The organism is Rathayibacter sp. AY1E8, assembly GCF_002931415.1.
In the GTDB taxonomy this organism is placed as follows: Bacteria; Actinomycetota; Actinomycetes; order Actinomycetales; family Microbacteriaceae; genus Rathayibacter.
Genome location: NZ_PSVI01000009.1, coordinates 1 through 55,674, shown reverse-complemented (window position 1 = coordinate 55,674; position 55,674 = coordinate 1). Strand labels below are relative to the sequence as shown.

The following is a 55,674-nucleotide window of genomic DNA, read 5'->3' as shown; positions in this document are numbered from 1 at the left end:
CTGTGCCGGTTCGGAGAGCGCTTCCAACTGTGTTACCCATGAGGAACAGCAATGCGGGCGTCCAGTGTCGTGACGCCACAGCCCACAGGAGATCTGTGTGCCGAGAGTCCGCGCGCCCGGAGCGCGCCCGCATCCCATCCTTGACAGGAAGAGGCAGACGGAGATGAATTCCGCATCCACCCGCGGCACCCGTGCACTGGCCGCCGCCGCAGGCTTCGCCGCGGTCGCGCTCGTGCTGACGGGCTGCGCCGCCGGCGGGAACGACTCGTCCGGCGGCAGCGCCGGAGGGGCCCTGACCATCGGCACCACCGACAAGATCACGACGCTCGACCCCGCGGGCTCCTACGACAACGGCTCGTTCGCCGTGATGAACCAGGTGTTCCCGTTCCTGATGAACACCCCCTACGGCAGCCCGGACGTCGAGCCCGACATCGCCGAGTCGGCGGAGTTCACCGCTCCCACGGAGTACACCGTGAAGCTGAAGGAGGGACTGAAGTGGGCCAACGGCCACGACCTCACCTCCTCCGACGTGAAGTTCTCCTTCGACCGCCAGGTCGGCATCGCGGCCGAGAACGGCCCGTCCTCGCTCCTGGCGAACCTCGACAGCGTCGCGGCTCCGGACGACACGACCGTGGTCTTCACGCTGAAGTCCGAGAACGACCAGACCTTCCCGCAGATCCTCTCGAGCCCCGCCGGTCCGATCGTGGACGAGGAGGTCTTCTCGGCCGACGAGCTGACCGCGGACGCCGACATCGTCTCGGGCGACGCCTTCGCCGGCCAGTACACGATCGCGAACTACGACGTGAACAACCTCATCCAGTACAAGGCCTACCCGGACTACCAGGGCGTTCTCGGCGAGGCGAAGACGGACACCGTCAACGTCAAGTACTACGCGGACTCGTCCAACCTCAAGCTGGACATCCAGGAGGGGAACATCGACGTCGCGTTCCGCAGCCTCTCGGCGACGGACATCGACGACCTCCGCGGCAACGACACGGTCAAGGTCGTGGACGGCCCCGGCGGCGAGATCCGCTACATCGTCTTCAACTTCGACACCCAGCCCTTCGGCGCGACGACCGGTGAGGCCGACAGCGCCAAGGCCCTCGCCGTGCGCCAGGCCGTCGCCGACCTGATCGACCGCGACGAGATCGCCGACCAGGTCTACAAGGGCACCTACACCCCCCTCTACTCCTACGTCCCCGCCGGCCTGACCGGCGCGGTCGAGCCGCTCAAGTCGCTCTACGGCGACGGCAACGGCGCGCCCGACGCCGACAAGGCGAAGGCGACCCTCGAGGCCGCCGGCGTCACCGCTCCGGTCACCCTGAACCTGCAGTACTCGAACGACCACTACGGTCCGTCCTCGGGCGACGAGTACGCGCTGATCAAGGACCAGCTGGAGTCGACCGGCCTCTTCACCGTGAACCTGCAGACCACGGAGTGGGTGCAGTACTCGAAGGACCGCTCGAGCGACGTCTACCCGGCGTACCAGCTCGGCTGGTTCCCCGACTACTCCGACGCCGACAACTACCTCTCGCCGTTCTTCATCAAGGAGAACTTCCTCGCGAACCACTTCGACGACGCCGAGGTGCAGAGCCTGATCGCGCAGCAGGTCTCGACCACCGACGCCGACGCGCGCACCGCGCTGATCGAGCAGATCCAGGAGAAGGTCGCGGCGCAGCTCTCGACCGTCCCCTACCTGCAGGGCTCGCAGGTCGCGGTCGTCGGCAGCACCGTGAGCGGAGCCGAGGACACCCTCGACGCCTCGTTCAAGTTCCGCTACGCGGCACTCAGCAAGGGCTGATCCACCCCCTCGCGGCCGGCGCCTCCCCGACAGGAGGCGCCGGCCGTTCTCCACGAAAGGCATCACGTGACGACAGCCACGACGGCTGCGGCGACGGCGCCCACCCGGCGACCGCGCGGCTCCGGGGGCGGACTCGGGCGCTACCTGCTCGTCCGCTTCCTGCTCATCATCCCCACCGTCTTCATCCTCGTGACGCTGGTGTTCCTCCTCATGCGCTCCACGGGCGACCCGATCACGGCGGCCCTCGGCGGCCGCCTGACCGCGGACCAGCTCGCCGAGCGTGTGGCCGCCGCCGGCTACGACCGGCCGCTGATCGTGCAGTACCTCGAGTACCTCGGCAAGCTGCTGACCGGCGACTTCGGCACCACCCTGAGCGACAACCGCCCCGTCACCGAGGTGCTCCTCACCTACGGCGCTGCGACGGTCGAGCTCGCCTTCTACGCCCTGATCGTGGCGTTCCTGGTCGGCATCCCGCTCGGGATGCTCGCCGCCTACCACCGCGACCGCACCCCCGACGCGGTGCTGCGCATCTTCGCGATCCTCTGCTACGCGACTCCGGTGTTCTTCGCGGGCCTGCTGCTGAAGCTGGTGTTCTCCGTCTGGCTGAAGTGGTTCCCCGTCGCCGGGCGCGCCTCGACGAGCACCGAGCTCTCGCTCCAGTTCCTCGAGAACAAGACCGGCATCTACCTGATCGACGCGATCCAGACCGGCGACCCGGCCGCGATCTCGGACGTGCTCTCGCACGCGGTGCTCCCCGCCGTCGCACTGGGACTGCTCACCGCGGGCATCTTCCTGCGCCTGGTGCGCACCAACGTGATCGGCACGCTCGGCACCGATTACGTGGATGCGGCGCGCTCGCGCGGCGTCAGCGAGTTCCGGCTCGTCCGCACCCACGCCTACCGGCCCGCGCTCATCCCGATCATCACCGTGATCGGCCTGCAGATCGCCCTGCTGCTCGGCGGCGCCGTCCTCACCGAGACCACCTTCGAGTGGAAGGGCCTCGGCTTCCAGCTCGCCGAGTACCTCCAGGCCCGCGACTTCGTGGCCGTGCAGGGCATCGTCGCCCTGCTCGCCGTCATCGTGGCGCTGACCAACTTCATCGTCGACGTCATCGCGGCGCTCATCGACCCGCGAGTGAGGTACTGAGCATGAGCACCACCTCCCCGGCGCGTCCGCGCCGTCGTCTCGTCGACCGTCTGCCGGTCGTCCACCAGCTCCGGCAGAGCGTCGGCCTCCAGCGGGGGATGCTCGTCACCGGCCTGATCATCACCGGCGCGTTCCTGCTGGTGGCCCTGTTCGCGCCCCTCATCGCGCCCTACGGATACTCGCAGCTGCGCTCGGGCGGCGAGTCGTTCGGCGCGCAGGAGCCGCCGAGCGCGGAGCATCTGCTCGGCACCACCGTGGGCGGCTACGACGTCCTCTCGCGAGTGATCTGGGGAGCGCAGACCGCGTTCCTCGTGATCGTCGTCGCCGTGGTCCTGTCGATCTTCCTCGGCGTCTTCCTCGGCCTCGTCTCCGGCTACCTCGGCGGCTGGCTCGACCGCGTGCTCGTCGTGATCTGCGACGCGATCTACGCGTTCCCGACCCTGCTGCTGGCGATCGTGATGTCGATCGTCATCTCCGGCGGGCAGTCGAACCTCTGGGCCGGCATCTTCGCCGCGGCGGTCTCGATCACCGTGGTCTACATTCCGCAGTACTTCCGCGTGATCCGGGCCGAGACCGTGCGGATCAAGGGCGACGCCTTCGTCGAGTCGGCGAAGGTCATCGGAGCGTCGACGCCGCGGATCATGTTCCGCCACGTCCTGCGGAACGCGACGCGCACGCTGCCGCTGATCTTCACGCTGAACTCCTCCGAGGCGATCCTGACCCTCGCGGGCCTGGGCTTCCTCGGCTTCGGCATCGAGCCGACGTCGGCCGCGGAGTGGGGCTACGACCTCAACAAGGCGCTGTCGGACGTCACGAGCGGCATCTGGTGGACCTCGGTCTTCCCGGGCCTGGCGATCGTGCTCGTGGTGCTGGGCATCACCCTCGTGGGCGAGAGCCTGAACGACCTCGCCGACCCGCGCCTGCGCGGTCGGCGCGCGGTGGCCGCCGGTGCCGGCGACGTCGCCGCGACGTCCGTCGTGCCGGGCGGCGTCCTCGCCGCCGACGGCCTGGAGACGCCGGGGCACGACCCCGTCGCCGGAGTGGAGGAGACGCGATGAGCGACCAGCGCATCGTCCGGGACGCCTCAGCGCGTCCGATCGTGGACATCACCGACCTCGAGGTCGCGTTCGCGAGCGACCGCGGCGCCGTCCGCGCCGTCGCCGGGGTGAGCCTGCGCGTCGAGCGCGGCGAGGTCCTGGCGATCGTCGGCGAGTCCGGCAGCGGCAAGACCGTGACCGCGAAGACCATCCTCGGCCTCCTGCCCGAGACGGCCACCGCCTCCGGAGTGGTCCTGCTCTCGAAGAAGGACGGCAGCGCGGCGACCGACGTCGTCTCCGTGCCCAAGGCCCGCCTCCGGGAGCTGCGCGGCACCGACGTCGCCATGGTCTTCCAGGAGCCGGGCACCGCCCTCAACCCGGTCTTCACGGTGGGCTGGCAGATCGCGGAGGGACTGCGCGCTCACGGCTCTGTCTCGAAGAAGGAGGCGCGCAAGCGCGCGGTCGACGTCCTGCGCACCGTCGGCATACCGGAGCCGGAGAAGCGGGTCGACTACTACCCGCACCAGTTCTCGGGCGGCCAGAAGCAGCGCGTCGTCATCGCGATGGCCCTGGTCCTGGATCCCGGCCTGATCGTCGCGGACGAGCCGACCACCGCGCTCGACGTGACCGTGCAGGCCGAGATCCTCGACCTGCTCCGCCGGTGCCGCGACGAGTTCGGCACCTCGATCGTGCTGATCACCCACAACATGGGCGTCGTCGCCGATCTGGCCGACCGCGTCGCCGTGATGTACCAGGGCGAGCTGGTCGAGGAGGCGACGGTCTCCGAGCTGTTCTCGGCGCCGAAGGCCGAGTACACGAGGAAGCTCCTCGCCGCCGTCCCGCACGTGGGCCAGGGCGTCGAGCGCGCCCGCGTCCGCGCCGTCGAGCGCGCCGAGGCCCCCGAGGCCGAGACGCTCGTCGCCGCCGAGGGCCTGCGGATCCAGTACCCCGGCCGGCTCGGCCGTCCCGGCTTCGTCGCGGTCGACGGCGTCTCGCTGCGCATCCGAGCCGGCGAGGTGCTGGGCCTAGTCGGCGAGAGCGGCTCGGGCAAGACCACCATCGGGCGCGCCATCGCGGGCCTGACGCCGGTGACCGGCGGGTCGCTGAAGGTCCTCGGCAAGGAGATGCGCGGCATCCGCGAGCGCGCCTTCCGGCCGGTCCGCGGCGACATCGGCTTCGTGTTCCAGGACCCGGCGTCGAGCTTCAACCCGCTGCTCACCATCGCGGAGTGCGTGGCCGAGCCGCTGATCGTGCACGGGCGGGCCGGCGACGCCGCCGGGGCGCGCTCGCGCGTCGACGAGCTCCTGGAGGCGGTGCAGCTGCCGCGCTCCTACGGCGACCGCTACCCGCACGAGCTCTCCGGCGGCCAGCGCCAGCGCGCCAGCCTCGCCCGGGCCCTCGCCCTCGAGCCGAAGCTGCTGATCGCCGACGAGCCGACCTCGGCGCTCGACGTGTCGGTGCAGGCCCGCGTGCTCGAGCTGTTCGCCGAGCTGCAGCGCGAGTTCGGCTTCGCCTCGCTGTTCATCAGCCACGACCTCGCCGTGGTCGACCTGCTCGCCGACCGCATCGCGGTGCTCTACCGCGGCGAGCTGGTCGAGGAGGGGACGGGGGCCGAGGTGCTCGCCGCGCCGAAGCACCCCTACACGCAGCGCCTGCTCGCCTCCCTGCCCGTGCCCGACCCGGTCGAGCAGGCCTCGAGGCGCGAGCTCCTGCGCAGCATCGTCGAGGCGGAGCGCCGGGCGTGAGCCGGACCGCCGAGGATCAGGCCCCCATCGTCGTCGACGACCTCAGCGTCGAGTACCCGCCGCGCGGCATCAGCCGCCGGTGGACGGCGCTGCGGGGAGTGAGCCTCCGCGTGGAGCCGGGGGAGGTGCTCGGGATCCTCGGAGGCAGCGGCTCGGGCAAGTCCACGCTCGCGCGCGTGCTCGGCGGCGACGGCCTGGGGCACGACGGAGGCCGCACGCGCCCGGTGATCATCGGAGGGGACGCGACGGTCGCGGGGCACCGCCTCCGCTCGCTCCCCGCCCGCGAGCTCAAGCGCTTCACCGTCGACGTCGCGCATCTCGCGCAGGACGCCGGAGCGGCCCTCCGCCCCGAGCTGACCGTCTCGGAGCTGATCGCCGAGCCGATCTTCCTCCGCGACCGCCACTACGACCCGAAGGCCGCGGCGGTGCGGGTGGCGACGCTGCTCGACTCCGTGCACCTGCCGCTGTTCCTGCTCGACCGCTACCCCTACGAGCTCTCCAGCGGCCAGCGCCAGCGCGTGGCCGTGGCCCGCTCGCTCGTGCTCGGGCCGAAGGTGCTGATCGCCGACGAGCCGACCTCGGGCATCGACGCGACGGTGCGCGAGTCGATCGTCGACCTCCTCGCCGACCTGCGGCGCCGGGAGGGATTCGCGGCCGTCGTGGTCAGCCACGACATCGACGTGCTGAGCCGGGCGACCGACCGGATCGCCGTGCTCGTCGGCGGCGAGATCGTCGCGTACGGGCCGCTGCTGGACGTGCTGATCGAGGCCCGGCACCCCTACGTGCGCGAGCTCGGAGCGGCCTTCGCCGAGTACGAGCGCTTCGACGCCTCCCGAGCGCAGCGCGTCGAGGCGGCCGACCAGTGACCGTCCCGCGCGTCGCGGTGCTCCCGCGGCCGAAGCCGGTGTTCGCCGAGGCGGTCGAGTCGGGCGGGGGAGTGGTCGTCGGACTCGACGGGAGTCCGGACGCGCTGCTCTGGCTGTCCTACGGCCGCACGGACGAGCTGGCCGCTGTGCTGGAGGAGCACCCGTCGATCCGCTGGGTGCAGCTGCCCTGGGCCGGCGTCGACGTCTTCGCGCCCGTGCTCGCCGCGTCTCGCGCGGACGTGGTCTGGACCAGCGCCAAGGGCGCCTACGCGGAGCCGGTGGCGGAGCACGCGCTCGCGCTGGTGCTCGCCCTCCTGCGCTCGCTGCCGGAGCGGGCGCGCGCCGCGTCGTGGGGGCCGAAGAAGGCGGTCACGCTGCACCGCGCCTCCGTGGTGATCGTCGGAGCAGGAGGGATCGCTCGCGAGCTCCTGCGGCTGCTCGCCGTCTTCGACTGCCGGGTGACGATCGTCCGCCGCGGAGACGAGCCGGTGGAGGGCGCGGCCCGCACCCTGCCGGCGTCGCGGCTCGCCGAGGCCGCGGCGGACGCCGACGTGCTGGTCCTTGCCGCCGCCGCCACCGCGGGCACGGAGCGGATGGTCGACGCGGGTCTGCTCGCGCGGCTCCCCGCCCACGCCGTGCTCGTCAACGTCGCCCGGGGGAGCCTCGTCGACACGGACGCGCTCGTCGCGGCCCTCGCCGAAGGCCGTCTCGCGGGCGCCGCGCTCGACGTGACGGACCCCGAGCCGCTGCCGGACGGGCATCCGCTCTGGAGCGAGCCCCGGTGCCTGATCACGCCCCACAGCGCGGACACCCCCGAGATCACCGCGCCGCTCCTGGCCGAGCGCGTGCGCGCCAACGTGGCCGCCTGTGCCGCCGGCGGGCCGTTCGTCGGCCGCGTCGACCCGGGCTCCGGCTACTGAGTGCGCGCCCGATTTTGCGTTCGCGGAGAGTTTGCTAAAGTAGTACCGCGCTGATCGCCTCCGGGCGGTCGGATGATCCTCGATAGCTCAATTGGCAGAGCAATCGGCTGTTAACCGGTAGGTTCTTGGTTCGAGTCCAAGTCGGGGAGCGAAGGGTCCGGGACTCCACTCTCGGGCCCTTTTTTCGTGCCCGCGAGCGGTCGCCCTCGAGGGCCCACCCGCTCGGACCGACGATCGGAGGGGCGATGCGCGAGGACGTGCTCGCTCTCCTGCGCCGCCGCCCCGACGTCGAGGCGCCGGATCTCGTCGCCGTCGACGCCAGTGACCGTCTGCTGCTCGACCTCGCCGCCGATCGCGGCCGCCTCGCCGTGATCGGGGACGCCTACGGGGCACTGAGCCTCGGCCTCGCCGCCGACGGCCGTGCCGTGCGCGTCGTGCAGGACTCGATCACCGCCGAGCGCGCTCTCGCGCAGAACCTCGAGACGGTGCGGGGGTCGGGCGTCGATCTCGCGCCGATCGAGATCGTCGACTCCGTCGCGGAGGCCGTCCGCGACGCCGACGCGGTGCTCCTGCGCCTGCCGCGCTCGCTCGACGCGCTGGCCGCCGTCGCGGCCGGGACCGCACTCGCGAACCCGGCGGCGACCCTGATCGGCGCCGGCCGCATCAAGCACATGACCCGCACGATGAACGACGTGCTCGCCGTGCGCTACGAGCGGATCGACGTCTCCCTCGCCCGGCAGAAGTCGCGCGCCCTGCTCGCGAGCGGCGCGCTCCCCGACCAGCCGCCCGCGCCAGGGCCCGAGCGGCGCCGTCTGGACGAGCTCGACCTCGAGGTCGTCGCACTGCCGGGAGCCTTCGCAGGTGCACGACTGGACCTCGGCACCCGCGCCCTCCTCGCCGCCCTCGATCTCGACTCCCTCCCCGCGGGCACCGCACTCGACCTCGGCTGCGGAACCGGCGTGCTCGCCGCCGTGGTGGCCCGGGCCCGCCCCGACCTCGCCGTGACCGCGACGGACACCTCGCGTGCCGCGGTCGAGTCCGCCCGGGCGACTGCGGCGGCCAATGGGCTGGCCGTCCGCGTCCTCCGCGACGACAACGCCTCGACTCTGGAGGCGTCCTCCGTCGACGTCGTGCTCTGCAATCCGCCGTTCCACTCCGACGGAGCCGTCACCGACCTCGTCGCCCGGCGCATGCTGCGCGCGGCCGGCCGCGTGCTGCGCCCCGGAGGCGTGCTGTGGACGGTCTTCAACTCCCACCTCGCGCATCCGGCCGAGCTGCGCCGCGCGGTCGGGCCGACCACGGTGGTGGCGCGCGACCGCCGCTTCACCGTCACCCGCTCCGTGCGCTCCGACGGCTGAGTACGGCTCCGCAACCCCCTCCGCGGCCTCAGGTCCGCTGTCCGCGGCGCGGGTACGATCTCTCTCCGGCGCTCCTGTGCCGAACCCGTCCCGTCCCCCCGGAGGCCGTCGTGCTCGAAGTCGTCCTCGTCCTCGCCCTGATCGCCCTGGTCGCGGTCGTCGTGCTGTGGCGCCGCGCCGTCGGCGCCGAGCGCCGTGCCGCCGAGAGCCGTGCGGAAGAGGCGGCGCGCGTCGTCCGCCTCGAGCTGGCGGTCGGCGAGCAGGAGGCGAGGCTCCGCATCGTCGGCGAGCTCGAGCAGCTCGCGGTCCGCAGCGCCGCGCACGTCGTCGAGGAGGCCGAGAGCGTCCGGCTCACGATCGACCGCGACCCCGCCGCAGCCGCGCGGTCGGCGCAGCGTGCCGTGCGGGCGGCCGAGGCCTCGATGGCGCAGCTGCGCCGCATCGCGACCGTCGCCTCCGTCGATCCGGGGGAGCTGCCGCGCACCGGCGGCTCCGTCCCCCTGATCGAGGGCGCCCGCGAGCGAGGCCTGAGCGTCCGCGAGGAGTCGTTCGGCGAGCCGTTCCCGCTGCAGGACGGCGCCGAGGTGGCCGTGCTCCGGGTGCTCGAGTACGCCTTCGACTCGGCGCTGGAGACCGGCGGCGCGGGGACCGAGGTCCGCATCAGCTCCCGATGGACGACCACCGGCCTCCGGGTGGAGGTCGACGACGACCGCGAGCAGCACGGCGCTGCGGAGCAGGACGCCAGCGCTCTCGAGGCGGATCTGCGCTCGCTCACCGAGCGCATCGACAGCCCCGCGCTCGCCGAGCTGCGCGAGCGGGCCGCCCTCTTCGGCGGTGACGTGACCGAGAAGCGGACGCCCGGCGTCGGCCGGAGCGTCACCGCCTCGTTCCCCGCGATCCGCCACCACAACGGCGTGCACGGGGTCGACCTGGCCTGAGTCAGTCCTCGAGGTGCTCCACGCCGGGCAGCCACGAGACGCCGGGGCCGCCCCAGCCGCGCTTCCGGGTGATCTTCGCGACCGCCTTGTGGTAGTCGTGCTCGAGGCGGTCGATGTAGAGCACGCCGTCGAGGTGGTCGAACTCGTGCTGGAACACGCGGGCGAACCAGCCGTCCGCGACGATCTCGAACGGCTCCTGCTCGAGGTCGACCGCGCGGAGGATCGCCCGCTCGGAGCGGCGGAGCGGGAAGCGCTCGCCGGGGAAGGAGAGGCACCCCTCCGACTCCGTGTCCTCGTCCGCCTCGCCGAGCGGGGTCGGCGTGACGAACAGCTCGGGGTTGATCGCGACGCCGCGGCGGGGGGTGCCGTCGTCGTCGGCGTAGTCGTAGACGAACAGGCGCAGCGGGACGCCGACCTGCGGGCCGGCGAGGCCGACTCCGGGGGCGGTGTCCATCGTCTCGAACATGTCGGCGACGAGGGTGCGCAGCGCATCGTCGAACTCGGTGACGGGGGCGGCGGGGGAGTGCAGGACGGGGTCGCCGGCGATGCGGATGGGGAGGACGGCCATGGGGGACAGGGTACCGCGGGGCCGCCGACCGGGTCCGCGAGGATCATCCGCTGGGCTCAGCCCCTCACCCGTGCGTCGGAGGACTCCCGGAGGCGTTCTGGGTAGGGTCGACCCCATGCCCGCCGATCTCGCCGAACTCCTCAACGACCCGGCGAAGTTCATCGGCATCCCGATCGCTCTCGTGGGCGCGGTGTTCCTCTCCCTCGGCGCGCAGTTCCAGCACCGGGGAGTGGCGAAGGTGGAGCGGTTCTCGAAGCGCTCCGGCTCCTCCGGGCTCAGCGGCGGCCAGCTGGTCGCGCTGCTCTCGCGCCCCTCGTGGGTGATCGGCACCCTGCTCCTGGGTCTCGCGATCGTCTTCCAGCTGACGAGCCTCGGCTTCTCCCCGCTCATCGTGGTGCAGCCGCTCGGAGCGGTGGCGCTCGTGATCACCGCGGTCGTCAACGCGCGGGTCAGCCGGGTGCGCCTGAACGCGGCGTCGATCCGGGCGATCGTGCTGTGCGTCGGAGGCGTCGGCACGTTCGTCCTCGTGGCGGCGTTCAACGCGGTCGACAAGTCCATCCAGACGCCCGAGCTCATCACGATCCTCGTGATCCTCGCCGTGGTGCTCACGGTCTTCGTCATCGCCTTCCGCGTCTTCCGTCGCGGAGCGAAGGCGATCTTCTACATCGTGGGCGCCGGAGTGGTCTACGGCTTCGTCGCGACTCTCGCGAAGGTCGTGCTCAACCGCATCAAGTACGGCGAGTTCGACCCGCTGACGGTGGTCTGCATCGTGGCGCTCCTGGCCGCGACCGCGCTCGGCGGGTACTTCGTTCAGAACGCCTACTCCTCCGGCCCGCCGGACCTCGTCGTCGCGGGCCTCACCGTCATCGACCCGCTGGTCGCCGTCGCGATCGGCATCGTCGTGCTCGGGGAGGCGCAGTACGCGGCCCCGTGGGCGATCCCGCTCTTCATCGCGGCCGGTGCCGTCGCCATCTACGGCGTCTTCCTCCTCGCCAAGCACCACCCGCAGGCGCGCTGACGGCGCGGGATCCCGAGTGGTGAGGAGTCCTCTGCCTACAATGGGTCCGCGCCGAGAGCCACGAAACCGACCGACCTCCGCCGATCGCTCCCTTCTCTCCCCGAGCGGCACGACACCGATAGGAACTCCCGTGTCAGATCCCCGCGACGCGTCCCGACCGGGATCGCCCGACTCCCGACCGCTGACGGTCGTGATCGGCTGCGACACCTTCGCTCCCGACGTGAACGGAGCCGCGAAGTTCGCCGAGCGCCTCGCCGCCGGTCTCGCGCAGCGCGGCCACGAGGTCCACGTCGTCGCCCCCTCGGCCGACGGCTGGAGCGGCACCCGGGTCGAGACGCACGAGGGCCAGCGGATCATCGTGCACCGGCTCTACAGCTGGCGCTGGTACCCGCACGACTGGCTGCGCTTCGCGATGCCGTGGCGCATCCGGCAGAACAGCGCGCGCATCCTCGACGAGGTGAAGCCCGACGTCGTGCACTTCCAGTCGCACATCATCGTCGGCCGCGGCCTCGGGATCGAGGCGGCCAAGCGCGGCATCCGCATCGTCGGCACGAACCACTTCATGCCCGAGAACATGCTCGAGTTCACCCTCCTGCCGAAGGCCGTGCAGGCCAAGGCCGTGGCGATGGCGTGGCGGGCCGCGCGCCGCACCTTCGGCCGGGCGGAGGCGGTCACCACGCCGACCCGCAAGGCCGCGCAGTTCCTCGAGAAGTACACGGGCCTCCGGGGCGTCCACGCCATCTCCTGCGGCATCGACGCCGACAACTACACGCCCGACTTCTCGGCCCGCGCCGGCGACTCGATCCTCTTCGTCGGCCGCGTGACCGGCGAGAAGCACATCGACGTCCTGCTCCGCGCGGTCGCCCTGCTCGATCCGGCGCTCGACGCGAAGCTCGAGATCGTCGGCGGCGGCGACCAGATGCGCAACCTCCAGCAGCTCGCCGCGACCCTCGGCATCGCCGACCGCGTCCGCTTCACCGGCTACGTCTCGGACGCCGAGCTCAAGGAGGCGTACACCCGCGCCACCGTGTTCGCCATGCCGTCCATCGCCGAGCTGCAGAGCATCGCGACGATGGAGGCGATGGCCTCGGCCCTCCCCGTCGTCGCCGCCGACGCGATGGCCCTCCCGCACCTCGTGCACGACGGCGAGAACGGCTACCTCTTCGCTCCGGGCAGCGCCGAGGCCCTCGCCGAGCGCCTCACCGCCGTGCTCACGGCCGATCAGGAGGACCTCGAGGCGATGAAGCGCGCCTCCCTCCGCATCGTCGCCTCGCACGACATCAACCGCACGATCAGCACCTTCGAGAGCCTGTATCGTGGGGAGCCGGTGGCCGATCCGGCCTCCGACGCAGCGTCCGCACCCGCCGCCACCTGACGGCCGCTCGGACGGCCGCCGCGGGGCGTTAGCTCAGCCGGTCAGAGCAGCGGACTCATAATCCGTCGGTCACGGGTTCAAGTCCCGTACGCCCTACTCCGCTCCACCCGCGGTCGTTCCTCCTCTCCAGCGCCGGGTCGGGCCTCCACCTGATGTCGTTCTCGTCGGAGCGGATGGTCCGGCCCCGTCAGGCCGACGGGCCGTGCCTCAGGACGGCGCCGACGCGGTCCTCGCCGGCACGCCGACCGCGGACGAGTCGGAGGCGACGTCGCGGACGACGACGGCGCCGGCTCCGATCCGCACACGGTCGCCGACGGTCACGTCCCCGACGATCGTCGCGCGGGCTCCGATGTAGACGTCGTCGCCGATGACGGGGGTACGGCCCTTCGACTCGCCGATGGTGACGCCGTGGTAGATGAACGCGTTCCTCCCGATGACCGTGCGCGGGTGCAGGATCACGCCGCGGCCCCAGTGGGGGAGTCGCAGGCCGGGCCCGACCTGAGCGGTCGGCGGCAGCTCCGCTCCGACGATCATGCGGGTCCAGACGAGGTCGGCGAGGCGGTAGACGAGGTGGAGGGGGAGTCTGGTCCTCCGAGAGCTCGAGTACTGCCCGAGTCGGAGGACGAGGACGGTGAGCCGGTCGGAGGCGTGGCCCTTGGCGGCCAGGTCCGCGCGGACGACGGCTCGGAGTTCGGCGAGATCCATGCTCCCAGTCTGGGTGGGAGCCTCGCGGGCGGGGCCGGGCCGTCGGAGATCGTCCGAGGCGTGGCGAGCATTCGCGAGCGGACGACGCGGTGGCGCGATGCGCTAGCACGTCCCGACGCGCCGCGCCCGTACTGGCCGCTCCCCGCTCGACGTGATTGCCTGATCCTGTGCCTGACCTTCCGATGTTCCCGCTCGGCTCCGTGCTCCTGCCGCACATGCCGCTCCCGCTCCGGCTGTTCGAGCCGCGGTACCTGCGGATGCTCGGCGACGTCCTCGAGGACGAGACCCTCGCGTTCGGCGTCGTGCTCATCGAGCGCGGCCAGGAGGTGGGCGGCGGCGACCAGCGGTTCGCGGTCGGTGCCCGCGCGCGCATCCTGAACATCGACGGGGCGGAGTCGTTCGTCACGCTCGACTCGGTCGGCGAGGAGCGCTTCGAGGTCGTCCGCTGGTACGAGGACGACCCGTACCCACGCGCCGAGGTCCGGCTCCTGCCCGATCTGGAGTGGGACGAGAAGCACGCCCCCGCGCTGGCCGCGGCGGAATCGGCGGTCCGCACGGCACTGGCGGTCGCGAGCGAGTTCGTCGAGCAGCGCTACGGCGCGGTCGTCGAGCTCGCCGAGGATCCGGCCGCGCACGCCTGGCAGCTCGCCGGCGTCGCACCGGTCACCGAGCTCGACCGCCTCGCGTTCCTCCGCAGCTCCACCATGGAGGAGCTGCTGGAGTCGGTCCGGGAGCGCTCCGCCGAGGCGACCGAGTCGTTCCGCGCCGGCTGGGCCTGAGCCCCGTCCCGGCGTCCCACGACGAGCCCGTCAGTCCTCGAGGCGGACGCCGCGCTCCTCCGCCAGCTTGACCAGGTCGTCGACGACCACGAGCGCCATCCGCACCGAGCGGTCGCGGCGGTACTCCTCGTCGTCCGGGTCGATCCGCGAGGTGCGGTCGAGGGTCTCCTCGATCGACTGGGCGAGCTCGCGCCACGCGTCCTGACGGGCGTCGTCGACGAGCGTCGCGAGGTACTCCTCGTCCTGCGCACGCCTGTGGAGGGAGTCGGCGACCAGGAGCGAGAGCCGCTCGCGGTGGTCGAGGTTGTCGACGTCGGCCGAGCGGTAGTCGTGCACGTGGTCGGAGCGGCCGCCCACCGAGGTCACGTCGGCGGCGATGCCGCGCAGGCGCTCGGCGGCTGCCTCGGACTCGCGCGCCAGCTTCTCGAGCTCCTCCGCGGCGACGACGGAGTAGCGGCCCGAGTCGAAGGGGACGTCAGCACCGAGGCCGTCCATCAGCACACGGTTCTTCACGGCCATCCGGCTCGCGTACTGCGCGAGCATCAGGCCCTCCTCGGCGGCCTCCTCGACGGAGGCGGGCTCGCGCGACGGGTTCTCATCGGGGTCGTACGGCTCCATCTTGAACCTGCGTCGACGCCGGAACCACACGTGCGTCACCTACATCCCGGAGCAGGCGCCCCGCCCGCCGGAGCACCTCTTCGAGAGTACCCGGCGGGCGGGCGCCGTGGTCGGCGGCTCAGGCCTCGCGCCAGTCGTCCTGCCGGAGGTGGGAGCCGGCCTGCGGCCCCATCTGCAGCATCCCGCCGTCCACGACGTACGAGGATCCGGTGATGTAGGAGGCGGCGGGAGAGGCCAGGAAGGCGACTACCGCCGCGATCTCGCGGGCGTCGCCGGGGCGGCCGAGGGGGATGCCGGGGCGGTCGATCGTGACGGGGTCCACATCCTCGGCGTCGTTCATCGGCGTCGCGATCTCCCCGGGGGCGACGGCGTTGACGGCGATGCCGAGGGAGCCGAGCTCGAGTGCGGCGACCTTCAGCAGGCCGCCCAGCCCGTGCTTGGCGGCGGTGTAGGCGACGGAGCCGACCCGCGGCTGGTGCTCGTGGACGCTGGTGACCGCGATGATCCTGCCGCCCTTTCCCTGGGCCGCCATGCGCCGCGCGGCGCGCTGGAGGCAGACGAACGCTCCGTCGAGGTTCAGGGCGACGGTCGAGCGCCAGCTGTCGAGGCTCTGAGGAAGGGCTCGCCTCCGCCTCCGCCCGCATTGCTGACGGCGACGTCGAGCCCGCCCAGTCGATCCGCGAGGTCGTCGATCACGTCGCCCGCGCCCTCCAGATCCGTCGTGTCGAGGCGCGCGATCTCGGCGCGCCGGCCGAGGGAGCGAATCTCCTCCGCCGTGCCCTGCGCGCCCTCCTCGTCGCTGTGCCAGGTGATGCCGACGTCCATGCCCGCCTCGGCCAGTGCCACCGCGGTCGCCCGGCCGATGCCGGAGTCAGAGGCGGTCACCAGTGCACGGGTGGGCCGGAAGTCTCGAGGTCCCTGGGTCATGTCGTCTCCTGTCTCGATCGGGCCGCCGATCCGGCGGACACGGGTCGATCCCATCAGGGGATCCGACGCGCTCTGGAGCCGGTTGACAGGTCCGGGCTCGCGCGAGACGCGTGGCGGTGTCCCCGCTGAGCGCCCCGATCGCGTTGACTGGGCGGATGGATCACCGGCGCATCTCGGTCGTCGTCCCCGTGAAGGACGACGCCCGCCACCTCGAGCAGCTGCTCGAGCTCCTCCGCGAGCAGACGCTCGCTCCGTTCGAGATCGTCGTCGTCGACGACGGGAGCACCGACGACAGCGCCGCCGTCGCGCGAGCGGCGGGCGCGCGGGTGGTGCGGCACGACGGAGCCGGGATCCCGGCGAGCACGGCGCACGGCTTCGACGAGGCGCACGGCGACGTCCTCGCACGGCTCGACGCCGACTCCCGCCCGGGACCCGACTGGCTGGCGCGCCTGGCCGGCCACTTCGCCGATCCCGAGGTCGGAGCGGTGACCGGTCCCGGACGCTTCGACGAGCTCGGCCCGATCGCCCGGGTGATCGCGCGGGTCGCCTACATGGACGCCTACTTCGTGCTGATGGGGTCGGCGCTGGCCAACTGGCCGCTCTTCGGCTCCAACTGCGCCGTCCGCCGGTCGGCGTGGGAGGAGATCGCGGAGGAGATGCACCGGCACGACGCCTACGTGCACGACGACGTCGAGATCAGCGTGCACCTGGGACTCAGACACCGGATCGTGCTCGACCGCCACCTCGAGGTCGGCATCTCGGCCCGCCCCTTCGGCGCCTTCGCGGACATGCTCCGCCGGTTCGACCGCGCTCTCCACACGCTGGCGCGGCACCCCGGGATGGGGTCGTCCCTGCAGCGCTGGACGCACCGGGTGCGCCGCACCCACCGCGACCGCCTGCGAGCGACGGCCGCGGCGCGCCGCTCCGGCTGACGACGAGAACCGACGGCGCCGCCTGAAGGCTAGGGCTGGGCCGCGTCCGGCCGGGCCGCGTCGGGCTCGGCCTCCGCCGCCCGATCCTCTCCGGGCGCGGTGCGCCCCTCCTTCGGCATCGCCCAGACCGCAGCGAGCATGCCCACGGCGAGGACCGTGAGCGCGATGCAGACGAAGCGGGTGCCCTCGGCGAGGTCCGCCGGTGCGGGGACGCCGCCGCCCGCCTTCGCGTTCACGATCGCGCCGAACACGGCCACGGCGACGGCGCTGCCGATGTTCCGGGCGAAGAAGTTGGTCGAGGAGACCACTCCGCGCTCGTTCCAGTCGACGCTCGACTGCGCCCGGATCAGCGTCGGAGTCGCCACGAGCCCCATGCCGGCGCCGATCAGCACGCAGAAGCCGGCGATCTCCCACAGCGTCGAGGAGGCGCCGAGCAGGACGGTCAGCGCCGTGCCGATCACGACGAGCCCCGCTCCGAGGAAGCCCGTGTTGCGGAAGCCGATGCGCAGGTAGAGCCGGCCCGACAGGCTCGCCGCGACCGGCCAGCCGAGCGTCATCGCCGCGACGGCGAAGCCCGCGCCGAGGGCGGAACTGCCGAGCACGCCCTGCGCGAAGGTCGGGAAGTACGAGGTGACGCCGAGCGTGATCGCGCCGACGGACACCGAGACCAGGCTGGTCGAGATCAGCACGCGCCGCGTGAGGAACCAGAGGGGGAGCACCGGGGCGGCAGCTCGCCGCTCGATCGCGACGAAGCCGGCGAACGCGAGGGCCGAGACGACGAACACGCCGACTCCGGCGGGGGAGAGCCACGGCCAGGCGCTGCCGCCCTCGAGCAGCCCGAGGATGAGCAGCGCGGTACCCACGGCGAGCACGGAGGCGCCCGCCACGTCGATCCGCTGCTTCTCGCCCCGCGTGGTCTCGCGGAAGCTGCGGATCAGGAGGAACGCCGCCAGGAGGCACAGGGGGATGTTGACGAGGAAGATGCCGCGCCAGGCGCCCAGGTCCGAGAGCACGCCGCCGAGGGTCGGCCCGACGACAGAGGAGATGCCCCAGACGCTCGCGAGGTAGCCCTGGGTCTTCGCACGCTCGGCGACCGTGTAGATGTCGCCGGCGATGGTGATGCCCATCGGCTGGATCGCTCCGGCCCCCAGGCCCTGCAGGGCTCGGAACGCGATCAGCGCGGGCATGCTCCAGGCGAGGCCGCACAGGAGCGAGCCGACCAGGAACAGGGCGATGCCGATCAGCATGATGGGCTTGCGCCCGATCACGTCGGCGAGCTTGCCGTAGAGGGGGACCGAGACCGCCTGGGCCAGCAGGTAGATCGAGAACAGCCAGGGGAACTGCTCGAAGCCCCCCAGGTCGGCGACGATGGACGGCACGGCCGTCGAGAGGATCGTGGCGTCGAGGGCGACCAGAGCGGTCGAGATCATCAGGGACAGCAGGATCGGGCCGCGCTCCGAGCGCAGTCCGACACTCGCGCGGGTGGGGGCGTCGGTCACTCTGCCCAGGCTATTCCACAGCCGGGGGATGGAAGCGGGGAGGAGAGGATCCGCTCCAGGGCTCGGTAGACTGGTGGCATGGAACTCGTTCTCTGGCTCGTCGTGTCCGCCATCGCCGGTGTCGGCCTCGTCTCCGGAGTCGCGGCTCTCATCGCCATGACGCGGGCGCCCTGGTCGGCCGACAAGTAGCCGCCCGGCCGGCCTCGCGCCGGCACTACTCGTAGATCCGCACCACGCTCCACTGCAGCTCCGTCGACGCGACCACGTCGAGCACGAACGCTCCGCCGGTCGCGAGGTCCGTCGCCTGGAAGCGCCAGCCGCCGATGCTCACCGGTGTGCGCCCGAACGTCGGCGGGAACCCCTCGAGGGGCGCCCACCACTCGCTCGTGCAGGTCCACACCGTCGGCCGGTCGGTCACCAGGTAGCTCCCGCCCCGCCACTCGAGCGCGATCGGCACTCCCTCGCCGTCGGTCGAGACCAGCGCCGTCTCGTCGATCACCGCCATCGTCGTGCTCCCGTTCACTCGCCGGACCCGGTTGGCCGTTCGAACATGTGTTCGATAGTCTGCGAGTGTACGCCGCGGCGCTCGTGCTCGCCACGGCCGCGGATCGACCGGTGGGAGGCGCGATGATCGAGTGGAGTCCGCTCCAGATGCTGCGCAGCAGCGGGCAGGACGAGTGGGTGATGGTCGACGCCCTGCGCACCGGCCGGATCGGCCTGGTGCGGCGCATCGAGACCGGCCCGTACCGCGAGACCTGGTTCCGCGCGGTGACCTGGGCGGCCGAGCCGGAGAGGCGGACGCTCGTGGGCTACTCCCGCTCGATGGACACCATCGCGGCCGCCCTGTGGGCCCATCAGCCGCCGACGGCGCAGGAGAAGCCCTTCCCCGGCTACCCGCCCTCGCGGCCGTCGCCGTGACTCCTTCAGCGAGAGGGGCCCTGCCGTCCCCGCGACGGCGGCCTCCGTGTCCGCCACGGGGGAGAATGGCCCGATGCTCCTCGCACTCGTCGGCGGCCCCACGGGGGCGTGGCGGGCGGTCGACCCCGTCGGCGGCGCCGAGGCCGGGAGCGGCAGGGGGCCGGCCGAGCTGGCGGCGTTCGTCCGGGAGCGGGAGCCGGAGCGCCCGCGCTGGGTCTGGGACGACACCGCGCGCTGGTACCCCGCACTGCTGTCGGCCGGGGTGGTCGTCGCCCGGTGCCACGACCTCCGGCTGGCCCGCGCGATCCTCCGCCGCTCGGTCTCCGCCGCCTCATCGGCTCTCGCGCGCTCGCCCCTCGACCCGTGGGACGAGGGAGCCGCGGCCCCCGCCGCGCAGGACACGCTGATCGGGTTCGAGGAGGCGGCGGGCGGCTCCGACGAGCTCGACCCCGTCCTCGAGCTGGCCCGGCAGGAGGAGGCGCTCTCCGGCGCCGCCGAGGCCGGCCGGCTCCGCCTGCTGCTCGCCGCCGAGTCCGTCGGCGCCCTGATCGCTCGCGAGATCGCCCACGCGGGGCTGCCGTGGCGCGCCGATGTGCACGACCGGGTGCTCACCGGGATGCTCGGCCCCCGCCCGCTCTTCGGCGGCCGCCCGGCCCTGCTGGAGGCGCTGGCCGACCGCCTGCGCGACGAGCTCGGCGCGCCCGAGCTCAACCCCGACTCGCCGGCCGAGCTCCTCAAGGCGCTGCGGCGCGCGGGGCTGCCGGTCGAGTCGACGCGCTCCTGGGAGCTGCAGTCCCTCGAGCACCCCGCGGTGCCGCCCCTCCTGGAGTACAAGAAGCTCTCCCGGCTGCTCACCGCTAACGGCTGGGCCTGGCTCGACGCGTGGGTGCGCGACGGCCGGTTCCGGCCGGAGTACGTGGTGGGCGGCGTCGTCACCGGCCGCTGGGCGACCTCGGGCGGAGGGGCGCTGCAGCTGCCGCGGCAGATCCGCGCCGCGGTCACCGCGGATCCGGGCTGGAGCCTCGTGGTCGCGGATGCCGCGCAGCTCGAGCCGCGCATCCTCGCCGCGCTCTCGGGCGACTCGGCCATGGCCGCCGCCGGGCGGGGCCGCGACCTCTACCAGGGCATCGTCGACGCCGGCGTGGTCCCCGACCGGCCGAGGGCGAAGGTCGCGATGCTGGGGGCGATGTACGGGGCGACGAGCGGGGAGGCCGGGCGGCTGCTCCCGAGGCTCGCCCGTGCCTACCCGCGCTCGGTCGCGCACGTCGAGGCGGCGGCTCGGGCGGGGGAGCGCGGCGAGAGCGTCTCGACGTGGCTCGGGCGCAGCTCGCCTCCCGGCCCCGAGGGGCTCTCGGCCGATGCGGCGCGGGCACGCGAGTGGGGACGCTTCACCCGCAACTTCGTGGTGCAGGGGACCGCGGCCGAGTGGGCGCTCTGCTGGATGGGCGAGCTGCGGGCGCGACTGCGCGCCGAGGGCGGCGCGGTCGGCCGGGCGCACCTCGTCTACTTCCTGCACGACGAGGTGATCGTGCACGCTCCCGCCGACGTCGGCGAGCGGGTCACCGCGATCGTCCGCGAGGCGGCGGTGCGCGCCGGACGCTCGCTCTTCGGAGAGGGCGAGGTCGACTTCCCGGTCACCGTAGCCGTCGTCGACTCCTACGACCAGGCGAAGTGAGACGCGGGATCAGTACCAGTGCGGCGAGCGGTTGTTCCAGCTCGACCACGCGTTGCAGGGCGAGCCGTAGGCGCTCTTGATGTACGAGAGACCCCAGTCGACCTGCGTCGCCGCGTTCGTCTGGTAGTCGGCTCCCGAGTTGGCCATCTTGCTCGCCGGGAGGGCCTGCGGGATGCCGTAGGCGCCGGAGGAGCGGTTCAGCGCGTTCCAGCGCCACCCCGACTCGCCGTTCCACAGCGGGATGAGGCACCGGTCGACCTGGTCGGCGCCCCAGCCGAAGCGGCCGACAGCGGTGCGGGCGTAGGCCTGGGCCTGCGCGGGGGAGAGGCCGTCCGTGCGTCCGGCGTAGGTGCCGAGGGCGGCGATGGTCTTGGCGGAGCTGTTGCGCGCGCCGGTCGGGTCGTCGTCGCCGAGCTCGACCGGGCCGCCTCCTCCGCCGCCTCCGCCTCCGCTGTTGGAGGGCGCTGCCGGAGCGGCGGCCGCGGCGGGAGCCGACGCGGCGCGCTGGCGGGCGGCCTCGGCCTCGGCGGCGAGGCGGGAGAGCCGCTGCTGCTCCTCGAACGCCGACTTCGCGTCCTGGCCGTCGGCGTACTCCCGCTCGATCTCGGCGGTGGTGTTCTTGAGCGAGGCGAGCTGGGTGTAGAGCTCCTGGCTGTACTTCTCCTGGTCGGCGACCTTGGCGTCGGCCTCGGCCTGAGCGGAGCGGGCGGCCGAGAGCGCGTCGGCCGCGGCGGTGGCGAGGGAGACGCGCTCGCCCCGGGCCTGCTCGGCCTGAGCGGCGAGGGAGACGGCCTGGTTCTCGGTCGACTGCGCCGCGGTCTGGAGCCGGCTGGTCTGCTGGGTGAGTTGCGTCATGGTGCCGAGGCGGTAGAGCAGCTCGCTCGACTCGTCGCCGCCGATGAGGAGGTTGAGCGTCGCATCGGTCCCGCCGTTGCGGTAGAGCTGCGCGGCGAGACGGCCGGCCTGCTCCTTCGCGGCGTCGGCGTCCGAGCGGGCGGCGGAGGCGCGCTCCTCCAGGGCGCTCACGCGCTGGGTCGCCTCGTCGAGAGCGCTCTGCGCGGCGTCCGCCTCGGCGGCCCGGCTGATGGCGGCGTCGGTGAGGGCGGCGGCCTGGTCGCGCAGGTCGGCGAGGAAGGCGGTGATGCGGTCGACCTCGGCGGCGGTGGCGCTCTCGCTCGACTTCGCGGCCTCCACATCGGACCACGAGGGGTAGTCGGACGGGTCGTAGGCGGCGGACGCGGAGAGCGGAGCGGCGAGGGCGGCGCACAGGACGAGGACCGTGCCCGCTCCGGCGGCGACGAGGCGCCGGCGCGCCCGGGAGGGGACGCGGAGACCGAGGGGGGTGCGGGACATGCGAACCACCCTAGGCGACGGCACCCGCGCCTGTCTCGTCCTAGCTCGAGGCTCGACGGCCCCGACGGGGACGCTCGAGAGCGTATCCGCGGACGCCCCGTCCCGGCCCGTCGCCCGTGAGCTCGTCGCGAGCCGCCTCGAGGAGGCGCCGCAGGGCCTCCTCCCGCACGCCGGCGGCGATCGCGGCGAGGCGGCGCTGCGGGTGCGCGTCCTCCTCCTCCGCCTGCTCGTCGGCGGTGGCGGGCAGCGAGCTCTCGTACGCGTCGAGGACGGCGGCGAGGTCGGCGCCGGACAGGCTCGAGGCCAGCAGCACCCGGTCGAGGACGTCGTCCCAGTCCTCCTCCGGGGACGCTCCGTCACCCGTCAGCCAGGCGGCCGCCTCCGCGCGGCCCTCGTCGGTGAGCGCGTGCAGGGGGAGGCCGTCGTCGGTGGACCCGGCCGAGACGACGAGGCCCCGCTCGCGCAGGCGCTCGAGCGTCGAGTAGATCTGGCCGACGTTGACCCGGGGCCGGTGCGCGGCACGGTCGAGGAGCTCGGCGTGCAGCTGGAGGCCGTAGGCGGGGCCGAGCGTGAGCAGGGCGAGCAGGCCGTCGCGGACGGACACGGTGCTCCTCCCGGCGGGCGTCTGGCGGTGTGCGGCGTCCGGCGGCGCGGACGACCCGAGTATAGGCAGGAGCCGCCTACGGCCGGTCGAGCAGGCGCGGCGAGCCGCCTTGACGGAGGTCCGCCGCTCCTGCATGATCGGGCGTGGTGGCACGTCCACCGTCATAATCGAAGAAGGCGCACCGCAGAGTGTTCCGTGGTCCGGGTCGTTGGGGAAGACGCACCGGGACGAACGGAGGACACCATGGTGGCGCAGCAGACTCGGGGTGTGCTCTTCGTGCACTCCGCCCCCCGCGCGCTCTGCCCCCACCTCGAGTGGGGGACAGGTCGCGCCCTGGGTCGTGCCGTGAACTTCGCCTGGATCGAGCAGCCCGTGCTCCGCAGCACACTGCGCGCCGAGTTCGCCTGGGAGGGCCCGGTCGGAACCGGTGCCGTCATCGCCTCCGCTCTCCGCGGCTGGGCCGACGTCCGCTACGAGGTCACCGAGGAGCCCTCGCCCGGCGTCGACGGCGGCCGCTGGATGCACACGCCCGAGCTCGGCATCTTCTACGCCCAGACCGACAGCGCGGGCAACACCGTCGTGCCCGAGGACCGCATCCGCTCCGCCATGGAGCTCGCCGGCGCCGACCCCATCGAGCTGCACCGCGAGCTGCGCCTCGCCCTCGGCCAGGCATGGGAGGACGAGCTCGAGCCCTTCCGCTACGGCGGCGACTTCGCCCCCGTCGTCTGGATGCACGGGGTCGGCTGAGTTCGTTCGACGCCGCTCCTCGCGCGGCGTCGCGCAGTCGGCTCGGTCGGGTGGTCGGGTTCCGTGGAGCGGCTTGCGTCCGGCGACGCCGATCCGCTGGCACGCGGATCGGCGGATACGCCTCGCGGGGGCCGCTCGCTCCCGCACCCCTGAACCAGGCGGCCAGCGGACCCCCGTTCCGGCAGAGGCCCGCCTCGAAGTCGCGCCGTCGCCTCGCGGTTGCCGCTCGCTGGCACGTCGACCAGACGGTCGGCGGAGCACCGCGTTCCGGCGGAGGGCGTCGGAAAGCTCGTGGAGCCGCCCGCACCTCTGTTGCGCACGACGCCGACGGCCCGAGTAATGGCGAGTCGCACGCTCCCCACGAGCGCAGCCGCCCTGATCCGAGCATCCGACCCGAGTCGCGGCGAAGCCCGCGCTCCCCTCGAGCACAGCTGCTTGAACCGAAGCTTTCGACCCGAGTCGCGGCGAAGCCCGCGCTCCCACCCGGACAGCTTCCGCGATCGGAGTATCCGACGCGAGTCGCGGCGAAGCCCGCGCTCCCACCCGGACAGCTTCGTTGATCCGAGCATCCGACCCGAGCCGCGGCGAAGCCCGCGCTCCCCACCAGCACGGCGTGCTCACCAGCCCGCACCAGACGGCGGCGCAGATCCCTCGCGGCACGAGGCGTATCCGGGGATCCGCGTTCCAGCGGATCACCGTCGCCGCACCGCACCGGCCCTCGGAAACCCCGCCCCCCTCCCCAGCGGACGCGCCTGCGCCGCGCAAGGAGCGGCGCAGCCCGCTTTCCGCACGGTGGAGCGGGGCTACGCCCCGCTACACCGTCCGGAAAGCGGCAACAGCATTGTGCCCCCCGAACCCGAACGAGTTCGAGATGGCGACCAGCGGTCCGTCGCCGAGGGCGCGGGGGCTGGTGACGACGTCGAGGGGGATCTGGGGGTCCTGCTCGAAGAGGTTGATGGTGGGGGGTGCGGTGCGCTCGTGGAGGGCGAGCACGGTGAAGATGGCCTCGAGCGCGCCGGTGCCGCCGAGGAGGTGGCCGGTGGACGCCTTGGTCGCGGAGACGGCGATGTTCGGGAGGTGGTCGCCGAAGACGCGCAGCAGGGCGCGGTACTCGGCGATGTCGCCGACCGGGGTGCTCGTCGCGTGGGCGTTGACGTGGGTGACGTCGGTGAGCGCGGCTCCGGCCTGCTCGAGGGCGCCGATCATGGCGCGGGCGGCGGCGGAGCCCTCGGGGTCCGGCGCCGTGATGTGGTACGAGTCGCTGGTGACGGCGCCGCCGGCGAGCTCCGCGTAGATGCGGGCTCCGCGGGCGAGGGCGTGCTCCTCGGTCTCGAGGATGAGCGTCGCGGCGCCTTCTCCGAGGACGAAGCCGTCGCGGGAGACGTCGTAGGGGCGCGAGGCGGTCGCCGGGTCGTCGTTGCGGCGCGAGAGGGCCTGCATCGACGCGAAGGCGGCGATCGGGAGCGGGTGGACGACCGACTCCGTGCCGCCGGCGACGACCACGTCGGCGAGGCCGAGCTGCATGTGCTCGTAGGCGTTCGCGAGGGCCTCGGTGCTGGAGGCGCAGGCCGACACGTCGGTGCGGGCGTAGGCGCGGGAGGGGATGGCCATGCTGATGGCGGCGGCGGCCGCGTTGGGCATGAGCATCGGGATGGTCATCGGGAGGACCCGGCGGGGACCGCGCTCGCGGAGGGTGTCCCACGCGTCGACGAGGGTCCAGAGGCCGCCGATGCCGGTCGAGTAGTCGACGCCCACGCGGAGCGGGTCGACGTCGGTGATGCCGGAGTCGGCCCAGGCCTCGCGGGCCGAGATGAGCGCGAACTGGCTGGAGGGGTCGAGGCGCTTCGCCTCGGGGCGGGAGAGCACCTCCTCCGGGCGGACCTTGGCCTGGGCGGCGAAGGTGACCGGGATGTCGTACTGGGCGACCCAGTCCTGCTCGAGGGAGCGGACGCCTGATTCGCCGGCGAGGAGTGCGTTCCAGGACTCCCGGGCGGTCCCGCCGAGGGGAGTGCTGGCACCGATTCCGGTGACGACGATCTTCTTGGTCATGACGAGCTTCTCTGTTCCGTGTGGGTGGGTGCCGGGCTCACCCCGGCCGACGATCGCCGGCCGGGGTGTCCGCCACGAGGACGGGGTGCGCGGGCGACGACTACTCGGACGCCTTGACGATGAAGCGGACCGCGTCGCCGACCGTCTTGAGGTTCTTGACCTCGTCGTCGGGGATCTTCACGTCGAACTTCTCCTCGGCGTTGACGACGATGGTCATCATCGAGATGGAGTCGATGTCGAGGTCGTCGGTGAACGACTTGTCCATCTCGACGGAGTCGGTGGCGATGCCCGTCTCGTCGTTGACAAGCTCGGCCAGGCCGGCGAGGACTTCTTCGTTGGACAGTGCCATGGTTCTCTCCTTGGGGGTTCTTCGGGTGTTCGTCAGTGACCGTAGGTCAGTTTAGGGGTGGGGTCGCGCCGGTCACGGGAGCACCACGACCTGCGCGCCGAACACCAGTCCGGCGCCGAAGCCGATCTGCAGCGCGAGTCCGCCGTGCAGCTCCGGGTGCTCCTCGAGCAGGCGGTGGGTGGCGAGCGGGATCGACGCGGCGGAGGTGTTGCCGGTGGTCTCGATGTCGCGGCCGATAGCGACGGTCTCGGGCAGCTTCAGCTGCTTCGCGAGCTCGTCGATGATGCGCATGTTCGCCTGGTGGGGGATGAACGCGGCGAGGTCCTCGGGCTGGACGCCCGCCTCCGCGAGCGCCTGCTTGGCGACCTTGGCCATCTCCCAGACCGCCCAGCGGAAGACCGACGGGCCGTCCTGGCGGAGGGTGGGCCATTCGGCGGTGCCGTCGCGGTAGGCCGCGAGCGGGTTGTCCATGCCGACGGTGTCCCACTTGGAGCCGTCGGATCCCCACACGGTCTTCGAGATGCCGGCGGTGTCGCTGGGGCCGACGACCGCGGCGCCCGCGCCGTCGCCCAGGAGGAAGGAGATGCTGCGGTCGGTCGACTTGACCAGCTCGGACAGCTTCTCGGCTCCGACGACGAGCACGTACTCGGCCAGGCCGGAGCGGATGAAGGAATCGGCCTGGGCGATGCCGTAGGTGTAGCCGGCGCAGGCTGCCGAGATGTCGTACGCCGGGGCGGGGTTCGCCCCGATGCGGTCCGCGAGGAGCGCAGCCAGCGACGGGGTCTGCACGGTGTTGCTGATCGTGGAGACGAGCACGACGCCGATCTGGTCCGGGCGGATGCCCGCCTTCTCGATCGCCTCGAGGGAGGCGGTGGTCGCGAGGTCGACCGCGTGGATGTCGGCGGAGGCGCGGCGGCGCTCGATGATGCCGGTGCGCTGGCGGATCCACTCGTCGGAGGAGTTGATCGGCTCGATCAGGTCGTCGTTCGGGACGACGAGGTCGCCGCGTGCCGCGCCGATGCCGAGGATCCGGGTGTACGCGCTGCCGCTGGACTGGGTGAGGGAAGGGGTCGTCATGGGGTCTCTCCTGCTAGGCGGCGTGCTCGTCGAGGAAGGCGCGAGCGGCGTCCACGTCGTCGGGGGTCGTGATGGCGATGCTCGGCACGCTCTTGAGGCCGCGCTTGGCGAGGCCGACCAGCGCGCCGGCGGGTGCCAGCTCGATGATCCCGGTGACGCCCGCGTCGGCGAAGGCCGCCATGCAGAGGTCCCAGCGGACGGGGGAGGCGACCTGGCCGACGAGCAGCTCGAGGAACGCGGCACCGGAGTCGACGACCGACCCGTCGCGGTTCGTCCAGAGCCGGAGCGTCGGGTCGGAGGGGGTCAGCCCGGCGGCGACGCCGGCGAGGGAGTCGCGGGCGGGCGCCATGTAGCGGGTGTGGAAGGCGCCGGCCACCTGCAGGGGGATCACGCGGGTCCCGCGGAGCGGCTCCGCCTTGAGCGCCTCGAGCGCGTCGACCGCGCCGGCGACGACGATCTGCCCGCCGCCGTTGTAGTTGGCCGGCTCGAGGCCGAGCTCGTCGAGACGGGCGATCAGGGCCTGCTCGTCGCCGCCGAGGACCGCGCTCATCGCGGTCGGCTCGGCGGCGGCCGCAGCGGCCATGGCACGGGCGCGCTCGCGGACGAACACCAGCGCGTCGGCCTCGGTGAGGACCCCGGCTCCGGCAGCCGCGGTGATCTCGCCGACGGAGTGTCCGGCGATGCCCGCGATGCGCTCGCGCCGTCCGCCCTCGAGGAGGGCGGCGAGGCTCACGAGTCCCGCGGAGACGATCAGGGGCTGGGCGACCGCGGTGTCGCGGATGGTGTCCGCGTCCGAGACGGTGCCGTGCGCGGCGAGGTCGATGCCGACCGCCTCCGAGTGCGCGGCGACCTGCTCGGCCACGGAGGGGATCTCGAGCCATGGGGCGAGGAATCCGGGGGTCTGGGAGCCCTGACCCGGGGCGACGACGACGATCACGGTATCCAGTCTTCCGATCTGCGCTCGCACGTGCGGCGCGTGGAGCCACTGACAAAGCACAAAGAGCTTGTCGCGGGTCTACAAGTGTTCAGGGGCGGGAGGGGTTCGGCGAGCGGAGGGCCTCAGCGGCGGGACGGCTTCCGGCGGACGGCGCCGTCCGGGTCGCTCATGGAGCCGAGGATGAGGGCGGACTGGAGGATGAGCGCCTCGCGGGCGCCCGTCGCGTCCCAGCCGATCACCTCGGCGACCCGCTTGAGGCGGTACCGCACCGTGTTCGGGTGCACGAACAGCTCGCGAGCGGTCGCCTCGAGGGAGCGGCCGTTGTCGAGGTAGGCCCACAGCGTGGTCAGAAGCTCGGTCGAGTGCTTCTGCAGGGGCCGGTAGATCTGCGTGATGAGGCTCTGGCGGGCGAGCGGGTCGCCGGCGAGGGCGCGCTCGGGAAGGAGGTCGTCGGCGTTGACCGGTCGCGGCGCGTTCCGCCAGGAGCGGGCGACCGCGAAGCCGGCGAGGGCCGCGCGGGCGCTGCGGGACGCCTCGACCAGGGTCGGCACCTCGTGGCCGAGGACGAGGTGGCCCGTCCCGAAGCCGGGCTCGAGCGCCTCCGCGATCTCGAGGAACGCGACCGGCGGGCCGGTCTCCTCCGTGGCGTTCTCGCTCGGCTCGGCGCGGCCGATGACCAGGACGAGCCGGCTGCCCTGCACGCCGATCAGCACGTCGGCGTCCATGTGCCGGGCCGTGCGGCGCAGCTGGTCGACGTCGAGCATCTTGGGGGCGGTGCCCACCAGGACGGCGACCTCGCCGTGGCCGTGCCAGCCGAGGGCGGCGATCCGGCTGGGCAGCTCGTCGTCGGCCTCGCCCGTGAGGATCGAGTCGACGACCAGCGCCTCCAGGCGCGCGTCCCAGAGACCTCGGGCCTCGGCGGCGCGCGCGTAGACGTCGGCCGCGGCGAAGGCGATCTCGCGCGAGTAGAGGAGGATCGCCTCGCGGAGGTCCTCCCCGCCGTTCTTGATCCGGTCCTCGACGACCTCGACCGTCACCTTGATCAGCTGCAGCGTCTGCGTCAGCGAGACGGAGCGCAGCAGCTCGCGGGGAGCGGCTCCGAACACGTCCGCCGCGATCCACGGCGTGGCCGACGGGTCGTCGAACCACGAGATGAACGAGGTGATGCCGGCCTGGGCGACGAGGCCGACCGCCGAGCGCCGACCGGGGGGCATGCTGCCGTACCAGGGCAGCGTGTCCTCGAGTCGCTTGATCGTCTGCGTCGAGAGCTCACCGGCGAGGGTGCGCAGCCAGGCGAGGGTCTGCTCCTTCGTGCGGGGAGCGCCCGGCCGGGTGGCCGGACGCTCCGCCGCAGGAGCAGGACCCCGCGCACTCGACGGTGCGGGTTCCTGCGAGAGCACGGACTCGTCCGTCAGCTCTCGCCGCCCGCGTTGCCGGTGGTGCCGGCGTTGACGTCGAGGAGGCGGTACTTCTCGATCGCCTGGACGGCGAGCGAGGGGTCGATCTCGCCGCGCTTGGCGAGCAGCTGCAGCGTCCGCACGACGACCGAGGGGCCGTCGATCTGGAAGTAGCGCCGCGCCGCCGCACGGGTGTCCGAGAAGCCGAAGTCGTCCGCGCCGAGCGTCGCGAAGTCGCCCGGGATGAACTGGCGCAGCTGGTCGGGGACCTGGTGCGAGAAGTCCGAGACGGCGACGAAGGGGCCCTTCGCGTCGGCCAGCTTCTGCGTCACGTACGGCACCTGCTCGGCGTCCTCGGGGTGGAGGAAGTTGTGCTGCTCGGCCTTGATGCCGTCGCGGCGCAGCTCGTTCCACGAGGTGACCGACCAGACGTCCGCCGAGACGCCCCAGTCCTCGGCGAGGAGCTTCTGCGCCTCGATCGCCCACGGCACCGCGACGCCCGAGGCGAGGAGCTGGGCCTTCGGCCCGTCCCACTGGCCCCAGGAGATGCGGTGGATGCCGCGGACGATGCCCTCGACGTCGACGTCCTCCGGCTCCTTCGGCTGCACGATCGGCTCGTTGTAGACCGTGATGTAGTACATGACGTTCGGGTCGGTGTGCTTCCCGCCGTACATGCGCTCGAGACCGGACTGCACGATGTGCGCGATCTCGTACCCGTAGGCCGGGTCGTAGCTCACGACCGCGGGGTTGGTCGCCGCGAGGATCGGGGAGTGCCCGTCCGCGTGCTGGAGGCCCTCGCCGGTCAGCGTGGTGCGTCCTGCGGTGGCGCCGATCATGAAGCCGCGCGACATCATGTCGCCGGCCGCCCAGATCGCGTCGCCCGTGCGCTGGAACCCGAACATCGAGTAGAAGACGTAGACCGGGATGAGCGGCTCGCCCTGCGTCGAGTACGAGGTGCCGATCGCGGTGAACGCCGCGAGGGCGCCCGCCTCGTTGATGCCGACGTGGAGGATCTGTCCCTGCGGGCTCTCCTTGTAGGCCAGGAGGAGCTCGCGGTCGACCGACGTGTAGTGCTGGCCGCGAGGGTTGTAGATCTTCGCGTTCGGGAAGAACGCGTCCATGCCGAAGGTGCGCGCCTCGTCCGGGATGATCGGGACGACGCGGTTGCCGAAGTCCTTCGACCGGAGGATGTCCTTGAGGATGCGGACGAACGCCATGGTGGTGGCGATCTCCTGCGTCCCGGAGCCCTTCTTGCCGACCGCGTACGCCGAGTCCTCGGGGAGGTTCAGCTGCGTGTACTTCGAGCGGCGCTCGGGGAGGTAGCCGCCGAGCGCGCGGCGGCGCTCCTGCAGGTACTCGATCGCCTCGTCGTTCTGACCGGGGTGGTAGTACGGCGGGAGGTAGGGGTTCTCCTCGAGCTGCGCGTCCGTGATCGGGATGCGCATGGTGTCGCGGAACGACTTGAGGTTGTCCAGCGTCATCTTCTTCATCTGGTGGGTCGCGTTGCGGCCCTCGAAGCTGCGGCCGAGACCGTAGCCCTTGATGGTGTGGGCGAGGATGACGGTGGGCTGGCCCTTGTGCTCCGTCGCGGCCTTCATGGCCGCGTAGATCTTGCGGTAGTCGTGGCCGCCGCGGCGCAGGCCCCAGATCTGCTCGTCGGAGTAGCCCTCGACGAGCTTCTTGGCGCGCGGGTCGCGGCCGAAGAAGTTCTCGCGGACGTAGGCGCCGTCCTCCGTCTTGTAGGTCTGGAAGTCGCCGTCGGGCGTCTTGTTCATCAGGTCGAGCAGCGCGCCCTCGGTGTCGCGGGCGAGCAGGTCGTCCCACTCGCGGCCCCAGATGAGCTTGATGACGTTCCAGCCCGCGCCGCGGAAGTACGACTCGAGCTCCTGCACGATCTTGCCGTTGCCGCGGACGGGTCCGTCGAGGCGCTGGAGGTTGCAGTTGACGATGAAGTTCAGGTTGTCGAGGCCGTCGTTCGCGGCGACCTGGAGCTGACCGCGCGACTCGACCTCGTCCATCTCGCCGTCGCCGAGGAACGCCCAGACCTGCTGGTCGGAGGCGTCCTTGATGCCGCGGTTGGTGAGGTACTTGTTCGCCTGCGCCTGGTAGATCGCGTTGATCGGGCCGAGGCCCATCGACACGGTCGGGAACTGCCAGAACTCCGGCATGAGCCGCGGGTGCGGGTAGCTGGAGAGCCCGCCGCCCCGGTGCGACTTCTCCTGGCGGAATCCGTCGAGCTGGTGCTCGCTCAGGCGTCCCTCGAGGAAGGCGCGCGCGTACGGGCCGGGGGAGGCGTGGCCCTGGATGAAGATCTGGTCGCCGCCGCCCGGGTGGTCCTGGCCGCGGAAGAAGTGGTTGAAGCCGACCTCGTACAGCGAGGCGCTCGACGCGTACGTCGAGATGTGGCCGCCGACCCCGATGCCGGGACGCTGCGCGCGGTGCACGAGGATGGCCGCGTTCCAGCGGATCCACGCGCGGTAGCGGCGCTCGACGTCCTCGTCGCCCGGGAAGTCGGGCTCGTTCTCGGGCGCGATGGTGTTGATGTAGTCCGTGGTGGGCACCATCGGCACGCCGAGGTGGAGCTCCTTGGAGCGCTTGAGGAGGCTGAGCATGACGTCGCGCCCGCGACCCCGGCCCCGCTCCTCGACGAGCGCATCGAGCGACTCGTTCCACTCCGACGTTTCCTCGGGGTCCGAGTCCACGTGACCGACGGAATACGGGTCCTGATCGTTAACAGTCACCCTCGACCTCTCTCTGGGGGCAGATCGTGCCCGAGACATCACTCTCATGAAGCGGTGCGGATCCGCGGATCCGGGGCTCGGATGACGAGCCGCGCGCGGGCACCTCCGTCAGCCTAGCGATTCCCGTGCCCCGAACCTGGAATCGCACTGTGGTGATCCACGAGGAATGGGCGCCGACGACTGTAGGAGAGCGCCAGACGGGACGCGTCGACCGGCCCGTGATCGGGGGAGACGGCCGTTCCTTGGAGTCTGCGCGGAGCGGGTCTAGCATTGCCCCTCGTGCTCGCGCGACTCTCGTGCGCACGGAAGGACATCGGACCGATGGCTCTCGAGAAGCTGACCCTGGCTCCCGACTTCGAACTCGCGAACCAGTACGGCGAGCGCATCCAGCTGGGCGACTTCCACGGGCGGCGCAACGTCGCCCTGGTGTTCTTCCCCCTCGCCTTCTCCGGCACCTGCACGGGCGAGTTCTGCGCGCTGCGCGAGAACCTCTCCCTCTTCGAGCACGCCGACGTGGAGCTGATCGGCATCTCGGTCGACTCCAAGCACACGCTGCGCGCCTGGGGCGAGAAGCAGGGCTACGACTTCACGCTCCTCTCCGACTTCTGGCCGCACGGCGACGTCGCCAAGCAGTACGGCGTGTTCACCGAGGCGAAGGGTTACGCGACCCGCGCGACCTTCCTCATCGACAAGGCCGGCGTCATCCGGGACACGTTCATGACCGCCCCGGGCGAGCCGCGGTCGATCGACGCCTACCGCGCCGCGATCGACGCGCTCGCCCCCGCGCACGTCTGACCCTCCGGAGGCGGACCGCCCCGGTCGTCAGCTGAGGATGTTGACGGCCCGCGAGATCACGAGGGCCAGCAGGACGAATCCGGTGAACGCCTCGGCGATCATCAGGAGCTTCATCCGGCTCGACAGCGGCATCGTGTCGGTCGGGCTGAACGCCATGGTGTTCGTCGTCGACACCGAGAGGTAGTCCACGAAGCCGGGCCGCCAGTCGGCGCGCTCGGAGGAGGTCGCGGCGACCTCGGGCGCGGTGTCGCGGTAGGTGTCCTGCGGGAAGGCGAAGTCGGCCGCCGGCAGCTCGGTGCGGGGAAGCGTTCCGCGGGCGACCGGACCGCCGCGGTCGAGCTCCCAGAACAGCAGCGCGTACGCGACGACGTTGGTGACCCAGACCTGGAGCGCGGTGAGCAGCAGCGGCGGGCCGTCGGCCGTCCCGTCGACGAGGTCGATCACCACGGCGACCACGTTCACCTGGTTCGCCACGGCGAGCACGACCGCCAGGGCGATGGAGACCCCGCGCGACCAGCGCGTCTCGCTGTCGAGCCGGTGCGGGTTGACGACGAACAGCGGCACGAGCAGCGCGAGCGTGATGCCGGCGGCGACGAGGCGGACCTCCGAGGTGTCGGCGCTGTGGCCGGCCACGTTCAGTGCGACTGCCACCAGGATCGCGGCGGAGGCGGGCCAGCGGCTCTCGGCGCGCCGCCTCGCCCGGGAGTCGCTGTCGGCGGTCATGTGCCGAGGCTAGTGCCCGCAGGGGGCCGCTCCGCCTGCCGTAGGATCGAGTCGATCGTCCGCGGGTGCTCCCGCGACGGGGGCCTTTAGCTCAGTTGGTAGAGCGCCACGTTTACACCGTGGATGTCATCGGTTCGAGCCCGGTAGGGCCCACCACATCCGACGATCGGACACTGCGCGTCAGCGGGACTGGCGGCGCTTGTAGGGCTTCGGCTGGCCCTTGACGATCGGGGCGCGCCCAGTTCCCTTGGAGGCCTTGGCCTTGCCTCCCGACTTCGGGGCCGCCTCCGGCTCGTCGCCGAGCGCGGCGAGCTCCTCGCGGGCCGAGGCGAGGCGCTGCCGCCCGGCCGCGGTGAGGGTCGTGGCGGCGGCACCGGGCTCGAAGAGCGGCTTGCCGAGGTCGAGCTCGACGGCGGCGACGGAGGAGTCGAGCTTCTGCCGCGAGATGCCGAGGCGCTCGGCGGCGCGCACGAAGTGCAGCTCCTCGGCGACCGCCACGAAGTGGCGCAGCTGGCTGATCTTCATCCCGAACCCTTCACGGCCGCTCCCTGCGGCACGACCACGGTACGCGGTCCGGGAGGGGGCGCCGACCGCCGGGAGCGCCACCAGGAGCAGCGGCGACCCGTCGATCCGCGCCAGAGGCCCCGGCGGACATTGCCGGACGGAGGCGGGAGGCCTACGGTCGCGCCCGTGGGCGGTCCCGAAGCCGGCCACGGAGAGAGGCCGACGTGGGCGCGCTCATCTACAGCTCGATCGCGTCGCTCGACGGCTACGTGAACGACGCGGACGGCGGATTCGCCTGGGCGGAGCCGCGACCCGCCGTGCACCGCTTCATCACGGAGCGCGAGGGGCGGGTGCGCACGTACCTGTACGGGCGGCGCATGTACGAGGTCATGCGCGCGTGGGAGCAGACCTGGGCCCTCGCGGAGGAGTTCGCGTTCATCCGCGACTTCCAGGAGATGTGGCGGGCGGCCGACAAGGTCGTGTACTCGACGACACTGGAGTCGGCCGAGACCCGCCGCACCCGCGTCGAGGGCGGGTTCGACCCGGTCGTCGTCGCCGCGCAGGTCAGCGCCGCCGACCACGACGTCTCGATCGGCGGGCCGACCCTCGCCCGGCACGCGCTGCTCGCCGGGATCGTCGACGAGGTGCAGGTCTACACGGTGCCGGTGGCGGTGGGCGGCGGGACCCACTTCCTCCCGTGCGGGTTCCACGCGCGCCTCGACCTGCGCGAGGAGCACCGCTTCGCCGACGGCACGGTCTTCACGCGCTACAGCGTGCGGCGATGAGACCGGCTACTCGGCGCCGACCAGCGCGGCGATCCGCGAGGCGAGCCGGGCGCCCTGAGCACGTCCGGCGCGGGCGGAGGCGGCGCGGACGGCCGGGTCGAGCGAGTTCGGGCCGAAGGCGCGCACCGACTCCTCGTCGGCGTAGAGCACCTCGACCCGCGAGTCCGCGAGGGCGTCGAGCTCGCCGGTCGGGATCAGGCCCGCGCCGGGCGTGCCGACTCCGGGCAGCGGAGTGACGATCAGGACCCAGTCGGCTCCCGCGGCGAGGTCGGCGTTGCTGCCGGAGCGGACGCCGCCGTCCATGTAGCGGACGCCGTCGATGCTGACGGGAGGCCAGACCCCGGGGACGGCGCAGCTGGCGGAGATCGCGTCGACGAGGCCGACACCGCTCTCGCGGTCGAACACGCGCAGCTCACCGGTGGCCGTGTCGACCGCGGTGATGAGCAGACGCTGCTCGGGCCAGTCGGCGTCGCCCACGCGGGCCGAGATGACGGCCCGGCGGGTGTCCTCGGGGAGCGTCTCGGCCTCGAGCGCGAGGGTGCCGATGCGGCGCCGCGCGTCCTGGGGCGAGGTCGCGCCCTCGACGGCCGCGGCGAAGAGGGCCTGGAGGCGCTCACCGTCGACGTCCGCTCCGATCTCGGCGGACTCCTCCTGGAGCTGGGCCTCGTACGACTCGTCGAGGCCGGTGCCGGTGCTCAGCTGCGCGGCGACCGCGGAGCCCGCGGAGGTGCCGATGAAGGTCGTCGACGGATCGAGCAGGAGGCGGGCCGCCTCGGGGGAGGCGTCTGCGAGGCCGCGGAGGACGCCGAGCTCCCAGGCGATTCCGGCGAGGCCGCCGCCGGCGAGGACGAGTGCACCAGGCATGGGGGAGGTCCTTTCGATCAGGATCAGGAGGGGGCGGGCGCTGCGGAGCGCCGCAGCACCAACGCTGTCACATCGTCGTGCGCGTCGTCTGCGAGAGCATGCAGACGCTCGAAGAGAGCGGGGTCGTCGTTGCTCCGCACCAGCTCGGCGAGACGGTCGAGCGCGTCGAGGCGCCCGCCGAAGACGTCGAGCAGGCCGTCGCTGCAGGAGAAGAGCGCGTCGCCGGGGGCGAGCACGCGCTGCTCCTCCTCCCAGGAGACGTCGGCGGCGATGCCGAGCGGGACGCCGGTGGAGGCGAGCCGCTCCGTGGTGCCGTCGGCGCGCAGCAGGAGGGTGAGGCCGTGGCCGCTGTCCACGAACGCGACGGCGCCGCTCGCGAGGTCGACCCGGGCGATCAGCGCGGTCGCGAACATCCCGGTCGCGGTCAGGTCGGGCAGGAGCTGGCGGTTGACGGCCTCGACGGCTGCCGCGGGAGGGAGCTCCGGCCGCGCCTGGAACGCGGAGCGGATCGCGGAGGCGACGATCGCCGCCGACACCCCCTTGCCCATCACGTCGACCAGCTCGAGGGAGAGATCGTCCCCGCTGCGACGCCACGCCGTGTAGTCGCCGGCGACGTCGTGCAGCGGCGTGGTCAGCGAGTCGAGGCTCCACTCGCCGAGGTCGAGGCGCGGGGGCCAGAGCCGCTCCTGCGTCTCGCTCGCGCGTCCGGAGAAGGCGATCTCGCGCAGCTCCCGCTCCGCCCACCGGCCGAGGTCCTCGAGGATCTCGCGCTCCTCCTCCGAGAAGCCGCGCACCTCGCTGTCGATGATGCAGATCGTGCCGACGCGGAGGCCGTCCCCCACGACGAGCGGGCGGCCCGCGTAGAAGCGCACGTGAGGGGATCCGGTGACGACTCCGCGGTCGGCGAACCGCGGATCGGCGGTGGCGTCCTCGACGACGAGGATGTCGCCCTGCTGGACCGTGACGTCGCACATCGAGTCGGCGCGCAGCATCCTGCTCGCCCGCGCCGAGCGCTGGGGCGACTTCGTGAACTGCGTCGACTCCTCGAGGATGTTGATCTCGGCGAGGGGGACGCGCAGGAGCCGGCGGGCGATGCGGGTGATCCTGTCGAAGCGCTCCTGGGGGGTGCTCAGGCCGATCCCGAGCTCGGCGATCGCGGCGAGGCGGGCGCGCTCGGTCGGCTCGCTCACGTGCGGGTCCGGGCGAGTGCCCAGAGGTTCTGCCCGTCGACACGGCGGTAGGAGAACTCGGTGACGAGGGCGTGGATGAACGGGATCCCGCGGCCTGCCTCGTCCCACTCGTCCGGCATGTCGCGGGGATCGGCGACCTCGGCGGGCGCCTCCTCGGCGGAGTCGTTGAGCGAGGCGCGCAGCTCGGTCGCGTCGACGCGGATCTCGACCAGGCAGATGATGTGCCGGTACGACCGGGCGTGCTGGACGATGTTCGAAGTCAGCTCGACCAGCGCGGTCTCGAACGACATCCGGTCGACCGGCGCGACGCCCGGCTCCTCGAGCCACAGCTCCTCGAGCGCCTCGTGGACGACGGTGACGCCGTCCTCGGGCGGCGTGCGCACGACGAAGGAGCGCTCAGGCACGGTAGGCCTCCTCGACGGTCTCGGCGCTGCCGAGCAGGCGGTCGAGGTTGGACAGGCCGAGCACCATGGCGGGCTGCTCGTCGGCGGCGGCCACGCGCAGCTCGCCGCCCGCCTTCCGCGCCTCCTTGAGTCCGGCGACGAGGACGCCGAGCCCGGACGAGTCGAGGAACTCGACGGCCGCCAGGTCGACGACCACGCGGACCTCTCCCGCCTCGAGCGCGCGCTGGAGGACCGCTTCGAGCTCCCACGCCGTGGACAGGTCGAGCCGGCCGACGGGGCGGATCACCACGATGTCGGGCTCGATCCGCTCGGTGCTGATCCTCGAGCTGGGCTCCATGGTGTCCTCCTGACGGGACGGCACGCGGTTCCGCAGGGCTCGGAGACGTGGTGAGGACGCGGTCGGGCGCGCGACCGAGGGGCTCCGGATCCGATGCGGGGGTGAATCGGGGAGTTCGTCCGCCTCCGACCGTACAAGGGAACGGGGCGCCCCGTGGGAGGCGTGACCGCATCCGCGCTGCGACACGCAGTGCGCGGCCCCGGGAGGAGGCTCCGCTCAGCCCCTCGCGGCGGCGAGAGCGTCGGCGGCGAGCCGCACGGAGGCGTCCCGGCCGGTCAGCCAGAGCGGCACGGAGCGGGCGCGGAGCCCCGCCGACTCGAGCGCCGGGACCGCGTCCGCGTCCTCCTCGCCGACGAGCCAGGCGTCGAGGAGGCCGCCCCCGCTCCGGGCTCCGTAGTGCCGGCCGACGGCCTCGGCGGAGGTCTCGACGCCGATCGCGGCGAGGCAGGCGTCGGCCATGCCGCGCACCACCGCGCCTCCGATGACGGGGGAGACGCCCACGACGGGTGCGGAGGTACGGCGGAGGGCGTCCGCGATCCCGGGCACTCCGAGGATCGTGCCGATCGAGACGACGGGATTGGAGGGGGCGACGAGCACCGCGTCGGTGTCGGCGATCGCCTCCAGCACGCCCGGGGCGGGGCGGGCGCTCTCCACCCCCTGCTGGACGAACCGGCGGGCGGGCGCGGACGCGCGCAGCCGCACCCACCACTCCTCGAAGTGGAGGAGCCGCACGCCCTCGCCGGGGAGCTCGACCTCGACGTGGGTCTCGACGTCCTGGTCCGACATCGGCAGCAGGCGGACCCCCAGCGGCCAGCGGGCGGTGATCCGGGCGGTCGCCTCCGAGAGGGTGAGGCCGTCGCGCAGCATCGAGCTGCGGGCGATGTGGGTGCCGAGGTCGAGGTCGCCCAGGGTGAACCACGGCCAGCCGACGCCGAAGGCGGTGAGCTCGGCCGAGACCCGCTCGCTCTCGCCGGCCCGCCCCCAGCCGCGCTCCGTGTCGTTCACTCCGCCGAGCGCGTAGGTGATCGAGTCGAGGTCGGGGCAGACCTTGAGGCCGGTGAGCCACATGTCGTCGCCGGTGTTGACGACGACGGTGATCTCGCTCGCCTCGCCGCCGGCGGCCTCGAGATCGCGGAGGTGCTCGCGGACCGCCGAGGTGAAGCGGGCGCCGCCGACGCCTCCGGCCAGGATCGTGATGCGCATCCGCCCACGCTAGCGGCACGGACGGATTCCTCCCCCGGCGAGCCTTAATGCTGCGGATCCGCGCCGGAAACACCAGGGAAACGTCGAACCCCGACGATGAAGCCCTGTCCCCGGAGCCGGATGGTCCGTCATTGCCTTCGGGCCCGGCGGGGACCACAGTGGGTCCACGTCCCCGGCTCCGCACCGCCCGGCGGAGCACACCGGAGCCGGACAGGGACGCCCGAGCATGGAGGTACCGATGACCATCGTCCGCGCAGCGATCACCCAGACGACCTGGACCGGCGACAAGGAGTCGATGCTCGACAAGCACGAGCGGATGGCCCGGGACGCCGCAGCCGACGGCGCGCAGATCGTCTGCTTCCAGGAGCTGTTCTACGGCCCGTACTTCGGCATCACCCAGGACAAGAAGTACTACCGCTACGCCGAGCCCGCCGACGGGCCGATCGTGCAGCGCTTCGCGGCCCTCGCGAAGGAGCTGGGCGTGGTGATGATCCTCCCGATCTACGAGGAGGAGCAGACCGGCGTCTACTACAACACCGCGGTCGTGGTCGACGCCGACGGGACGATCCTCGGCAAGTACCGCAAGCACCACATCCCGCACCTGGACCGCTTCTGGGAGAAGTTCTACTTCCGGCCCGGGAACCTCGGCTTCCCGGTCTTCGACACCGCGGTCGGCAAGGTCGGCGTCCACATCTGCTACGACCGCCACTTCCCGGAGGGCTGGCGGGAGCTGGGCCTGAACGGCGCCCACCTCGTCTTCAACCCCAACGCCACCAAGCCCGGCCTGTCGAACCGCCTCTGGGAGGTCGAGGGCCCGGCGGCCGCGGTGGCGAACGGCTACTTCGTGCTGCAGCCCAACCGCGTCGGCCGGGAGGACAACGAGTACGGCGACCTCGCGGTCGACTTCTACGGCACCAGCCAGATCATCGATCCGCGCGGGGAGTTCGTCGGCGAGCGGGGCTCGGGCGAGGCCGAGGAGATCCTGATCCGCGACCTCGAGATGGACATGGTGCAGGAGATGCGCGACGACTGGCAGTTCTACCGGGACCGCCGGCCGGAGTCGTACACCAGCATTCCGAAGCCGTGACCGCAGACCGAGACGGGGAAGACCGATGAAGACCCTCATCACCGGCGGGACGGTCGTCAACGCGACCGGCACCGGAGCCGCAGACGTCCTGATCGACGGCGAGACCATCGCCGCCGTCCTCGCCCCCGGCTCCACGCTGCTGGGCTTCGACCTGGCGGCCCACGTCGACCGGGTGATCGACGCGCGCGGCAAGTACGTCATCCCGGGCGGGATCGACGCGCACACGCACATGGAGATGCCGTTCGGCGGCACCTCCGCCTCGGACACCTTCGAGACCGGCACGCGCGCCGCGGCCTGGGGCGGCACGACGTCGATCGTCGACTTCGTGGTGCAGTACCCGGGCGAGAGCGTCGTCGACCGGTTCCAGGCGTGGCAGGAGAAGGCGGCCGGCAACTGCGCGATCGACTACGGCTTCCACCAGATCCTCTCGGACGTGCAGGACTCCTCGCTCGTCGCGATGGACGAGCTGATGCGCGAGGGGGTGACCAGCTTCAAGCTGTTCATGGCCTACAAGGGCGTGTTCCTCTCGGACGACGGGCAGATCCTCCGGGCGTTCCAGAAGGGCGCGGAGAACGGCGCGATGATGATGATGCACGCCGAGAACGGCGCCCTCATCGACGAACTGGTGAAGCAGACCCTCGCCGCCGGGAACACCGCGCCGTACTTCCACGGCACCTCTCGCCCCTGGCAGGCGGAGGAGGAGGCGACGCACCGGGCGATCATGATCGCCGACCTCACCGGCGCGCCGCTGTACGTGGTGCACGTCTCCGCGAAGCAGGCGGTGGAGCAGATCGCGCAGGCCCGCGACCGCGGCATGAACGTCTTCGGCGAGACCTGCCCGCAGTACCTCTACCTCTCGCTCGAGGAGCAGCTCGGCGCGCCGGGCTTCGAGGGCGCGAAGTGGGTGTGCTCCACGCCGCTGCGCTCGAAGGCGGAGGGGCATCAGCACCACATGTGGCAGTCGCTGCGCACCAACGACATCCAGATGGTCTCGACCGATCACTGCCCCTTCTGCATGAAGGGCCAGAAGGACATGGGGATCGGCGACTTCTCGAAGATCCCCAACGGCATCGGCTCGGTGGAGCACCGGATGGACCTGATGTACCAGGGCGTGGTGTCGGGGCAGATCTCCCTGCCGCGCTGGGTCGAGCTCACCTCGACCACCCCGGCGCGGATGTTCGGGATGTACGGGAGGAAGGGCGTCATCCAGCCCGGGGCCGACGGCGACGTCGTCGTCTACGACCCGAGCGGGCACACCTCGATCGGGATCGGCGAGGGCCGAAGCCACCACATGAACATGGACTACTCGGCCTGGGAGGGCTTCGAGATCGACGGCCACGTCGACACGGTGATCTCCCGCGGCAGGGTCGTCGTCGACGACGGCTCCTACGTCGGCACGAAGGGCGACGGGGCGTACATCCCGCGCGGTCTGAGCCAGTACCTGATCTGAGCCGGCACCCGATCCGAGCCAGCACCTGATCGAGCAGAAGGAACCCCATGGACTTCGGAGTCGTCCTCCAGACCAACCCGCCCGCCTCGCGCACCGTCGCGCTCGCCGTCCTCGCGGAGACGCACGGCTTCGACTACGCGTGGACCTTCGACTCGCACCTGCTCTGGCAGGAGCCCTACGTGATCTACTCGCAGATCCTCGAGAGGACGCACCGGATCACGGTCGGCCCGATGGTCACCAACCCCGCCACGCGCGACTGGACGGTCATCGCCTCGCTGCACGCGACGCTCAACGAGATGTACGGGAACCGCACGGTGTGCGGGATCGGACGCGGCGACTCGGCGGTGAGGGTGACCGGAGGAGCTCCGACGACGCTCAAGACGCTGCGGGAGTCGATCCACGTCATCCGCGAGCTCGCCAACAGCCGTCCGGTCGAGTACAACGGCCAGACGCTGCAGTTCCCGTGGAGCCGGGGCTCGTCCCTGGAGATGTGGGTGGCCGCCTACGGCCCGCTCGCCCTGAAGCTCGCGGGCGAGGTCGGCGACGGCTTCATCCTGCAGCTGGCCGATGTGGACATCGCGCGCTGGATGATCGGCGCCGTCAAGGAGGCGGCGGCGAACGCCGGCCGGGATCCCGAGTCGCTGCAGTTCTGCGTCGCGGCGCCGATGTACATCGGCACCGACCGGGAGCACATGCGCGACCAGTGCCGCTGGTTCGGCGGGATGGTCGGCAACCACGTGGCCGACATCGTGGGCCGCTACGGCGCCTCCGGAGCGGTGCCGCAGGCGCTGACGGACTACATCGCCGGGCGCGAGGGCTACGACTACAACGAGCACGGCCGCGCGGGCAACAGCCACACCGCCTTCGTGCCGGACGAGATCGTGGAGCGCTTCTGCGTGCTGGGCACGGCGGACGAGCACGTCGAGAAGCTCCGGGCGCTCGCCGACATCGGCGTGACGCAGTTCGCGGGCTACCTCCAGCACGACAACAAGGAGGAGACGCTGCGCGTGTACGGCGAGCGGATCATCCCGGAGCTGCGCGAGCACATCGTGGCCCGCGCATGAGACCGGCCCTCGCGCGCGGGCTCGTGCTCGGCGCCGCCGGGCTGCTCCTGCTCGCGCTGGTGTGGGAGGGCTGGAAGGTGCTCGGGCCCGAGGCCGGGGTGGTCGTCGGAGGAGTCACGGTGCTCCCGCGCACGAGCGCCATCGCGATGCCCCACCTCTGGGAGATCGCGGCCCGGCTCGGCGAGCCGGTCACCGGAGCGCGGAACGCCCCGGCGCTCTGGTCGGCCGTCCTGGGGGCGAGCGCCTTCTCGCTCGGGATCGCCGCGGTCGGCTGGGTCGTCGGCACGGTCGTGGGGCTGCTCCTGGCTCTCCTGATGCAGCGGTTCCGCACGGCGGAGTCGGCGGTGCTGCCCTGGATCGTGCTGAGCCAGACGGTGCCCCTGATCGCGATCGCCCCACTGGTGCGGCGCTGGGGGTCGCAGCTCGAGCTCGGACCGGTGACTTGGGAGAACTGGATGTCGGTGGCCCTGATCGCCTCCTACCTCGCGTTCTTCCCCGTCTCGATCGGGGCGCTCCGCGGGCTCGGCTCGCCGACGGCCCACCAGGTCGAGCTGATGCACGTCTACGGCGTCGGCTGGTGGAAGACGCTGGTGCGCCTGAGGCTGCCGGCGAGCGTGCCCTACCTGCTGCCGGCCCTCCGGCTCGGAGCGGTCAGCGCCGTCGTCGGCACGATCGTCGCCGAGGTCTCGATCGGCCTGCGCGGCGGGATCGGCCGCATGATCATCGAGTTCGCCTCCGCTGCCGGAGGCGACCCCGCCAAGCCCTGGGCGCCGATCCTCGGGGCGGTGCTGGTGGGCCTCGCGGCCGCCGGCGCCGTCGCTCTGCTCGGCACCCTCCTCCGTCCGTACCGCCGAGGGGAGCAGCCCGCATGAGCCCTGCAGGATCCGCGGTCGTCGTCGACTCCGTCACGAGGACCTTCACCACCGCCCGCGCCGCGAGCGTCACGGCGCTCCAGGACGTCTCGCTCGAGGTGGCCGCGGGGGAGTTCGTCTCGCTGATCGGCCCGTCCGGCTGCGGCAAGTCGACGCTGCTGCGGCTGATCGCCGACCTCGACGAGCCGGACTCCGGCTCGATCGCGGTGTTCGGCAAGACGGCCCGGCAGGCGAGGCTCGACCAGGACTACGGGATCGCGTTCCAGCAGGCGGGCCTCCTGCCGTGGCGCACGATCCGGGCGAACATCGCCCTGCCGCTGGAGCTGCACGGCGTCGCCGCGACCGCCCGGCGCTCGCGCGTCGACGAGCTGCTGGCACTGGTCGGGCTCGGCGACTTCGCCGACTCCTACCCGGACCAGCTCTCCGGCGGGATGCAGCAGCGCGTCGCCATCGCGCGGGCGCTCGCCGAGAGCCCGCGCCTGCTCCTCATGGACGAGCCGTTCGGGGCGCTCGACGAGATGACCCGCGAGCGGATGCAGACGGAGCTGCTGCGGATCCGGCGCGAGACCGGCGCCGCCGTCGTCTTCGTCACCCACTCGATCCCGGAGGCGGTGTTCCTCTCGGACCGCGTCGTGGTGATGTCGCCGCGGCCGGGCAGGATCCGCGACGTCCTCCCGGTCGGACTCGCCGGAGCATCCGAGCGCGACGCGGCGGTCAGGGAGGACACGGCGTTCTTCCGCGACGTGAGCGCCGTGCGCGAGCTGCTGCACGGCGATCCCGCCGCCGTGCCGCGCGGAGTGGAGAGCCGGTGAGCACGACGGCGCTGGCGCGCAGCGTGCTCGCGCCGGTCGTGCTCGGGATCGCCGCGGTCCTGCTCTGGCAGGCCGGGGTCACCGCTCTGGCGATCCAGCCGTTCGTGCTCCCGTCGCCGCTGGCGATCGGACGGGAGTTCGCCGCGAACCTCGGCTCCGTCGCCGAGGGCAGCGCGGTGACCGGCCGCAACGCGCTGGTCGGCCTGCTGGTCGGCGCGGTGCTGGCGGTCGTGGTCGCCGGACTCTCGGCGCTCGCGCGGGTGTTCGACGGACTGGTCGCGCCGATCGTGGCCGCGGCCGCTGTCGTGCCGATCGTCGCCCTCGCTCCGGTGCTCTACACGATGTTCGGAGCGAACGCCGAGACCGCGAGGCAGCTCGTCGCGGCGCTCGCCGTGTTCGTGCCGGTGTACGTGACGACGCTGCGCGGGCTGCGGCAGGCCGCTCCGGTGCACCGCGACCTGCTGAAGGCCTACGCGGCGACCCCCTGGCAGACCGCCCGCACGATCACGCTGCCGGGAGCAGTGCCCTACGTCTTCACGGGGCTCCGCATCGCCTCCTCGCTCGCGGTGATCTCGGCGCTGGTCGCCGAGTACTTCGGCGGACCCGTGGGCGGGCTCGGCAAGTCGATCACGACGGCGGCCTCGGGCAGCGACTACGCGCTCGCCTACGCCTACGTCCTGGGCGCTGTGCTCGTCGGCCTCGCGTTCTACTGCGTGACGGCCGCGCTCGAGGCGTTCGCGCTGCGCCGCAGCCGGCTGCGCTGAGCGCGGCGCCGCGCGTCCCCGCACCCTCCTCGATCCTCCCGATTCCCGACTCCACCCGACGCACCATCCGCACCGCCCGCATCATCAGCGCCACCTGCACCACAGCGCCACCTGCACCACAGCACCACCTGCACCGCCGCACCACGGGGCGCGCCGCACCGGCGACCCCGCAGACCGCACCAGGAGGACCCGTGACCAGACGCACCCGCATCACCCTGACGACGACCGCCGCCTTCGCGGCCGTGGGCCTCGCGCTCACCGGCTGCAGCGCCTCCGGCGGCTCCGAGTCGGGGTCGGATTCCGGCTCCGGCGGCCTCACGCCGGTCATCCTGCAGCTGCAGTGGGTGGCCCAGGCGCAGTTCGCCGGGTACTACGCCGCGCTCGACCAGGGCTACTACGAGGACGAGGGCCTCGACGTGACGATCGCCGAGGGAGGCGGCGACATCGTCCCTCAGGACGTGCTCGCCTCGGGCGACGCGGACTACGCGATCTCCTGGGTGCCCAAGGTCCTCGGCTCGATCGAGCAGGGGGCCGGGATCACCGACGTCGCGCAGATCTTCGAGCGCAGCGCCACCACGCAGATCTCCTTCAAGGACAAGGGGATCACCTCGCCGGCCGACCTGGCCGGGAAGAGCGTGGGCAGCTGGGGCTACGGCAACGAGTGGGAGCTGTTCGCCGGCATGCAGAAGGACGGCGTCTCCCTCGACGACATCTCGCTGGTGCAGCAGCAGTTCGACATGAACGGCTTCCTCGCGGGCGACATCGACGCGGCCCAGGCGATGACCTACAACGAGTACGCCCAGGTCCTGGAGACCGTGAATCCCGCCACAGGCGAGCTGTACCAGCCGGACGATCTGAACGTCATCAGCTGGAACGACGTGGGCACCGCGATGCTCCAGGACGCGATCTGGGCGGACGCGGGCAGGCTCGCCGACGACGACGCGTACGCCGAGCAGACGGTCGCCTTCATCAAGGCCTCGATCAAGGGCTGGATCTTCGCGAAGGACGATCCGCAGGCGGCGGCCGACATCGTCACCGCGGCCGGATCCACCCTCGGCACCAGCCACCAGCTCTGGATGACCAACGAGGTCAACAAGCTGATCTGGCCCTCGACGAGCGGCGTCGGGATGATCGACGAGGCCGCGTGGCAGCAGACGGTCGACATCGCGAAGGAGACGGAGAACGAGACGGGGGCGACGATCATCAGCGCGGACCCGCCCGCCACCGCCTACTCGAACGAGTACGTCGAGGAGGCGCTCGCGGAGCTCGCCGACGAGGGAGTGGACACGAGCGGTGCCGACTACGCGCCGATCGACGTGACGCTGGAGGCCGGCGGCGCCTGAGCCCGGACTCCGCCCCTCCCGGCTTCTCCCGGCCCCTCCGGCCCCGGAGGGGGCCGGGAGGGGTAGGCTGGACCCTCGTGACTACTTTCAAGAAGACGCCGTTCACCGTGAACGTGCGCGACCTCGTGAGGCGACCGGGCGAGATGCGTGAGCACCGCCTCGAGCTCGAGGCGCCGGAGCAGTTCGGCGAGGGGATCGTCGCGGTCCGCAAGGGATCGGCCGTCGATCTCGACGTCCGACTCGAGTCCGTGCACGAGGGGATCCTGGCCAGTGTCGAGGTGTCGGCGAGGGCCGACGGCGAGTGCAGCCGGTGCCTGACCGACATCTCCCTGCCTGTCGATGTCGAGTTCCAGGAACTTTTCGCGTACTCTTCTGACGAAGCTTTCGACTATGAGGTTCACGACGACCACGTGGATCTTGAACCTCTGGTCAGGGATGCGGTGGTTCTGTCGCTGCCGTTCCAGCCGGTCTGCCGGCCGGACTGTCCGGGCCTCGACCCCGTCACGGGGGAGCGGCTGGCCGATTCCTCCACGCCCGAACCCGAGGCGCCGCGCGACTCCCGGTGGGCCGCGCTCGCAGGGTTGAGCGAGGGGGACGGCGGGGCCGCAGCGCCCGGAGCTTCCACCGACAGAGCTTCCGCAGACAGCGGTGAGGGCGCGACCGCCCGCACCGAATCCGACTAGAGGTAGAGAAGAGAGAATCATGGCTGTTCCCAAGAGGAAGAAGTCCCGCGCGAACACCCACGCCCGTCGTTCGCAGTGGAAGGCCGAGGTCCCCACCCTCGTCAAGACCATCGAGAACGGCAAGGTCGTCTACAGCCTTCCCCACCGCGCCAAGGTCGTCGAGGACTCCGCGGGCACCGCGCTGTTCCTCGAGTACAAGGGCCGCAAGGTCGCCGACGTCTGATCCCGCTCCTGGTCCGCACGGCGCGGGGCGCACCGCCTCTCGACGAACGGACCGCGGTCCATGGTGAACCAGACCTCCGCACGACCCTCCAGCGACGACCGGTCGCGTCTGGAGGCCACGCTCGGCGTGAGCCTCGACGGTGAGCTCTTCGAGCTCGCCCTGACGCACCGGTCGTTCGCTTTCGAGCACGGCGGCATCCCGCACAACGAGCGCCTCGAGTTCCTCGGCGACTCGATCCTCGGGCAGGCCGTGACCGTCATGCTCTACACCGAGTACCCCGCCCTCAGCGAGGGCGACCTGGCCAAGCGCCGGGCGAGCCTGGTCTCGACCGTCGCGCTCGCCGAGATCGCCCGCGGCATCGGCCTGGGCGAGTTCCTCCGCCTCGGACGCGGCGAGGAGCTGACCGGCGGCCGCGACAAGGCGTCGATCCTCGCCGACACCGTCGAGGCCATCATCGGCGCCGTCTACCTGGGCACCGGGCCCGACGCGGCCCGCGACCTGGTGCTGCGCCTGATCGCCCCTCTGCGGGCCGATCCGCTCCGCTTCGGCGTCTCGATGGATCCGAAGACGAGCTTGCAGGAGGCGGCCGCCGAGCGCGGTGCGCCGGCCCCGCGCTACGAGATCGCCGCCACCGGCCCCGACCACAACAAGGTGTTCGTCGCCACCGTGATCGTCGGCGGACTCGTCACGGCCCGCGGCGAGGGGACGAGCAAGAAGGCGGCCGAGATGGCCGCCGCGCTCGACGCGTGGACGCGTCTGGCGGCCCCCGGCGCACCCGCCGCTCCCGCGGTCTCGGACTGACCGTGCCCGAGCTGCCCGAGGTCGAGGTGGTGCGGGCGGGTCTCGCTCCCGCGGTCACCGGCTCGCTGGTGACCGGCGTCGAGATCGTCGACGAGCGCTCGCTGAAGCGGCACGTGCATCCGCACGGGACCTTCGAGCGCCTGCTCGTCGGGCGCCGGCTCGAAGCGGCGGTGCGGCGCGGGAAGTTCCTCTGGCTGCCCGCGGGCCGCGACGAAGCGCTGCTGGTGCACCTCGGCATGAGCGGCCAGGTGCTGCTGCGCACGGCGGATGCGGCGCTGCCGCGGCTGGCGCGCATCCGGATCGGGATCGAGCACCCCGAGCACGGCGAGCTCGCCCTGCACTTCGTCGACCAGCGGATCTTCGGCTCGATGGCGGTCGACGCTCTGGTGCCGACCCCGGACGGAGCGCCGGGCGGCTACGCGGGCGAGGAGGTCCGCGGAGGCGGCTGGCTGCGCGCCGTGCCCTCGCAGGTCGCGCACATCGCCCGCGATCCGCTCGACCCCTCCTTCGACCTGGGCTCGGTCGTCGCGTCGCTGGCGAGGAGGAGCAGCGGGATCAAGCGGGCGCTGCTCGACCAGACGCTCGTGAGCGGCATCGGGAACATCTACGCGGACGAGTCGCTGTGGGCGGCGGAGCTGCACCCGGAGCGGCCGAGCTCGTCGCTCGGCGAGGCGCGCATCCGCCGCCTCTTCGCCGAGGTGCGCTCGGTGCTCGAACGGGCGCTGGCCGAGGGCGGCACCAGCTTCGATGCGCAGTACGTGAACGTGAACGGTGCCTCCGGCTACTTCTCGCACAGCCTGCATGCCTACGGGCAGACGGGGAAGCCCTGCGCCCGGTGCGGCGCGGCGATCGTGCGGGTGCCGTTCATGAACCGCTCCTCGCACCTCTGCCCGCACTGCCAGCAACTGCCGCGCTGACGCGCCGGGAGGCGCCGCCTCAGGCGGCGGCGTCGGCGGGCGCCGGAGCGTACCGGGAGTGGACGACGAGCTCGCCCAGCAGCGTCGCGACGAGCGTGATGACGGCGGCGATCGCGAGGCCGAGCCAGAGCCCGACCAGCAGGGCGAGCGCGCCAACTCCGGCACCCGCGGCGATCAGGACGATCGCGGCCGCGCGGCGGAACCACGGCTGACCGGAGCCTCCCGCCAGACGGGAGTCCGCGGCGAGGCCGGTGATCGTCGAGGTGACGACGACCGTCGTGACGTCCTTGACAGCGAGGTGGCGGGCGGTCGCGGCCTGGAGGCCCATCGCCCCGCCCAGCACGCCGGTAACGGTGAAGGCGAGCGGCTCGGGGTGCTCGGGCACGACCGCGAGCACGATCGCCAGGACGCCGAGCAGGATGCCGACCACCGCGAAGAGCCAGGTCGAGCGCGAGGTCCAGCCCTTCTTCACCGGGCGGAGCACCCGGCCGCCGATCACGGCGCCGATCATGAAGGCGCCCAGCGCGATCAGGGGCCCGACCACGGGCAGGTCGGCCGCGCCGGAGAGGGCCATGCCGAGGATGACGACGTTGCCGGTCATGTTGCCGGCGAAGACGCGGTCGAGCCCGAGGTACCCGACGGCGTCGATGATGCCGGTCGAGAAGGTGAGGGCGAGCATCAGGCCGAGGGTCGCGCCCTCGGAGCGGGTGCGCAGGCGTCGGAACACGGGAGTCCTGTCGTCGGGGGCGGGTCTGGAGAATCGTGGCACACGCGTGCACATGCTCGAAACACGGCGCGGTTAGGGTCGGACGGCGCGGACGGGCCGCGCGGGAGGCGGACGCGCATGCGGTGGACGGAGTGGGCGGTGCAGCCCGGTGAGGGAGTGCCGCCGGGGGTGGACTACCTGCCGGCCGAGCCGGGTTCGGTGCTGTGGGGGCGCCTGCCGTGCGCGGCGGACGTGTCCGTGCTCACCGTCGACTCGGGGGCCGAGGTCGTCATCGACACGCTCAGCCACGAGGGCGTGCTGGAGGATCAGGGCCGCGATCCGGTCGCCTTCTTCGGCCGCCACGGAGTCGCTCCGGAGGGGGTGCTGCGCGACGCGGTCGCGCTCGCCGCGGACGGGCCGTTCCGCGACGGCGAGACGGACGGGCCGCACGTGGTCACGGGGCCGATCGCCGTCCGGGGAGCGCTGCCGGGGGACCTGCTCCGGATGACCCTCCTCGAGGCCGAGCCGCGCGTGCCGTACGGAGTCGTCTCGAACCGGCACGGCCGCGGGGCGCTGCCGGGCGAGTACCCGCTGCAGGAGGGGCCGTTCAGCGTCTTCGCGCGCGTCGACGAGGACGCGCAGGGCGGTCTCCGCGGCGTGATCCCGCTGGTGCCGGGAGGAGAGCGGGCCGCCCGGTTCCCGCTCCGGCCGTTCCTCGGGATCATGGGCGTCGCCGTCGCAGGGGAGGAGCGCCCGCACTCCGTGCCGCCCGGTGCGCACGGGGGCAACATCGACATCGCACTGCTGACCGCCGGAACCAGCCTCTACCTTCCCGTGCAGGTCCCGGGCGCGCTCGCGTACGTCGGCGATCCCCACTTCGCGCAGGGCGACGGCGAGGTGGCGCTGACGGCGATGGAGGCGAGCCTGCGCGTCCGGGTGCGCCTGGAGGTCGTCCCGCGCGCCGAGGCGATCGCGGCGTTCGGGGAGATGCTCGGGCCGATGGGGGAGACCGGCGAGTTCCTCGTGCCCACCGGGATGGACGAGGACCTGGACGTCGCCGTGCAGAAGTGCGTCCGCGCGGCCATCGCGCTGCTGGCGGCCCGCTACGGGATGGACCCGGCTCACGCCTACGCCTACCTCAGCGCGGCGACCGACTTCGACATCTCGCAGGTCGTCGACCTGGTGAAGGGCGTGCACGCCCGCGTCCGGACGGCCGACTTCGATGACTGACCCGCGGGTGACGACGCTCGAGGGCGACCTGCCGGACGGGCTGGTGGACGCGGTCCTGGCGTACGAGGCGGCGCTCGGGGCTGACGACGTCGCGGCGCTCGCCGACGCGTTCGTGGACGCGCCGACGACGCTCCGGGGCGACGCCTCCGGACTGCTCGTCGGCCACGCGGTCATCACCGGCTTCCGGGGTCGTCGCGGCGGGGCGCCGGTGCGGGAGCTGGTCGAGCTGCACGTGCGGGCGGTCGATGCGGACACGGCGCTCGTGGTCAGCGTGAACGCTCCGGCCCGTGGCGGGCGCGGGCTCGTCACGCAGCTGTGGTCGCGCGAGGGCGGGACCTGGAGGGTGCGCGCCGCGCAGGTGCAGGCGCCCTCGCCCGCGCTGGACCCCCGCGTCTGGCGGGCCGTCGGCGCGCCGCTCGTGCCGGCCGCCGGCTCCGGGACCCTCGACGGACTGGACGTCGCGGTCAAGGACCTCTTCGCGATCGAGGGCCAGCGGATCGGCGCGGGAGTGCCGGCCCGCCTCGCTTCCGCGCCGATCGAGGCGGCGACCGCTCCGGCCGTCGCGCAGCTGCTCGCAGCGGGAGCGTCGGTGCGCGGGATCGCTCAGACCGATGAGTTCGCCTACAGCATCGCCGGCCGGAACTCCGGCTACGGGACGCCGCCCAATCCGGCCGTGCCCGGAGCGATCCCGGGCGGATCGTCGAGCGGACCGGCGACCGCCGTGTCGCTCGGGCAGGCAGCCGTCGGGCTGGCGACCGACACCGCGGGATCGATCCGGGTACCCGCCTCCTACCAGGGCCTGTGGGGGCTGAGGACGACCCACGGTGCAGTGCCCGTCGAGGGGCTGCTGCCGCTGGCGCCGAGCTTCGACACCGTCGGGTGGCTCACGCGGGACCTCGGCACGCTGAGGCGGGTGGCCGAGGTCTGCCTGCCGTCCGGCCCGCCGGTGCGGAGTCTCGCGGTGGCGCCGGCACTGCTGGGCGGAGTGGACGCGGCCGTCCGGGCGGCGTTCGGATCGGCCGTCGGGAGGATGAGCACCGAGGAGGTCGAGCTGCCCCCCGTGGCGGAGATGCTCGAGGCGTTCCGGCTCGTGCAGGCGGCGGAGGCGTGGCGGTCGAGCGGCTCGTGGGTCGCGGCGCATCCGGGAGTGCTGGCGGCGGACGTGCAGGCGCGCTTCGACGCGGCCTCGCTCGTCGACGAGCAGACGGAGGCGGCCGCACGGGCGCGGGTCGCGGGGTTCCGGGAGGCGCTCGACCGTGCGCTCGAGGGGCGGGTGCTCCTCCTGCCGTCGACGTCGTCGGTGGCGCCGGCCCTCGATGCGTCGGCCGAGGCGATCGACGCGGCGCGGACGGCGACGCTCGGCCTGACCTGTGTCGCCGGGATCGGCGGGTATCCGGCGCTGTCGGTGCCGCGGTCGAGTGTCGGCGGCGCTCCGGTGGGGCTCTGCCTGGTGGGACCGCGGGGGTCGGATCTCGCACTGCTGGAGCTGGCCGGCATGCTCTGAGAGGGGCCACGCCCGGAGCTCGTTCTCTCCCTCGTCGCGAATCGAGGCGGAAGCCGTGACCCGCTCTCCCGCTCGCCGCCTCTCCCTCTCCCTCTCCCTCTCCCTCTCGCTCCGTCCCTCCGTCGCTCCGTCGCTCCGTCGCTCCGTCGCTCCGTCCCTCCGTCCCTCGTCGTGGATCCGAGGCGGAAGCTGCGCCGTCGTGGCCGAGTCGCTGCGCTGACCGCTGTCCTCGAGTGCGATCTCAGCGGTGAGCAGGGGCGCCGAGCCCGGAGGGTGGAACGAGCCCGGGTGCAGCGAGTGCGGGCTCGGTGGACCGGTTCGTCGGCGGGCGCGTCGGACGACCGTCTTCCACGGCTCGGCCCTCGGCTGAGACAGGCCGGTGGATCGGACCCGCGCGGCGCGAGCGGGCGTGCACGAGCACGCCCGCTGGAGCACGCGCTGGAGCATGCCCGCAGGAGCGCGGCTCCTTCCGCCGTCAGAACGGGGGCGGCGCATCGCTGAAGCTCGGCCTGCGCTGCGGCGGGGCTGGCGGCGCGGGCGGATCGGGTGGACGGGTGACCACGCGGCGGCCCGTGGGGGTGGTCCAGTCGGCCGATCCGTCGGGGTGGAGCGTGTAGGTCCAGCGGTCGCCGTGGCGGACGTGGTGGTGGGCGACGCAGAGCGACGCCAGGTTGTCGAGGGCGGTGGCGCCTCCGTGACGCCACTCGAGCGTGTGGTCGGCCTCGGCGGTCGCCGCGGGCCGGGTGCAGCCGGGGAAGCGGCATGTCCGGTCGCGCAGCTGGAGGGCGAGGCGCATCCGCGGGGGAGGGAGGCGGTGCGTGCGTCCGACGGAGACCACGGCGCCCGTGCTCGGATGGGTGAGCACCGGGGTGACGGCCGAGTCGGCTCCGAGGAGCTCGCGTGCGACGCCGGCCGGGATGAGGCCGTAGCCGTCCAGTTCCGCGGGGGTCTCGTCCTGCCCGGCCGCAGTGCTCGCGGCGAGGGTCAGACGCACCTCGGCCCGGATGCCGCGAGCGGACGTGCGCGGACGCTCGTCGCCCGGCGCCGTGCCGGACACGTCGCCGTCGCAGAGCAGGTCGACCAGGGCGTCGGCCCGCAGCTGCGCGAGCGTGCGCTTCTCCGCTGCACCGCTCCCGTCGCGGAGGGCGCGGGCGATCCGGTCGAGCCGCGCGAGCGCACCGAACGCTGCCGGAGCGGGGAGGGTCGCGCAGAGCGTGGCCATGCCGTCCTGCTCGGGCGAGACCCGGACCGACCGGTCCTCCCGAGCGCGGGCGTGCCGGTCGGCCAGAGGACTCTCGTGGAGTTCGTCCCGCAGCCGGGCGAGGCGTCGCCGCAGCTGGGTCGGCGTCATCGAGGCGGCCAGTCCCGCGGCGCGCTCGTCGAACTCCGGGAGGGTGGCCGGCGGCAGGGTGGCCGCGACTCCGCAGATGATCTGCCCCGCCTCCCAGCGCAACCGCGCCTCGGCCAGCGCGGCGCGCGTGCAGGGCAGGTGGTCGACCAGCAGGCGGGCGTGCTCGAGCTCGCGCGCGGCCACACGCTCGGACACGGCGAGTGCGACGGCGAGCTCGGCCCGGACCGAGCGCTCCACGAGGTCGCGCGACTCGGCGGGAGACCCGCCGCGCGCGAACGCCTTCGGGCGACGCAGAGCAGCCGTGTACGCCTCGTGCAGCGCCTCGGCGGAGGCGAGGTGGAGCGGAGCCGCCGAGCGGGCGAGCAGCGCCGCGCGGTCGCCGAGGGCGCGGACCTCCTCGAGTCCCTGCCGCATCCCATCCGCCATACCCGTATTGAACCAGCGACCACCGACACGCGGGCCGCAGGTGCGCCCGATCGGGAGGACCCGCTTCCGGAAGACGCCTGTGGAGGAGCTTCTGTCGAGAATCTCGACCCCCGCCACACCGCGAAACACCGGCGAAACGTCCGTCGCATAGGCTCTCCGGGTGAAACGACTGTTTCTCTCCCGTTCGTGAAGAGGTGGCCCATGACCGCGCCCGCACCGTTCCTCCCCGTCGATCCGCCGCCGCGCCTGCTGATGGGGCCGGGCCCGATCAACGCGGATCCGCGCGTCCTGCGTGCGATGTCGGCGCAGCTGGTCGGGCAGTACGACCCGTTCATGACGGCGACGATGACGGAGACGCAGGAGCTGTACCGGCAGGTGTTCCGCACCCGCAACGAGAAGACGATGCTCGTCGACGGCACGAGCCGTGCGGGCATCGAGGCGGCGCTGGTCTCGATGCTGGAGCCGGGCGACCGCGTGCTCGTGCCGGTCTTCGGGCGGTTCGGGCACCTCCTCCGGGAGATCGCGGAGCGCTGCGGCGCGGAGGTGCACGTGATCGAGGCCGAGTGGGGGCAGGTCTTCCCCGTCTCGGCGATCGCCGAGGCCCTGGCCCGGGTGAAGCCGAGGATGCTGGCCGTGGTCCACGGCGACACGTCGACCACCATGGCGCAGCCGCTGGAGGAGCTCGGCGCCCTCTGCGAGAAGCACGGCGCCCTCTTCTACACCGACGTCACCGCCTCCGTCGCGGGCAACGCCTTCGCGACCGACGAGCTCGGGCTCGACGCGGTCACCGCGGGGCTCCAGAAGTGCCTGGGCGGCCCGTCCGGATCGGCTCCCGTCACCTTCTCGGAGAAGGCCGTCGCGGTGATCGAGTCGCGCAAAAGCATCGAGGCGGGGATCCGCGACGAGGGCGACACTGTCAGCGCCCGCCGCGTCCGCTCCAACTACTTCGACCTCGGCATGATCTTCGACTACTGGGGGCCGCGCCGCCTCAACCACCACACCGAGGCGACCACGATGCTCTACGGCGCGCGCGAGTGCGCCCGCATCGTCGTCGAGGAGGGCCTGGACGAGACGGTCGCCCGCCACGCGCTGCACGGGTCGGCGATGCTCGCCGGAGTCCGCGGCCTCGATCTCGAGGTGTTCGGCGACGTCGGGCACAAGATGACGAACGTCGTCGCGGTGCGCATCCCGCAGGGCGTGAACGGTGACGCGGTGCGCGGGGAGATGCTCGCCGACTTCGGCATCGAGATCGGCACGTCCTTCGGGCCGCTGCACGGGAAGGTCTGGCGCATCGGCACGATGGGCTACAACGCCCGGACGGACGCGGTGCTGACCACCCTGGCGGCGCTGGAGGCGGTGCTGCGCCGCGCGGGCGCCTCCGTGCCGGTGGGCGGCGGAGTCGCGGGGGCCTACGAGGTCTACGGGGCGGCACGCGCATGACCGGCTCCACCACGGACCCCGCCACCACGACCGCGCCCCCCGCCGCCGCGATCATGGCCCGCTGCGACGAGCTCGCCGCGGTCTCCTCCAGCCGCGACGGCATCGAGCGGGTCTACC

53 protein-coding genes, 3 tRNA genes and 1 pseudogene are annotated in these 55,674 nt (G+C 72.5%); 34 read left to right on the top strand and 23 right to left on the bottom strand.

The genetic code is table 11. The features are described 5' to 3' along the window. The first annotated feature begins 163 nt into the window (after positions 1-163). The 9 genes from C5C74_RS04220 to C5C74_RS04180 all read left to right on the top strand — a co-directional run bounded on the left by C5C74_RS04220 (position 164) and on the right by C5C74_RS04180 (position 9,811). Entirely contained in the window at positions 164-1,801 is a 1,638-nt protein-coding gene (locus tag C5C74_RS04220; protein ID WP_104223443.1) for an ABC transporter substrate-binding protein, read from the top strand. Positions 1,802-1,867: 66 nt separating this feature from the next. Continuing rightward, positions 1,868-2,947: an ABC transporter permease gene (locus C5C74_RS04215; RefSeq protein WP_104223444.1), complete on the top strand. Its 1,080-nt coding sequence runs from the start codon at positions 1,868-1,870 to the stop codon at positions 2,945-2,947. Between the two features lie 2 nt (positions 2,948-2,949). Beyond that, on the top strand, positions 2,950-4,005 hold the full coding sequence (locus C5C74_RS04210) for an ABC transporter permease (RefSeq protein WP_104226685.1): 1,056 nt from the start codon (positions 2,950-2,952) through the stop codon (positions 4,003-4,005). Beyond that, positions 4,002-5,729: an ABC transporter ATP-binding protein gene (locus C5C74_RS04205; RefSeq protein ID WP_104308348.1), complete on the top strand. Its 1,728-nt coding sequence runs from the start codon at positions 4,002-4,004 to the stop codon at positions 5,727-5,729. Before C5C74_RS04210 ends, C5C74_RS04205 begins: the two co-directional genes overlap by 4 nt. Further along, positions 5,726-6,595 (top strand): ATP-binding cassette domain-containing protein, encoded by an 870-nt coding sequence (locus tag C5C74_RS04200; RefSeq protein WP_258064093.1) that lies wholly within the window; start codon positions 5,726-5,728, stop codon positions 6,593-6,595. Before C5C74_RS04205 ends, C5C74_RS04200 begins: the two co-directional genes overlap by 4 nt. After that, complete coding sequence (locus tag C5C74_RS04195; RefSeq protein WP_258064092.1) at positions 6,592-7,515, top strand: NAD(P)-dependent oxidoreductase; 924 nt, start codon at positions 6,592-6,594, stop codon at positions 7,513-7,515. Before C5C74_RS04200 ends, C5C74_RS04195 begins: the two co-directional genes overlap by 4 nt. A 76-nt stretch (positions 7,516-7,591) precedes the next feature. Next, positions 7,592-7,664 (top strand) — tRNA-Asn (locus tag C5C74_RS04190). A gap of 96 nt (positions 7,665-7,760) precedes the next feature. Further along, positions 7,761-8,873, top strand: coding sequence for a class I SAM-dependent methyltransferase (locus C5C74_RS04185; protein WP_104297521.1), 1,113 nt, complete (start codon positions 7,761-7,763; stop codon positions 8,871-8,873). Positions 8,874-8,983: 110 nt separating this feature from the next. Beyond that, positions 8,984-9,811, top strand: a complete 828-nt coding sequence (locus C5C74_RS04180) for a hypothetical protein (protein WP_104319732.1) — start codon at positions 8,984-8,986, stop codon at positions 9,809-9,811. A gap of 1 nt (position 9,812) precedes the next feature. On the opposite strand, the gene def is transcribed toward C5C74_RS04180, so the two are convergent. Beyond that, entirely contained in the window at positions 9,813-10,379 is a 567-nt protein-coding gene (def, locus tag C5C74_RS04175; RefSeq protein ID WP_104351029.1) for a peptide deformylase, read from the bottom strand. Between the two features lie 115 nt (positions 10,380-10,494). On the opposite strand from def, the gene C5C74_RS04170 reads away from it, so the two are divergent. The 3 genes from C5C74_RS04170 to C5C74_RS04160 all read left to right on the top strand — a co-directional run bounded on the left by C5C74_RS04170 (position 10,495) and on the right by C5C74_RS04160 (position 12,868). Further along, positions 10,495-11,397 (top strand): DMT family transporter, encoded by a 903-nt coding sequence (locus C5C74_RS04170; protein WP_104223451.1) that lies wholly within the window; start codon positions 10,495-10,497, stop codon positions 11,395-11,397. 130 nt (positions 11,398-11,527) lie between these two features. Next, positions 11,528-12,772 carry a glycosyltransferase gene (locus C5C74_RS04165; protein WP_258060483.1) on the top strand — a complete coding sequence of 415 codons (1,245 nt, stop codon included), beginning with the start codon at positions 11,528-11,530 and terminating at the stop codon, positions 12,770-12,772. 22 nt (positions 12,773-12,794) lie between these two features. Beyond that, positions 12,795-12,868 (top strand) — tRNA-Ile (locus C5C74_RS04160). 111 nt (positions 12,869-12,979) lie between these two features. Here the strand turns inward: C5C74_RS04160 and C5C74_RS04155 are convergent. After that, positions 12,980-13,477 (bottom strand): serine acetyltransferase, encoded by a 498-nt coding sequence (locus C5C74_RS04155; RefSeq protein ID WP_104351027.1) that lies wholly within the window; start codon positions 13,475-13,477, stop codon positions 12,980-12,982. Between the two features lie 167 nt (positions 13,478-13,644). Between C5C74_RS04155 and C5C74_RS04150 the strand changes: the two genes are divergently transcribed. Then, a complete protein-coding gene (locus C5C74_RS04150) occupies positions 13,645-14,256 on the top strand; it encodes an LON peptidase substrate-binding domain-containing protein (RefSeq protein WP_244229436.1) in 612 nt (203 codons plus the stop codon). Positions 14,257-14,286: 30 nt separating this feature from the next. Here C5C74_RS04150 and C5C74_RS04145 read toward each other — a convergent pair whose 3' ends face one another. Both C5C74_RS04145 and C5C74_RS04140 read right to left on the bottom strand, forming a co-directional pair. Then, on the bottom strand, positions 14,287-14,874 hold the full coding sequence (locus tag C5C74_RS04145; RefSeq protein WP_104351026.1) for a hypothetical protein: 588 nt from the start codon (positions 14,872-14,874) through the stop codon (positions 14,287-14,289). Positions 14,875-14,992: 118 nt separating this feature from the next. After that, positions 14,993-15,801, bottom strand: a pseudogene (locus C5C74_RS04140) (SDR family oxidoreductase). A gap of 155 nt (positions 15,802-15,956) precedes the next feature. Here C5C74_RS04140 and C5C74_RS04135 point away from each other — a divergent pair. Next, positions 15,957-16,733, top strand: coding sequence for a glycosyltransferase family 2 protein (locus C5C74_RS04135; RefSeq protein WP_104223456.1), 777 nt, complete (start codon positions 15,957-15,959; stop codon positions 16,731-16,733). A gap of 29 nt (positions 16,734-16,762) precedes the next feature. Here C5C74_RS04135 and C5C74_RS04130 read toward each other — a convergent pair whose 3' ends face one another. Together C5C74_RS04130 and C5C74_RS04125 are read right to left on the bottom strand one after the other, a co-directional pair. Further along, entirely contained in the window at positions 16,763-18,163 is a 1,401-nt protein-coding gene (locus tag C5C74_RS04130; RefSeq protein ID WP_104351043.1) for an MDR family MFS transporter, read from the bottom strand. Between the two features lie 283 nt (positions 18,164-18,446). Further along, entirely contained in the window at positions 18,447-18,755 is a 309-nt protein-coding gene (locus C5C74_RS04125) for a hypothetical protein (RefSeq protein WP_146083006.1), read from the bottom strand. 47 nt (positions 18,756-18,802) lie between these two features. On the opposite strand from C5C74_RS04125, the gene C5C74_RS04120 reads away from it, so the two are divergent. Together C5C74_RS04120 and C5C74_RS04115 are read left to right on the top strand one after the other, a co-directional pair. Continuing rightward, positions 18,803-19,150 (top strand): hypothetical protein, encoded by a 348-nt coding sequence (locus C5C74_RS04120; RefSeq protein WP_104223458.1) that lies wholly within the window; start codon positions 18,803-18,805, stop codon positions 19,148-19,150. Positions 19,151-19,223: 73 nt separating this feature from the next. Continuing rightward, positions 19,224-20,825 (top strand): bifunctional 3'-5' exonuclease/DNA polymerase, encoded by a 1,602-nt coding sequence (locus C5C74_RS04115; RefSeq protein ID WP_104351024.1) that lies wholly within the window; start codon positions 19,224-19,226, stop codon positions 20,823-20,825. A gap of 9 nt (positions 20,826-20,834) precedes the next feature. Here C5C74_RS04115 and C5C74_RS04110 read toward each other — a convergent pair whose 3' ends face one another. Both C5C74_RS04110 and C5C74_RS04105 read right to left on the bottom strand, forming a co-directional pair. Further along, positions 20,835-22,178 (bottom strand): hypothetical protein, encoded by a 1,344-nt coding sequence (locus tag C5C74_RS04110; RefSeq protein WP_258064091.1) that lies wholly within the window; start codon positions 22,176-22,178, stop codon positions 20,835-20,837. Positions 22,179-22,218: 40 nt separating this feature from the next. Continuing rightward, complete coding sequence (locus C5C74_RS04105; RefSeq protein WP_181074586.1) at positions 22,219-22,782, bottom strand: PadR family transcriptional regulator; 564 nt, start codon at positions 22,780-22,782, stop codon at positions 22,219-22,221. 243 nt (positions 22,783-23,025) lie between these two features. Between C5C74_RS04105 and C5C74_RS04100 the strand changes: the two genes are divergently transcribed. After that, on the top strand, positions 23,026-23,529 hold the full coding sequence (locus tag C5C74_RS04100) for a DUF3145 domain-containing protein (protein WP_104226674.1): 504 nt from the start codon (positions 23,026-23,028) through the stop codon (positions 23,527-23,529). A gap of 813 nt (positions 23,530-24,342) precedes the next feature. On the opposite strand, the gene C5C74_RS04095 is transcribed toward C5C74_RS04100, so the two are convergent. The 6 genes from C5C74_RS04095 to aceE all read right to left on the bottom strand — a co-directional run bounded on the left by C5C74_RS04095 (position 24,343) and on the right by aceE (position 32,079). Further along, positions 24,343-25,578: a beta-ketoacyl synthase gene (locus C5C74_RS04095; RefSeq protein ID WP_104226673.1), complete on the bottom strand. Its 1,236-nt coding sequence runs from the start codon at positions 25,576-25,578 to the stop codon at positions 24,343-24,345. 100 nt (positions 25,579-25,678) lie between these two features. Next, positions 25,679-25,927 (bottom strand): acyl carrier protein, encoded by a 249-nt coding sequence (locus C5C74_RS04090; protein ID WP_104223463.1) that lies wholly within the window; start codon positions 25,925-25,927, stop codon positions 25,679-25,681. A 72-nt stretch (positions 25,928-25,999) separates the two neighbouring features. Further along, entirely contained in the window at positions 26,000-27,004 is a 1,005-nt protein-coding gene (locus C5C74_RS04085; protein WP_104223464.1) for a beta-ketoacyl-ACP synthase III, read from the bottom strand. A gap of 13 nt (positions 27,005-27,017) precedes the next feature. After that, positions 27,018-27,941 carry an ACP S-malonyltransferase gene (locus C5C74_RS04080; RefSeq protein ID WP_104351023.1) on the bottom strand — a complete coding sequence of 308 codons (924 nt, stop codon included), beginning with the start codon at positions 27,939-27,941 and terminating at the stop codon, positions 27,018-27,020. A 122-nt stretch (positions 27,942-28,063) separates the two neighbouring features. Beyond that, positions 28,064-29,230: a CdaR family transcriptional regulator gene (locus C5C74_RS04075; RefSeq protein WP_181027189.1), complete on the bottom strand. Its 1,167-nt coding sequence runs from the start codon at positions 29,228-29,230 to the stop codon at positions 28,064-28,066. 122 nt (positions 29,231-29,352) lie between these two features. Further along, the gene (gene aceE / locus C5C74_RS04070; RefSeq protein WP_104351022.1) at positions 29,353-32,079 is read right to left on the bottom strand and encodes a pyruvate dehydrogenase (acetyl-transferring), homodimeric type; all 2,727 of its coding nucleotides are present in this window, start codon (positions 32,077-32,079) and stop codon (positions 29,353-29,355) included. A 321-nt stretch (positions 32,080-32,400) separates the two neighbouring features. Between aceE and C5C74_RS04065 the strand changes: the two genes are divergently transcribed. Next, the gene (locus C5C74_RS04065) at positions 32,401-32,874 is read left to right on the top strand and encodes a peroxiredoxin (RefSeq protein WP_104238203.1); all 474 of its coding nucleotides are present in this window, start codon (positions 32,401-32,403) and stop codon (positions 32,872-32,874) included. Positions 32,875-32,901: 27 nt separating this feature from the next. Here the strand turns inward: C5C74_RS04065 and C5C74_RS04060 are convergent, their stop codons facing one another. Next, positions 32,902-33,597, bottom strand: coding sequence for a hypothetical protein (locus tag C5C74_RS04060; protein ID WP_104351021.1), 696 nt, complete (start codon positions 33,595-33,597; stop codon positions 32,902-32,904). An 80-nt stretch (positions 33,598-33,677) separates the two neighbouring features. On the opposite strand from C5C74_RS04060, the gene C5C74_RS04055 reads away from it, so the two are divergent. Continuing rightward, positions 33,678-33,753 (top strand) — tRNA-Val (locus tag C5C74_RS04055). 24 nt (positions 33,754-33,777) lie between these two features. Here C5C74_RS04055 and C5C74_RS04050 read toward each other — a convergent pair. Further along, the gene (locus tag C5C74_RS04050) at positions 33,778-34,122 is read right to left on the bottom strand and encodes a LysR family transcriptional regulator (RefSeq protein ID WP_104223469.1); all 345 of its coding nucleotides are present in this window, start codon (positions 34,120-34,122) and stop codon (positions 33,778-33,780) included. 203 nt (positions 34,123-34,325) lie between these two features. On the opposite strand from C5C74_RS04050, the gene C5C74_RS04045 reads away from it, so the two are divergent. Next, a complete protein-coding gene (locus C5C74_RS04045; RefSeq protein ID WP_104226668.1) occupies positions 34,326-34,886 on the top strand; it encodes a dihydrofolate reductase family protein in 561 nt (186 codons plus the stop codon). A gap of 6 nt (positions 34,887-34,892) precedes the next feature. On the opposite strand, the gene C5C74_RS04040 is transcribed toward C5C74_RS04045, so the two are convergent. From C5C74_RS04040 to cofD, 5 genes are all read right to left on the bottom strand, one after another. Beyond that, positions 34,893-35,750, bottom strand: a complete 858-nt coding sequence (locus C5C74_RS04040; RefSeq protein WP_104238200.1) for a patatin-like phospholipase family protein — start codon at positions 35,748-35,750, stop codon at positions 34,893-34,895. Between the two features lie 23 nt (positions 35,751-35,773). Next, positions 35,774-36,940: a PP2C family protein-serine/threonine phosphatase gene (locus C5C74_RS04035; protein WP_181125651.1), complete on the bottom strand. Its 1,167-nt coding sequence runs from the start codon at positions 36,938-36,940 to the stop codon at positions 35,774-35,776. After that, complete coding sequence (locus C5C74_RS04030; protein WP_104351020.1) at positions 36,937-37,344, bottom strand: ATP-binding protein; 408 nt, start codon at positions 37,342-37,344, stop codon at positions 36,937-36,939. Before C5C74_RS04030 ends, C5C74_RS04035 begins: the two co-directional genes overlap by 4 nt. Beyond that, positions 37,337-37,681, bottom strand: a complete 345-nt coding sequence (locus C5C74_RS04025) for an STAS domain-containing protein (protein WP_104351019.1) — start codon at positions 37,679-37,681, stop codon at positions 37,337-37,339. Before C5C74_RS04025 ends, C5C74_RS04030 begins: the two co-directional genes overlap by 8 nt. Before the next feature lie 216 nt (positions 37,682-37,897). Next, positions 37,898-38,884, bottom strand: coding sequence for a 2-phospho-L-lactate transferase (gene cofD / locus C5C74_RS04020; RefSeq protein ID WP_104314096.1), 987 nt, complete (start codon positions 38,882-38,884; stop codon positions 37,898-37,900). A 238-nt stretch (positions 38,885-39,122) separates the two neighbouring features. On the opposite strand from cofD, the gene C5C74_RS04015 reads away from it, so the two are divergent. From C5C74_RS04015 to mutM, 11 genes are all read left to right on the top strand, one after another. Further along, positions 39,123-39,971 (top strand): nitrilase-related carbon-nitrogen hydrolase, encoded by an 849-nt coding sequence (locus C5C74_RS04015; protein ID WP_104223476.1) that lies wholly within the window; start codon positions 39,123-39,125, stop codon positions 39,969-39,971. 25 nt (positions 39,972-39,996) lie between these two features. Next, entirely contained in the window at positions 39,997-41,421 is a 1,425-nt protein-coding gene (gene hydA, locus C5C74_RS04010; protein ID WP_104223477.1) for a dihydropyrimidinase, read from the top strand. 47 nt (positions 41,422-41,468) lie between these two features. Next, a complete protein-coding gene (locus C5C74_RS04005; protein ID WP_104226663.1) occupies positions 41,469-42,485 on the top strand; it encodes a TIGR03842 family LLM class F420-dependent oxidoreductase in 1,017 nt (338 codons plus the stop codon). Next, positions 42,482-43,357, top strand: coding sequence for an ABC transporter permease (locus C5C74_RS04000; protein WP_104335055.1), 876 nt, complete (start codon positions 42,482-42,484; stop codon positions 43,355-43,357). Before C5C74_RS04005 ends, C5C74_RS04000 begins: the two co-directional genes overlap by 4 nt. Beyond that, the gene (locus tag C5C74_RS03995; RefSeq protein ID WP_104327926.1) at positions 43,354-44,169 is read left to right on the top strand and encodes an ABC transporter ATP-binding protein; all 816 of its coding nucleotides are present in this window, start codon (positions 43,354-43,356) and stop codon (positions 44,167-44,169) included. Before C5C74_RS04000 ends, C5C74_RS03995 begins: the two co-directional genes overlap by 4 nt. Beyond that, positions 44,166-44,933 (top strand): ABC transporter permease, encoded by a 768-nt coding sequence (locus tag C5C74_RS03990; RefSeq protein WP_104308363.1) that lies wholly within the window; start codon positions 44,166-44,168, stop codon positions 44,931-44,933. The genes C5C74_RS03995 and C5C74_RS03990 overlap by 4 nt, the downstream gene beginning before the upstream one ends. Before the next feature lie 191 nt (positions 44,934-45,124). Further along, on the top strand, positions 45,125-46,276 hold the full coding sequence (locus tag C5C74_RS03985) for an ABC transporter substrate-binding protein (protein ID WP_258064090.1): 1,152 nt from the start codon (positions 45,125-45,127) through the stop codon (positions 46,274-46,276). A gap of 143 nt (positions 46,277-46,419) precedes the next feature. After that, positions 46,420-46,959: a DUF177 domain-containing protein gene (locus tag C5C74_RS03980; protein WP_104226701.1), complete on the top strand. Its 540-nt coding sequence runs from the start codon at positions 46,420-46,422 to the stop codon at positions 46,957-46,959. Between the two features lie 19 nt (positions 46,960-46,978). Continuing rightward, positions 46,979-47,182: a 50S ribosomal protein L32 gene (gene rpmF / locus C5C74_RS03975; protein ID WP_104223482.1), complete on the top strand. Its 204-nt coding sequence runs from the start codon at positions 46,979-46,981 to the stop codon at positions 47,180-47,182. 60 nt (positions 47,183-47,242) lie between these two features. Next, positions 47,243-47,983 (top strand): ribonuclease III, encoded by a 741-nt coding sequence (gene rnc, locus C5C74_RS03970; RefSeq protein ID WP_104250952.1) that lies wholly within the window; start codon positions 47,243-47,245, stop codon positions 47,981-47,983. A 2-nt stretch (positions 47,984-47,985) separates the two neighbouring features. Continuing rightward, on the top strand, positions 47,986-48,900 hold the full coding sequence (mutM, locus tag C5C74_RS03965; protein WP_104283536.1) for a bifunctional DNA-formamidopyrimidine glycosylase/DNA-(apurinic or apyrimidinic site) lyase: 915 nt from the start codon (positions 47,986-47,988) through the stop codon (positions 48,898-48,900). Between the two features lie 19 nt (positions 48,901-48,919). Here the strand turns inward: mutM and C5C74_RS03960 are convergent, their stop codons facing one another. Further along, positions 48,920-49,627 (bottom strand): YoaK family protein, encoded by a 708-nt coding sequence (locus C5C74_RS03960; protein WP_308470741.1) that lies wholly within the window; start codon positions 49,625-49,627, stop codon positions 48,920-48,922. A 117-nt stretch (positions 49,628-49,744) separates the two neighbouring features. Here C5C74_RS03960 and C5C74_RS03955 point away from each other — a divergent pair, with 117 nt between their 5' ends. Then, a complete protein-coding gene (locus C5C74_RS03955; protein WP_104351018.1) occupies positions 49,745-50,836 on the top strand; it encodes an acetamidase/formamidase family protein in 1,092 nt (363 codons plus the stop codon). Next, the gene (locus C5C74_RS03950) at positions 50,829-52,340 is read left to right on the top strand and encodes an AtzH-like domain-containing protein (protein WP_104288501.1); all 1,512 of its coding nucleotides are present in this window, start codon (positions 50,829-50,831) and stop codon (positions 52,338-52,340) included. Before C5C74_RS03955 ends, C5C74_RS03950 begins: the two co-directional genes overlap by 8 nt. Before the next feature lie 475 nt (positions 52,341-52,815). Here the strand turns inward: C5C74_RS03950 and C5C74_RS03945 are convergent, their stop codons facing one another. Beyond that, a complete protein-coding gene (locus tag C5C74_RS03945; RefSeq protein WP_104351017.1) occupies positions 52,816-54,105 on the bottom strand; it encodes an HNH endonuclease signature motif containing protein in 1,290 nt (429 codons plus the stop codon). Positions 54,106-54,318: 213 nt separating this feature from the next. Between C5C74_RS03945 and C5C74_RS03940 the strand changes: the two genes are divergently transcribed. Continuing rightward, positions 54,319-55,557, top strand: coding sequence for an alanine--glyoxylate aminotransferase family protein (locus C5C74_RS03940; protein WP_258064089.1), 1,239 nt, complete (start codon positions 54,319-54,321; stop codon positions 55,555-55,557). The last annotated feature ends 117 nt before the right edge of the window (positions 55,558-55,674 follow it).

Excerpts from the sequence above, each read along its gene's own strand:
- C5C74_RS04025 (WP_104351019.1), bottom strand. The coding sequence starts at position 37,681 with ATGGAGCCCAGCTCGAGGATCAGCACCGAGCGGATCGAGCCCGACATC.
- C5C74_RS04090 (WP_104223463.1), bottom strand. The coding sequence starts at position 25,927 with ATGGCACTGTCCAACGAAGAAGTCCTCGCCGGCCTGGCCGAGCTTGTC.
- C5C74_RS04110 (WP_258064091.1), bottom strand. The coding sequence starts at position 22,178 with ATGTCCCGCACCCCCCTCGGTCTCCGCGTCCCCTCCCGGGCGCGCCGG.
- C5C74_RS04015 (WP_104223476.1), top strand. The coding sequence starts at position 39,123 with ATGACCATCGTCCGCGCAGCGATCACCCAGACGACCTGGACCGGCGAC.
- rnc (WP_104250952.1), top strand. The coding sequence starts at position 47,243 with ATGGTGAACCAGACCTCCGCACGACCCTCCAGCGACGACCGGTCGCGT.
- C5C74_RS04000 (WP_104335055.1), top strand. The coding sequence starts at position 42,482 with ATGAGACCGGCCCTCGCGCGCGGGCTCGTGCTCGGCGCCGCCGGGCTG.
- C5C74_RS04210 (WP_104226685.1), top strand. The coding sequence starts at position 2,950 with ATGAGCACCACCTCCCCGGCGCGTCCGCGCCGTCGTCTCGTCGACCGT.
- rpmF (WP_104223482.1), top strand. The coding sequence starts at position 46,979 with ATGGCTGTTCCCAAGAGGAAGAAGTCCCGCGCGAACACCCACGCCCGT.
- C5C74_RS04085 (WP_104223464.1), bottom strand. The coding sequence starts at position 27,004 with ATGACGACCCCTTCCCTCACCCAGTCCAGCGGCAGCGCGTACACCCGG.
- C5C74_RS04145 (WP_104351026.1), bottom strand. The coding sequence starts at position 14,874 with ATGGAGCCGTACGACCCCGATGAGAACCCGTCGCGCGAGCCCGCCTCC.
- cofD (WP_104314096.1), bottom strand. The coding sequence starts at position 38,884 with ATGCGCATCACGATCCTGGCCGGAGGCGTCGGCGGCGCCCGCTTCACC.
- C5C74_RS04185 (WP_104297521.1), top strand. The coding sequence starts at position 7,761 with ATGCGCGAGGACGTGCTCGCTCTCCTGCGCCGCCGCCCCGACGTCGAG.
- C5C74_RS04100 (WP_104226674.1), top strand. The coding sequence starts at position 23,026 with ATGGTGGCGCAGCAGACTCGGGGTGTGCTCTTCGTGCACTCCGCCCCC.
- C5C74_RS04115 (WP_104351024.1), top strand. The coding sequence starts at position 19,224 with ATGCTCCTCGCACTCGTCGGCGGCCCCACGGGGGCGTGGCGGGCGGTC.
- C5C74_RS04060 (WP_104351021.1), bottom strand. The coding sequence starts at position 33,597 with ATGACCGCCGACAGCGACTCCCGGGCGAGGCGGCGCGCCGAGAGCCGC.
- C5C74_RS04155 (WP_104351027.1), bottom strand. The coding sequence starts at position 13,477 with ATGGATCTCGCCGAACTCCGAGCCGTCGTCCGCGCGGACCTGGCCGCC.
- C5C74_RS04005 (WP_104226663.1), top strand. The coding sequence starts at position 41,469 with ATGGACTTCGGAGTCGTCCTCCAGACCAACCCGCCCGCCTCGCGCACC.
- C5C74_RS03950 (WP_104288501.1), top strand. The coding sequence starts at position 50,829 with ATGACTGACCCGCGGGTGACGACGCTCGAGGGCGACCTGCCGGACGGG.
- C5C74_RS03980 (WP_104226701.1), top strand. The coding sequence starts at position 46,420 with ATGCGTGAGCACCGCCTCGAGCTCGAGGCGCCGGAGCAGTTCGGCGAG.
- C5C74_RS04065 (WP_104238203.1), top strand. The coding sequence starts at position 32,401 with ATGGCTCTCGAGAAGCTGACCCTGGCTCCCGACTTCGAACTCGCGAAC.
- C5C74_RS03945 (WP_104351017.1), bottom strand. The coding sequence starts at position 54,105 with ATGCGGCAGGGACTCGAGGAGGTCCGCGCCCTCGGCGACCGCGCGGCG.
- C5C74_RS04135 (WP_104223456.1), top strand. The coding sequence starts at position 15,957 with ATGGATCACCGGCGCATCTCGGTCGTCGTCCCCGTGAAGGACGACGCC.
- C5C74_RS04095 (WP_104226673.1), bottom strand. The coding sequence starts at position 25,578 with ATGACCAAGAAGATCGTCGTCACCGGAATCGGTGCCAGCACTCCCCTC.
- def (WP_104351029.1), bottom strand. The coding sequence starts at position 10,379 with ATGGCCGTCCTCCCCATCCGCATCGCCGGCGACCCCGTCCTGCACTCC.
- C5C74_RS03955 (WP_104351018.1), top strand. The coding sequence starts at position 49,745 with ATGCGGTGGACGGAGTGGGCGGTGCAGCCCGGTGAGGGAGTGCCGCCG.
- hydA (WP_104223477.1), top strand. The coding sequence starts at position 39,997 with ATGAAGACCCTCATCACCGGCGGGACGGTCGTCAACGCGACCGGCACC.
- C5C74_RS04050 (WP_104223469.1), bottom strand. The coding sequence starts at position 34,122 with ATGAAGATCAGCCAGCTGCGCCACTTCGTGGCGGTCGCCGAGGAGCTG.
- C5C74_RS03940 (WP_258064089.1), top strand. The coding sequence starts at position 54,319 with ATGACCGCGCCCGCACCGTTCCTCCCCGTCGATCCGCCGCCGCGCCTG.
- C5C74_RS04205 (WP_104308348.1), top strand. The coding sequence starts at position 4,002 with ATGAGCGACCAGCGCATCGTCCGGGACGCCTCAGCGCGTCCGATCGTG.
- C5C74_RS03995 (WP_104327926.1), top strand. The coding sequence starts at position 43,354 with ATGAGCCCTGCAGGATCCGCGGTCGTCGTCGACTCCGTCACGAGGACC.
- C5C74_RS04040 (WP_104238200.1), bottom strand. The coding sequence starts at position 35,750 with ATGCCTGGTGCACTCGTCCTCGCCGGCGGCGGCCTCGCCGGAATCGCC.
- C5C74_RS04220 (WP_104223443.1), top strand. The coding sequence starts at position 164 with ATGAATTCCGCATCCACCCGCGGCACCCGTGCACTGGCCGCCGCCGCA.
- C5C74_RS04130 (WP_104351043.1), bottom strand. The coding sequence starts at position 18,163 with ATGATCTCGACCGCTCTGGTCGCCCTCGACGCCACGATCCTCTCGACG.
- C5C74_RS04170 (WP_104223451.1), top strand. The coding sequence starts at position 10,495 with ATGCCCGCCGATCTCGCCGAACTCCTCAACGACCCGGCGAAGTTCATC.